This is a genomic window from Nocardiopsis sp. L17-MgMaSL7 (genome assembly GCF_003182025.1).
GTDB classification, from domain to species: Bacteria; Actinomycetota; Actinomycetes; order Streptosporangiales; family Streptosporangiaceae; genus Nocardiopsis; species Nocardiopsis prasina.
The window spans coordinates 57,281-114,951 of the sequence record NZ_QGTF01000014.1; the positions used below are offsets into that span (position 1 = coordinate 57,281).

The window sequence follows — 57,671 nt, forward strand, 5'->3', positions numbered from 1 at the left end:
GGAGCTCCTCGCGCCCGGCCGACTTCACGAGGTAGCCGGTGGCACCCGCCTTGACCGCCGCGAGCACGTCGTCGCTCTCGCCGCTGGCCGACAGCACCAGCACCCGTGGGGGCTCGGGCAGCGCCACCAGCGCCGCGGTCAGCTCCACCCCGTTGGTGTCGGGCAGGTGCAGGTCCACCACCGCGAGGGTGGGCCGGACCGCCGGGGCGATCCGCAGGGCCTTGGCGCCGTCGCCCGCCGTCCCCACCACCCGGAGCCCGGCCTCGGCCAGGTCCCGCGCCACCGCGTCACGCCACATGGGGTGGTCGTCCACGACCATCACCCGGATCTCGTCACCGCTCATGCGGCCGACCCTAGTACTGCCGCCCCCTTCCCGGACAGGGGAAGGGGGCGGCGGTCGCTCCGGTCCGTGCGGGGCACGGGCACCGGGTCAGTCGTCGTCGTCCTCGTCGAGGTCGCCCAGGTCGATCCCGCCGGGGGTGGCGGTGAGCTTGATCTTGGTGCCCTCGGGAGCGGTGCCGGTGTGCGACTGGTGCGCCACCACGCGGCCGCCGAAGATCCGCTCGACCTCGACCTCGAACCCGGCCTCCTCCAGCTCCTTGCGGGCGTCGCGGACGGAGTCGCCGACCACGTCCGGGATGTCGACCTCGGGCGGGCCGCTGGAGACGGTCAGCGTCACGCTGGCCCCGGGGCCGACGTTGGTGCCGGTGTCGGGGGACTGGCTGATCACCAGACCCTTGTCGATGCTCTCGCTCTCCTCCTCCACGATCTCGGCCGTCAGACCGAGGTCGCTGAGGGTCTTCTCGGCGTCCTCGCGCTTCTCCCCGGCCAGGCTCGGAACGGGGATCCCGCTGCTGACGGTGATGGTCACCGTCCCCTCCCGGTCCGCGTCCTCCCCGGCCTCGGGACTGGTGGCCAGCACCTCGCCGGGGGCGTTGTCGGGGGAGTCCTGCTCCTCCTGGACAACGCTCTCGTCATCGAAGCCGAGGTCCTCCATCGCCTTGAGCGCGTTGGCGACGTCGTCACCCACGAGGTCGGGCATGGACACGTTCTGCGGGCCCTTGGACAGGAACACCGTCACCGTGTCACCGGGGGAGAGGCGGTCGTCCACCTCCGGGTCGGTGTCGCCGACCTCACCGGCCGCCGCGTCGTCGCTGTACACCGTGTCGTCGGAGAGATCGACCACCAGTCCGGCGGCGCGGATCTGCTCGCTGGCGGCCTCGGGGGACAGCCCGATCACGTCGGGGACGGACTCGTAGCGGCCGAGCAGGAACCACCAGCCCGCCACCCCCACGACCAGGGCCGTCACGAGCGCCCCGACCACCAGGAGGCGGTTGCGCGAGAACCACGACCCGCCCCTCGCGGGGTAGTCGTCGTAACCGTCGTCGTCGTAGTCGTCCCGACCCAGGTCGGCGCCGTTCATGTCCACGACCATGGTGGCGTTCTCGGTGCCCGGACCCGCGCCGCCCGCGATCAGCTGGGGCGCGGTCATGGTGGCGGCCGAGTTGGCCTGCGGTGCCACGGGGGCCAACGGCGCGGCCGAGCCCGAGACGGTGTCCGGCAGGGTGCGCAGGACCTCCAGGACCTTGGCCAGGTACTGGCCCGCGTTGCTCGGACGGTACCGGGGGTCGCGCTCGGTGGCCTTGGTGACCAGGCCGTCGACCTCGGGCGGCAGGTTCGGCAGGAAGTGCGAGGGGCGCGGGACGTCCTCGGTCACGTGCTGGTAGGCGATCGCGATCGGCGTCTCACCGGTGTGCGGCTGGCCGCCGGTGAGCAGTTCGTAGAGCATGATGCCGGCCGCGTAGACGTCGCTGCGCGCGTCGGCCGTGCCCTTCTCGATCTGCTCGGGCGCCAGGTAGGCGGCGGTGCCCATGAGCGTGCCGGTGCGGGTCAGCCCCTGGTTGGACTGCTCCACCGCGCGGGCCAGACCGAAGTCGGCCACCTTGACCCGGCCGTCCTTGCTGATGAGGACGTTCTCGGGCTTGACGTCGCGGTGCACCATGCCGGCCTGGTGGGCGGCGCCGAGCGCGGCCAGCACCGAGGCCATGAAGTTCAGGGCCTGCTTCGGGGCCAGTCGCCCGTGCTCCTTGAGGAGGTCGCGCAGGGTCTGGCCCGGGACGTACTCCATGGCCAGGAAGACGTGCCCCTGGTCCTCACCCTGGTCGAAGACCTGCACGACGTTGGGGTGCGAGAGCTTGGCGACCGAGTGGGCCTCGTTGATGAAGCGCTGGACGAAGGTCGGGTCCTGGGCCAGGGAGGGGTGCATGACCTTGAGTGCCAGCCGTCGGTCCAGCCTCAGGTCGTGGGCGACGTAGACCGTCGCCATGCCGCCACCGGCGATCCTTGACTCGACGAAGTAGCGACGGTCCAGCGTCGCGCCTACAAGCGGGTCGGAAGTCGTCATGTCCACGGCGGGATTGTGTCCTTGCTGCGGGGAGCGCGGGCGTTCGCTGCCGGTGGCGCGTACCCGACACCTGGTGTCGATCCGACACGATAGCGGAAGCCGGTGTCAGGTTTGCCCCGCGGTTCACGGTCGCGGCGGCCCTCGTGTCCACCGTCGTGGAGCCGACCGGAGTCGGTTCGGGGCGTTCGCGCCTGGGCGGTCTGTGGGTGCGGTGCCGTCGCGCGGCACGCACACCCCTCCCACGGTAGGGGACGGCTCCAAACCCGGTGGTCACGGTGTGTTTGCGTGTCGTGACCCAACGTCCTGGCGGGTGTGTCAGTGCAGGCGGCGGCCCCGCCCCCGGACTCCCGGCCCCCACCGCGGGGTGTCCCTCCCGGGGCGCTCAGACCACGTCGGGGCTGGACGCCCTGGCGTGGCGGCGGACCGGGATGCGCCCGGCCAGCCGGGCGCCGCGTCCGGCGCGCACGGCGTCGCGCATCGCCGTGGCCATCCGCACCGGCTCCTGCGCGCGGGTCACGGCCGTGGCCAACAACACCGCGTCACAGCCCAGTTCCATCGCCAGGGCGGCATCACTGGCCGTGCCGATGCCCGCGTCCACGATCACCGGGACGTCGGCCTGCTCGACGATCAGCTCCAGGTTGTGCGGGTTGCGGATGCCCAGGCCGGAACCGATCGGCGCGGCGAGCGGCATCACGGCGGCGCAGCCCAGCTGCTCCAGACGGCGCGCCAGCACCGGGTCGTCGTTGGTGTAGGGCAGCACGGTGAAACCGTCGTCGACCAGCGCCTCCGCGGCGTCCAGGAGCTCCACCGGGTCGGGCAGGAGGGTGTGCTCGTCGGCGACCACCTCCAGCTTCACCCAGTCGGTGCCCAGCGCCTCGCGGCCGAGCCTCGCCGTGCGCACGGCGTCCACGGCGGTGAAGCACCCGGCGGTGTTGGGCAGCGGACGGATGCCGTTGCGGTCCAGGACGTCCCACACCGACCCCTGGGTGCCCGGGCTGATCCGGCGCATCGCCACGGTGGTGAGTTCGGTCCCCGACGCCAGGAGCGCCTCCTCCAGAACCTCCAGGGAGGGTGCCCCGCCGGTGCCGGTGATGAGGCGGGAGCCGAAGGAGACCCCCGCGATGACGAGCGGGTCCTCCAGGGCGCGTTCCGCGACGGTCACGGACTCGTGCGTCTGTGTCATGGTTCAGCCTCCCTGTACGGCGGTGAGGACGTCCACGCGGTCGCCCGCGGAGAGCGCGGTGTCCGTCCAGGCGGTGCGGCGCACCACCTCGTCGTTGACCGCGACGGCGATCCCCCCGGGGACGGCGCCGTCCCCGGCGTCGGTGAGTGCGCGCACGACCCCGTCCACGGTGGTCGCCGCGCTCTCCTGGGCCTGTCCGTTGATGATCAGTTCCACTGCTACTCCCACGTCTGCTCACGCGTCCATCTGCTGGCTGCGAACCGACGCGCGTACGGGGGCAGCGCGCCGGTGGTGAGGGCCTCGGCCATGACCTCCCCCGTCACAGGGGCCAGCAGGACCCCGTGCCGGAAGTGACCGGCGGCCAGGTGAAGTCCCGGGACCCGGGTCGGGCCCAGGAGGGGTTCGTTGTCGGGCGAGCCCGGCCGCAGTCCCACACAGGTCTCGACGACCTCCAGCTCGCTCACCCCCGGGACGAGTTCGCGCGCGTCCCGCAGGACCTGCCAGAGCCCGCCCACCGTCAGGGAGGTGTCGTGGCCCAGTTCCTCCTGGGTGGCGCCGACGATCACCTCGCCGTCCGCGCGCGGGACCAGGTAGACGGGGAACCCGCGCACCAGGCCGCGCACGGTACGGGTGACCAGCGGCGGTTCCCCGGAGGGCACCCGGGCGCGCAGCAGCTGTCCCTTGACCGGGCGCAGCGGCGGCACCACGGGTTCGGGCACCCGGACCCTCTCGCCCCAGCACCCGGCGGCCAGCACCACCTGGTCGGCGGGCAGAGCGGTGCCGTCGGCCAGGCGCACGCCCAGTCGCGACCCGCCGGGGCCCGGGGAGGTGACCTCCTCCGCGTACCCGGAGAACTCGCGCACGCCCGCACGTTCCCCGGCCAGGGCCAGGGCCAGGAGCAGGGCGCGCGGGTTCACGGAGTGGTCCTCGGGGGCCAGCACCCCGCCGCGCACGCCGGGCGCGAGCGTCGGTTCGAGTCGGCGGCACTCGCGGCTGGTCAGCCGTCGGGTGGGGATGCCCAGGCGTTCCTGGAGGGCGTGCAGGTCAGTGAGGACGGCCAGGTCGTCGCGGTCGAAGGCCACCAGGAGGGTGCCGGTACGGCGGTGGCCGACGTCGACCCCGCTGGCCTCCTCCAGTTCGGCGACGAAGCCGTCGTACAGGCGCGCGGAGCGCACCCCGAGCTCCATCAGCTCCTCCTCACCGAAGGCCGCCTCCGTGGCGGGGGTGAGCATGCCCGCGGCGACGGTCGAGGAGGCGCGCGCGGTGGAGGGTTCGGTGACGGGGTCGGGTTCGACCAGGGTGACGGCGAGGCCGCGCTGGGCGGCCCGCCAGGCGGTGACCCGGCCGACGACCCCGCCGCCGATCACGACCACGGTATTGGTGGGATGAATCGTCTTCTGTGGGGGAACGTCGTTGGTGCGCACGGCGCCGTGTTCCACTCCCTTCGCCGGTATGACCCGGATCAGGTTCGTGCGGTCGGAGGCCGCGAGCCTCCCTCTCAGCCGGGTCCACCCGGCTCCCGCGGGACATGTCTCTGGGCCCCATCCTAGGACAACGCGTCCGGACCGGCCGTGGCGGGGATCTCCCAGGCAGGGTGTCCTCAGGCGGCGCGATGGTCTCCGAGGCCCGGTCGGGTGTGGCAGATTGGTGAGGTGACACAAAGCGATCGTGAACTCGACGAACTCGTCGGCGAATGGCTGACCCTGCGTGAGGCGGCCGCCCCGCTGGGCGTGAGCCCCAACCGCATCAAGACCCTCATCCGCGAGAACCGCCTGATGGGCGTGGTGCGCGGTGGGGAGCTCTCCATCCCCGCCGCCTTCCTGGACGGTCAGGACCTGGTCAAGGGCCTGCCGGGCACCATCGTGCTGCTGACCGACGCCGGATTCTCCACCGGGGAGGCCCTGCGTTGGCTGTTCACCCCGGACGACACCCTGCCGGGCACACCGATCCAGGCCATGCGCGAGAACCGGGGCACCGAGGTCCGACGCCGGGCGCAGGGCATGGCCTTCTGAGCCGTCCACGGCCCGGGGACGCACCACCGCGGTGACGTCTCCCGGGCCGTTGGTTATGGTGGGGCGCGTGAGGACGAGTCACGGAACCAGCCTGCGCGAGCGCCTGGACGCATCCCTTCTGTACCTGTGCACCGACGCCCGGACCGAGAGCGGTGATCTCGCGGAGTTCGCGGACGCCGCCCTGTCCGGGGGCGTGGACATCATCCAGCTCCGGGACAAGGGGCTGGAGGCGCGCGAGGAACTGGCCGCCCTGGAGGTTCTGAGGGAGGCGTGCGAACGCCACGGAGCCCTGCTCGCCGTGAACGACCGCGCCGACATCGCCCGCGCGGTGCGCGCCGACGTCCTGCACCTGGGCCAGCGCGACCTGCCGGTGCCCCTGGCCCGCGACGTCATCGGCGCCGACCCCCTGGTCGGCCGTTCCAACAACGACCCCGAGGCCGCCGCGCGATCGGCGGAGGAACCCGGGAGCGACTACTTCTGCGTGGGCCCGACCTGGGCGACCCCGACCAAGCCGGGACGCCCGGCGGCCGGGCTCGAACTGGTGGAACGCGCGGCCGCGCTGGGCACCGACCGGCCCTGGTTCGCGATCGGCGGCATCGACCTGGAGAACGTGGACCGGGTGCTGGACGCCGGAGCCACCCGCGTGGTCGTGGTGCGCGCCGTCACCGAGGCCGAGGACCCGCGAGCCGCGGCCAGCGCGCTCAGGGCCAAGCTCACCGCTCGACTCGCCTGAATGAACTCCGATGGCCCCGGGATCCCGCACGGGACCGGGGCCGCTCCATGCCCGCCCCTCCCAGGGGCGTCTTCGAGTACGGCGACCGCACGGGTCCAGGGCGTGGTTCTCGGGTGCCTTCGCCGACGGCGGCCTGGCCGCCAGCGCCGTAGGAGTTCGTAGGGGCGGTGGCGGGCGACGTCGGGGCGGATCGATCCAGAAGAAGGGCCGATGTGAGTGGCCGTCTCTTCTGCTGTGCGCTGCCACGTGGGCTCCGCGGTGGCGCACGGTGTGACCCGACCGGGTGGCTGTCCGAGCTTCATCGGCGCACAGCCGCATCCTGTTGGTGACGCGAGGACACCGCGCCGCAGGCGTCCGTCGAGGTTGGCGGCGGGCGGCGGGTGGGACTAATGATCCGGTCAGCACGACTCAGGGGACCAGGAGCACCTTCCCCAGGACACGGCGCCCCTCCAGAGCAGCGTGCGCCTCGGCGGCCCGCTCCAGCGGCAGGATCAGCCCCACGTGCGGCCGCAGGTGTCCGGCCCGCGCCTCCTCCAGTGCGAGCCGCGTGAGGTCGCTCCGGTCCGTTCCCGGCCGCGCCCGCATCTCGTTCAGGCCCAGGGCGGTGATCCCGCGCCGCTCGGCCTCGGCCGTGTCCACCTCGGCGAACGAGCCTCCGGCCGTGCCGTAGCTGAGGAACCGGCCGCCGTCGGCCACCGCCCCGAAGGAGGCCGATCCCAGCTCGCCGCCGGCCCCGTCGACCACCACGGAGGCCCCGGCGCCGCCGGTGATCCGGCGTACCCGGTCCAGCCAGTCCGGCCGCGAGTAGTCCACGACCTCCTCCGCTCCGAGGGACCGGGCCAGCTCCAGCTTCTCCGCGCCCCGGGCCGCGCCGACCACTCTGGCCCCCGCGAGCCCGGCGAGCTGCACGACCAGGCTGCCCGCGCCACCGGTGGCGGCCAGGACCAGGACCCAGGTGTCCGGAGTGAAGCGGGCGGCCCGCTCCAGCATCATCGCGGTCGCACCGTCGACCATGAGGGCCAGGGCATCGAGGGGGCGCAGCTCCTCGGGCACCCGGAGCAGCCCCTCGGCCGGGACCGTCACGCGGTCGGCGTACCCGCCGTCGTCCGTGCGGGTGAGGACCGGCGCGCCGGTCCAGGCGGGGTCGGCGCCGGGGCCGACCGAGGCGACCCGGCCCACCACGCTGCCCCCGGGTACATAGGGCGGGGTCTGGGGGAAGTGGCCCTGTGCGGCGCCGCTGCGGATCAGGGTGTCGAGGTAGATCACGTTGGCCGCCCCGACCTCGACCAGCACCTCGCCGGGGCCGGGTTCGGGGTCGGGCAACTCCCGCGTCACCAGGACCTCCGGCCCACCGAACTCGTCCACTCGTACCGCGCGCATCTCCACCACTCTCCTTCCTCGGGGGAGTGTCCCCGGAGCCAAGACTGGTACCTCAATGAATGTTGAGGTCAAGGGCCGCCTCTCCGGACAAGGGGGAACCGCCGCGCCCGGGGCACGGCGGTGGCGGGGGAGGGGCCGGTCAGACCCCGACGTGGGCGAGGGCGCTCGGATGGCGGCGCAGGAACCCCTCGATGGACTGCGCCGGGTGCCCGGTCAGGTCGGGCACGACGGGCGAGACCACGTCGAGCTCCCCGGCGGCGATCGCCGCGTACGAGGAGGCCCAGCCCTCGATCTGCCACTCCGCGGCCCCGCTCGGACGGCGTGACTCCAGGGCCTCCTCCCAGGTCTCGGGCACGTACCGCACACTGCGTCCGGTCAACCGGCCCAGCTTCTCCACGGTGGCGCCCACTGACAGCGACTCCGGCCCGGTCACGTCGTGTGTCCTCTCCGCCGAGGCCGCCACCACCACCGGATCGGTCAGCACGGCCGCGGCCACGTCCGCCACGTCGTCGCGCGAGACCCACGCGACCCGGCCCTCGCCGGCCGGGCCGCGCACCACGCCCTCCTCGTCCACCCAACGGGGCAGCAGGTCCAGGTACAGGCTGGGTCTCAGGAACGTGTGGGACACACCCGTCGACCGGATGTGCGCCTCCGTGTAGAAGTGCGTGCGGGCGAACGTGAACGTGGACGCCGGGCCCGCGCCCAGGAACGACAGGTACACGATCCGCGACACACCGGCGCGGACCGCCCCGTCCACGGCGCTCAGATGGGCCTCCACCCGGTTCTCGGACTCCGTCGCCGAGACCAGGAAGAGCGTGTCCACGCCACGGCAGGCCTTCTCGAAGGCGGCGGTGTCCTCGTAGACCGCCATCGCCGCGCTGCTCTCCGGGTACTCCGGGGCCCGGTTGATGTCGCGCACGATGAGGCGCTGAGCCAGTCCGAGCCGCGCGATCCGGGCGGCCACACGCCCGCCCAGCGCACCGGTGGCCCCAGTCACCCCTATGGTGTGGTTTGTCATGTGATCGTCGCCCATGAAAACCCATCCTGGGGTACGAGTGTCCACCGGTCGCTGACCGGCACGCCCCTTTTTGCGCCCCCCGGTCAGGCGCTGGTGCGCTCTTGGTGCTCGTCCGCCCGGGGCGGTCCGGAGGGCTCCGCGGCCGCCTTCGTCGAACGCCGGTAGGACAGCTTGCGCAGCAGCACCTCGGCCGGACCGCGACGACCGGCGCGCTCCATGGCGTAGGCGCCCGCCACCGTGACCAGCCACACCGCGACCGCGTACAGGAACATCGTCCACGACGTCAGGTAGGCGGCCAGGCCCAGGCCCCACGCGGCCAGGACCGGCGCGCACAGGACGGACTGCGCCAGGTAGGCGCTGAGGGAGCGCCTGCCGGTGGCGGTCAGGGCGGTCACCACGACCCCGCCGGTCCGGCCCCGCTCCTGGAGGCGGTGAGCGACCAGGGCGATCAGCGCGACGTACCCCAGGCCGCCGAAGAGTCCGGTCAGCATGTGCGGGAAGGAGAGCATGAGGCCCTGGTCGGCGTTCAGGTCCCAGACGCCGACCTGGTTCAGGGCCTCGGGAAGGCCGCCGATCCAGCCGACGGCGATGCCGACGACAGCCACCCGGCGCAGGGTCCGCAGGTTCTGACCGGGCTCCTCCAGGAACCGGCGGCGCGCGGCCCAGAAGCCGAGCAGGATCGCGGTGGGCACGACCAGACCCAGCAGGCCCTGGCCGACGCTGACCAGAGGCCAGTTCGCCACCCGGTCCACAGCGGCGGAGGCGATGGACGGGTCACCGATGTTGCCGGCCATCTCGCTGATGTCGAAGCCGCCCGCGCCGCCGTCGGACTCGCTGACGAACGGCAGGGCCAGCAGGCTGAGCGCGCTGCCCAACGTCATCAGCGCGGTCAGCACGGCGCCCCACACGATCAGGGTCACGTCCTTGCGCCGGAAGAACAACCAGCCCAGGACGAGCCCGGCCACGCCGTAGGCGCCCAGGATGTCACCCATCCACAACAGCAGGGCGTGGACGAAGCCGAAGACGACCAGCCACAGGTTGCGGCGGCGCAGCAGGGCGTTGACGCTCCTCACGTCGGCGCCGGCCGCCTCCTGGCGACGGGCCAGCTGCATCATCCCGTAGCCGAACAGGAACGCGAACATCGGGTAGCTGCGCATGTCCACGGCCATGATGGTGAAGAACTGGGCGACGGAGTCCAGGCCGCCCTCGGGTGCGGGATGCATGGTCGGGCCGTCGCTCGGGGCCGCCCACAGGTACCAGACGGTGTTGGCCAGGGCGATGAACAACAGCATGAAGCCGCGCGCGAGATCGGGCGCCAGCGCGCGGTCCGTGGCACCGGTCGGACCGAGCACGGGGGTCTGTCTGGACATGGGGAGGACTCCGGTGTCGAGATGTATCGTGAGTCTCGATTCAACCGGGGGTTGGACATAAGCCACAACAGGTATCGGGTATGAGAAAACCCCCGAAGACGCCAGGGTCGACCCCTAGGGGCTTCGGGGGTGGGCGCCGGGGCGGGCCGGTCCGACCCACCCGAGGCGGATCAGTGCGAGCGTCGCGTGGCCGCCACCACCAGGTCGCCCAGCGGGCCGCGGGCGGACGCCTCCAGCTCGGGGCTCTCCAAGGCGGCCAGCGCCTGGTCCGCGTACTCGGTGACCATCGACTCGCAGGCGGCCAGCGCCCCCGAGGACTCGATCAGGGAGCACATCCACTCCACCGCCTCCACGGCGAGGTCGGGCGCGCCCAGCAGGCTCCGGAAGCGCTCGGCGTCGGCCGCGCCGGACCGGGCCAGGGTCTCGGCGACAACCAGGGTGCGCTTGCCCTCGCGCAGGTCGTCACCGGCGGGCTTGCCCGTGGTGCCCGGGTCGCCGAAGACCCCGAGCACGTCGTCGCGCAGCTGGAAGGCGATGCCCAGGGGGATGCCGTAGTCGGTGTAGACGCCGGACAGCTCCTCGTGGCGCCCGGCCAGGGCGGCGCCCAGGTGCAGCGGCCGCTCCACCGTGTACTTCGCCGACTTGTAACGCATCACCCGCAGGGCGGCGTCGCGGGTGGCGGTGCCCCGCACCTGCTCCAGGGTGTCCAGGTACTGACCGGCCATCACCTCCGTGCGCATCGCGTCGAAGGGGGGCCTTCCGGCCTGGAGCGTGTCCGGTGAGAACCCGCTTCCCTGGTACATCTCGTCCGACCAGGCCAGGCAGAGGTCGCCGATGAGGATCGCGGCGCCCTCGCCGAACCCGTCGCTGTCACCGTTCCAGCCGTGGTCGGCGTGCAGCCCGGCCATGCGCTTGTGCGTGGCCGGCCGCCCGCGCCGCGTGTCGCTGTTGTCGATCACGTCGTCGTGGACCAGGGCACAGGCCTGGAGGAACTCCAGGGAGGCCGCGGCCCGCACCATGCGCTCGTCACCGGGGGCGCCGCCCGCGCCGCGCCATCCCCAGTAGGCGAAGGTGGGACGCAGGCGCTTGCCCGCGGAGACCATCACCTCCAGGGAGTCCATGGCCGGGGCCAGTTCCTCCCCGATCTCCAGCAGCCGTTCGCGGTGCGAGGCGCAGAAGGAGGAGAGTTCGCGGTCCACGTCGGAGCGGATGACGGACACGGCTGAGGTGGCTGAGGAAGTTGTGGAGACGGCCATACCCTGCACATTAGCGGCTGGTCCGCGCGAGGATGCCCCGGATCGGTGTATTGGGGTCGGGTCCCGGCGGAGGGGTTGAGTGAGACCCACTTTGACCAAAGTGAGAGACAGTGTTGTCTAATGTGGCAATTGGTGTCTCGCATCGTGAGAAATGGAGTCGGGTTCCACTTTTTGTCTCAGAAAGTGGGACGCAGCGTCCGGTTGTGAGGGGGTCTCGCCTAAGGTTGAAGTCATGTTGGCTGCACCGACCCGCTCCGTGGCGCCCCGAACCCCGGCTTCCAGGCCGCGTCATATCCGCGACCTCCTCGACTCGGGCGAGCCGATGTTCTCCTTCGAGTTCTTCCCGCCCCGCAACGCCAGGGCCCAGGAACGACTCTGGCGCGCGATCCGCGAGATCGAGGCACTCGGCCCCTCCTTCGTCTCCGTCACCTACGGCGCCGGAGGCGGCACCCGCGACCTCACGGTGGAGACCACCGAGCGCATCGCCACCGACACCACCCTGATGCCGGTCGCGCACATGACCCTGGTGGACCACTCCGTCGCCGAGCTCCGCCACCTCATCGGCCGCCTGGCCGACGCGGGCGTGTCCAACATGCTGGCCGTACGCGGAGACCCGCCCGGCGACCCCGACGGCGCCTGGGTCCAGCACCCCGACGGGCTCACCTACGCCGAGGAGCTGGTCCGGCTCCTCAAGGAGAGCGGCGACTTCTGCGTCGGAGTGGCGGCCTTCCCCTACAAGCACCCCCGCTCGGTCGACGTGGAGGTCGACACCGACCACTTCGTGCGCAAGTGCGAGGCCGGGGCCGACTACGCCATCACCCAGATGTTCTTCGACGCGGAGGACTACCTGCGCCTGCGCGACCGGGTGGCCGCACGCGGCTGTGAGGTGCCGATCATCCCCGAGGTCTTCCCCGTGGTGAAGCTCGCCTCCATCCCGCGCTCGGAGAAGCTCTCCGGCGCCCCGTTCCCGCCCGCGCTGGCCGAGCGCTTCCAGCGGTTCGGTGACGACGAGGAGGCGGTGCGCGCCTTCGGGATCGAGCACGCCCAGCGCATGTGCGAGAGGCTGCTCTCCGAGGGAGCCCCGGGCATCCACTTCATCACGTTCAACCAGTCCACGGCCACCAGGGAGATCTACCGCGAGGTCGCCGGGCACCGGGTCCGAGGAGCGGCAGCCGAGCGGCCATGATCGAGAAGGGCTGGTCGGGGGAGCCGGGGAACGAGAAGGACTCCAGCACCTCGACGAACCCGCACGAGCGGTAGAGGTGGCGCGCCGCGGTGGGTCCCGTACGGGTGGACAACACGGCGGTGCGCTCCGGCCTCCCCGCGCACAGTGCGTGCAGGAGGGAACGGCCCAGCCCCCGGTTCTGCGCGTCCGGGAGGACGTGGACCTCGGCGATCTCCAGCGGGTCCGCCAGGTACCGGCGCGCGTGCCGCGAGCGCCCGTGCAGTCGCAGCCCCTCGGTGACGACGTCGTGCCACCACTGTCCCTCGTGGCCGTGGAAGGCGTAGGCGAAGCCGAGGGGCCGCTCGCCGTCCATGGCCACGACGGAACCGAACCCGGGGTAACCGGCATGGGACACCATCACGGCGGCCCGTCCAGGGAGCTGGTCGGGCGGCGGGCGCATGGCCGCCTCGTAGATCTCCAGCAGGGCGGGCACGGCGTGCGTGAAGGCGGGGGGAGCGAGTACGCGTAACTCGGTGCGGGCTGCCACGCCCCCACACTAGGGCGTGTCGACCGGTCGCCGCTGGTCCTGGCGGTGTCGTGCGCGCCGCTCCCTTGACGAGTCCCCAGGGGGCAGTGTTAACTGTGCTGTGTCGAACACGAGTTCGACTGGCTCCGCCGGTTCGTCCGACGGGGCGCGGCGCGGCCGGGTCGGGGAGGGGAAGCCCCTGCCCGGCCGCGCGCGTTCACACCGGGGGTGCCGTGTGCGCTCCCCGTGTCCGGACACACTGAAGGCCGGGTGTTCCCCAAGGGGGCACCCGGCCTTCTCCCGTTCCGGGGGTTCCCCCCGGAGCCGGAGATTCCTAGAAGGCGTCGACTGCGCGACGCGCCTCGGGGTCGAGGACACCCCAGTTGATGAGTTCCTCGGTCAGGTCGCCGGGCGACTTGTCGTAGATGACCGCGAGTGAGCGCAGGTCCTCCTGGCGGATGGACAGCACCCGCCCGTTGTAGTCGCCCCGCTGGCTCTGGATGGTGGCGACGTAGCGGGAGAGCGGGCCCGCCTTCTCCTGTGGGAGCTGCTGCATGCGCTCCAGATCGATGACCAGCTTGGGTGTGGGCCCCAGGGGCGTGGGGGCGGCGCCGCCGGGCAGCAGCTCCGACATCGGCACCCCGTAGAAGTCGGCCAGTTCGGCCAGCTTCTGCACGGTGACGGCACGGTCACCGCGCTCGTAGGAGCCCACCACGACGGCCTTCCAGCGTCCGTGGGACTTCTCCTCCACCCCGTGAAGGGACAGGCCCTGCTGGGTGCGGATGGCACGCAGTCGCGCACCGAGGGACTTGGCGTATTCGGATGGCATTTTCTTGTCGCTCCCGGCCGTGACGGTGGCTGGCGTGAGTGGGGAGACGTCCGCTCGTACTCGGCGGGCCGCCTGAGCGGTCCAGCGGATGGTCACGGGGTGCAACCCCACCCGGTAGTGGTTACAGACAGTGACGGTAGAGGGGGGCTGGTGTCCAGGTCAAGCTGTTGGTGTGAAACGCGACTAATCAGTGGCCAAACCGTGCGTAGGTGAGACGCCTCTCATTTTGGGAGAAGTGGGGGCGAGTGGGGTGTGCACGGAGGACGGAAAGCCCGCTCCTGCAGGGAATTTCGCGTTTCATCCGAATGGTGTGCAAATCCGGAGTGTCATGATACGGATACTCTTAGATGGGCAATCATCGACGGTCTTTGTGATCAGCATCACATCGACGGTCTCGGAGCGTGGAACGCGCCCGAGGGCCTCACCGTCCGCGCTGGTAGCGTGGCCCCGATCGACATCCTTTAACGACCTGTTCTGTGAGGCAGGGAAGGGGTCACTACTTTGCGTGCGCGAAAACCAACCAGGGGTGAAACGGGTACTGGTGTCCCCGCGCCCTCACCCGAGGTACCGGAAACCCCCGACGTACCCGAAGGCACCAGAGCCGTCCTCGACGGCAACGAGATCAACCGGGCCCTGACCCGCATCGCCCACGAGGTGCTCGAACGCACCAAGGGCGGCGAGCACGTCACCCTCCTGGGCATCCCCTCGCGGGGCGTACCGCTCGCCGAGCGCCTGGCCCGCCGCATCGAGCGGGTCGAGGACCTCAGCGTCCCCCACGGTTCGCTCGACATCACGATGTACCGCGACGACCTGCACCTGGCCCCGGCCCGCGCCCTGGGCCGGACCGCGATCCCCGCGGGCGGCCTCGACGACCGCGTGGTCGTCCTCGTCGACGACGTCCTCTTCTCCGGCCGCACCGTCCGCGCCGCCCTCGACGCCCTCGGCGACCTCGGCCGCCCCCGCGCGGTCCAGCTCGCCGTCCTCGTCGACCGGGGCCACCGCGAACTCCCCATCCGCGCGGACTACGTGGGCAAGAACCTGCCCACCTCCCTGCGCGAGAGCGTCACGGTCCTGCTGTCCGAGACCGACGGCCAGGACGCCGTCCTCCTCGGTCCCTCGAAGCCGCGCTCGGGCGCGGTCGCGACCACGGCCGACATCAAGGAAGGGGAGGCCTGATGCGCCACCTGCTCTCCACCGGCGACCTCAGCCGCGACGAGGCCACGCTCATCCTGGACACCGCCGCCGAACTGGCGCAGGTCGGGGACCGCTCCGTCAAGAAGCTGCCCACCCTGCGCGGGCGCACCGTGGTCAACCTCTTCTACGAGGACTCCACCCGCACCCGGACCTCCTTCGAACTGGCCGCCAAGCGCCTGTCCGCCGACGTCATCAACTTCTCGGCCAAGGGCTCCAGCGTCTCCAAGGGCGAGAGCCTCAAGGACACCGCGCTCACCCTCCAGGCCATGGGCGCCGACGCCGTGGTCATCCGGCACAGCGCCTCCGGCGCCGCCCACCGCCTGGCCCACTGGGTGGACGGCTCCGTCCTCAACGCGGGCGACGGCACCCACGAACACCCCACCCAGGCCCTGCTGGACGCCTACACCATGCGTGACCGCCTGGGCCGCCTCGACGGCCTGCGCGTGGCCGTGGTCGGCGACATCCTGCACAGCCGGGTCGCCCGCTCCAACGTGCTGCTGCTCACCACCCTGGGCGCGCACGTCACCCTGGTCGCGCCGCCCACCCTGCTGCCGGTCTCGGTGCACACCTGGCCGTGCGAGGTCTCCTACGACCTCGACGAGGTCCTGCCCAAGTCCGACGTGGTCATGATGCTGAGGGTCCAGGCCGAGCGCATGCGCGACTCGTTCTTCCCCTCCGTCCGCGAGTACAGCCGCAACTACGGCCTCGACGGCGAGCGCCTGGGCCGGATGCCCTCCGACGCGATCGTCATGCACCCCGGACCGATGGTCCGCGGCATGGAGATCTCCGCCGAGGTCGCCGACTCCCCGCGCTGCACCGTCACCGAGCAGGTCGCCAACGGTGTCAGCCTGCGCATGGCCGTGCTCTACCTGCTGCTCGGCGGCTCCTAGGAGCTCCGGTCCCGAACTCGCGAGAGCCGCCAGAGCGAGCCGCGCTGTTCGAGGCCCCGCCCAGGCCGCCCAAAAACCTCACGAACCACGAGAAAGCCGACACCCTCATGCCCGAAAACACCGGACCGTACCTGATCAGGGGCGCCCGCCCGCTCGGCGGTGACCCCGTCGACCTGTTGTTCGTCGACGGCCGGATCGCCGAGATCGGCCCGGACCTGGAGGCCCCCGAGGGCGCCCTGGTCATGGACGCCACCGGTCTGGTCGCCCTGCCCGGACTCGTGGACCTCCACACCCACCTGCGCGAACCCGGCCGAGAGGACGCCGAGACGGTGGCCTCGGGTTCCCGCTCGGCCGCGATGGGCGGCTACACCTCCGTGCACGCCATGGCCAACACCGACCCCGTCGCCGACACCGCAGGCGTGGTCGAGCAGGTCTGGCGCCTGGGCCGCGAGGCCGGTTACTGCGACGTGCGCCCCGTCGGCGCCGTCACCGTCGGCCTCGCCGGTCAGCAGCTCTCCGAGATCGGCGCCATGGCCGACTCCGCCGCCCAGGTCCGGGTCTTCTCCGACGACGGCATCTGCGTCTCCGACGCCCTGCTGATGCGGCGCGCCCTGGAGTACGTCAAGGCGTTCGACGGCGTCATCGCCCAACACGCCCAGGAACCGCGCCTGACCGAGGGCGCCCAGATGAACGAGGGCTGCGTCTCCGACCGCCTCGGCCTGCCCGGCTGGCCCGCGGTCGCCGAGGAGGCGATCATCGCCCGCGACTGCCTGCTCGCCCAGCACGTCGGCTCGCGCCTGCACGTGTGCCACGTCTCCACCAAGGGCTCGGTCGACATCATCCGCTGGGCCAAGGCGCGGGGCTGCGACGTCACCGCCGAGGTCACCCCCCACCACCTGCTCCTCACCGACGAGCTGGTGGAGGGCTACGACCCGATCTACAAGGTCAACCCGCCCCTGCGCACCGCCGAGGACGTCCAGGCGCTGCGCGAGGGACTGGCGGACGGCACGATCGACATCGTCGCCACCGACCACGCCCCCCACCCCGCGGAGGCCAAGGAGACCGAGTGGTCCAACGCCGCCATGGGAATGGTCGGGCTGGAGACAGCGTTGGCCGTCGTGCAGCGCACCATGGTCGACACGGGCCTGCTCACCTGGGCCGAGGTCGCCGACCGCATGTCCACCGCACCCGCCCGCATCGGACGGGTCAGCGGACACGGCCGTGAACTTGCCGCGGGGGAGCCCGCCAACGTCGTCCTGTACGACCCCGCGGCGCCGGTCGGCGTCGACGGCGCGGCCATGGCGTCCAAGAGCGACAACACCCCCTTCCGGGGCATGACCCTGCCCGGTCGGGTCCGCGCCACCTTCCTGCGCGGCGCGCCCACCGTCCTGGAGGGGAAGATCAATTGAGCACACCGAACGCAGTGAACGCCCAGGCCACGCCTGGTGCGGCAGAGGGGGAAAACGTGTCCGAGGAGACCGGCGGTCCGGCGATCCTGGTGCTTGAGGACGGTCGTGTGTTCCACGGCCGCTCCTTCGGCGCCACCGGCGAGACCTTCGGGGAGGCCGTCTTCAACACCGGGATGACCGGCTACCAGGAGACCCTCACCGACCCCTCGTACCACCGACAGATCGTGGCGATGACCGCCCCGCACATCGGCAACACCGGGGTCAACGACGACGACCCCGAGTCCGGCCGGATCTGGGTGGCGGGCTATGTCGTCCGCGAGCCCGCGCGCATCCCCTCCAACTGGCGCGCCCAGCGCACCCTCGACGAGGAGCTGCGCCGCCAGGGAGTGGTCGGCATCGCGCTGACCGGGACCCGGGCCCTCACCCGCCACCTGCGCGACCGTGGCGCCATGCGCGCGGCGGTCAGCAGCGTGGAGACCGACCCCAAGGCGCTGCTCGCCCGCATCCTGGAGCAGCCTCGCATGGCCGGTTCCGACCTCGCCGCCGAGGTCAGCACCGACGCCGCCTACGAGATCCTGCCGCCCCAGGGAGTCGAGACCCGCTTCCACGTGGCGGCCGTCGACCTCGGCATCAAGGCCATGACGCCGCAGCGGCTGGCCGAGCGCGGGTGCAGGGTCACCGTCCTGCCCGCCACCGCCACCGCCGAGGACATCCTCGCGCTGGACCCGGACGGCGTCTTCTTCAGCAACGGCCCAGGCGACCCGGCCACCGCCGACCGCTCGGTCGACGCCATGCGCGGGGTCCTGGACGCCGGGAAGCCGCTCTTCGGCATCTGCTTCGGCAACCAGATCCTGGGCCGCTCCCTGGGTCTGGGCACCTACAAGCTGCCCTTCGGCCACCGGGGCGTCAACCAGCCGGTCATCGACACCCGCACCAAGAAGGTGGCGATCACCAGCCAGAACCACGGCTTCGCCGTGGACGCCCCGCTCGACGCCCCCTTCGACACCCCCTACGGCCGGGCCGAGGTCAGCCACATCGGCCTCAACGACCAGGTCGTCGAGGGCCTGCGGCTGCTGGACCGACCCGTGTTCAGCGTCCAGTTCCACCCGGAGGCCGCCGCCGGCCCCCACGACGCGGCCGAGCTCTTCGACGAGTTCGTCGACCTGATGTCCGCCCAGCCCGCACCGGCTGCCAAGTAGTAAGAGGAACAGAGCATGCCGCGCCGTAGTGATCTTTCATCCGTCCTCGTGATCGGCTCCGGCCCGATCGTGATCGGGCAGGCGGCCGAGTTCGACTACTCGGGCACCCAGGCCTGCCGTGTCCTGCGGGCCGAGGGCCTGCGGGTCATCCTGGTCAACTCCAACCCGGCCACGATCATGACCGACCCGGAGATCGCCGACGCCACGTACGTCGAGCCGATCACCCCCGAGATGATCGAGAAGATCATCGCCAAGGAGCGCCCCGACGCGCTCCTGCCCACCCTGGGCGGGCAGACCGCGCTCAACGCCGCCGTCAACCTGCACGAGGCCGGGATCCTGGCCAAGTACGACGTCGAACTGATCGGCGCCAACATCGACGCCATCCAGTCCGGCGAGGACCGCGAGGTCTTCAAGGGGATCGTCGAGCGCATCGGCGGCGAGTCCGCCCGCTCGCGCATCTGCCACGACCTCCAGGAGTGCCTGGACGCGGCCGAGGAGCTCGACTACCCGGTCGTCGTGCGCCCGTCCTTCACCATGGGCGGCGCCGGCTCCGGCTTCGCCCACGACGAGAACGAGCTCCGCCGCATCGCGGGTCAGGGCCTGGCGCTCTCCCCGACCACCGAGGTGCTCCTGGAGGAGTCCATCCTCGGCTGGAAGGAGTACGAGCTGGAGCTGATGCGCGACACCAACGACAACGTCGTGGTCGTGTGCTCCATCGAGAACCTCGACCCCATGGGCGTGCACACCGGTGACTCCATCACCGTGGCCCCGGCCATGACCCTCACCGACCGCGAGTACCAGAAGCTGCGCGACATCGGCATCGCGGTCATCCGTGAGGTCGGCGTGGACACCGGCGGCTGCAACATCCAGTTCGCCGTCCACCCCACCACCGGCCGGGTCATCGTCATCGAGATGAACCCCCGCGTGTCCCGCTCCTCGGCCCTGGCCTCCAAGGCCACCGGCTTCCCGATCGCCAAGATCGCCGCCAAGCTCGCCGTCGGCTACACGCTGGACGAGATCCCCAACGACATCACCAAGGAGACCCCGGCCAGCTTCGAGCCCACGCTCGACTACGTGGTCGTCAAGGTCCCGCGTTTCGCCTTCGAGAAGTTCCCCGGCGCCGACCCGACCCTCACCACCACCATGAAGTCGGTGGGCGAGGCCATGGCCATCGGCCGGTCCTTCCCCGAGGCGCTCCAGAAGGCCATGCGCTCCCTGGAGAAGGCCGGTGTCGGCCTGACCTGGGCCGGGGACCCCGGCGACAAGGACGAGCTCCTGCGCCGCTCCGCCCAGCCCACCGAGCACCGCCTCCGCCAGGTCCAGCAGGCCCTCCGCGCCGGTGCGACCGTCGAGGAGCTGCACGAGGCCACGAAGATCGACCCGTGGTTCCTGGACCAGATGCTGCGCCTGGAGGAGACGGCCCGGGCCCTGGCCAGCGCGCCCAAGCTCGACGCCGCCCTGCTCCGGGAGGTCAAGGGCCTCGGCTTCTCCGACGTCCAGATCGGCGAGATCACCGGCAGGCCCGAGGACGTCGTCCGCGAACTCCGCCACGCTCTGGGCATCCACCCCGTCTACCTGACCGTGGACACCTGCGCGGCCGAGTTCAAGGCGGAGACGCCGTACCTGTACTCCAGCTACGACGAGGAGACCGAGGTCCCCACCGGAGACCGGCCCAAGATCATCATCCTGGGCTCGGGACCCAACCGGATCGGCCAGGGCGTGGAGTTCGACTACTCCTGCGTCCACGCCTCCTTCGCCCTCTCCGAGGCCGGGTTCGAGACCGTCATGGTCAACTGCAACCCCGAGACCGTCTCCACGGACTACGACACCAGCGACCGGCTCTACTTCGAGCCGCTCACCCTGGAGGACGTCCTGGAGGTCGTGCGCGCCGAACAGGCCGCCGGACCGGTCGTCGGCGTCATCGTCCAGCTGGGCGGCCAGACCCCGCTCGGCCTGGCCCGCCGCCTCAAGGACGCCGGCGTGCCCATCATCGGCACCAGCCCCGAGGCCATCGACCTCGCCGAGGACCGGGGCGAGTTCGGCAAGGTCCTGGCCGACGCCGGGCTGCCCGCGCCGAAGTACGGCACCGCCTACTCGTTCGAGGAGGCCAAGGCCGCCGCTGACGAGATCGGCTACCCGGTCATGGTCCGCCCGTCCTACGTGCTGGGCGGCCGGGGCATGGAGATCGTCTACAGCGAGCTGATGCTCGCCGACTACATCGAGCGCAACGCCGAGGTCAGCCCCGAGCACCCGGTCCTGATCGACCGCTTCCTCGACGACGCCATCGAGATCGACGTGGACGCCCTCTACGACGGCAAGGACCTGTACCTGGGCGGCGTCATGGAGCACATCGAGGAGGCCGGCATCCACTCCGGCGACTCGGCGTGCACCCTGCCCTCCATCACCCTGGGCAGCGAGGACATCGAGCGCATCCGCTACTCCACCGAGGCCATCGCGCGTGGCACCGGGGTCCGGGGCCTGCTCAACGTCCAGTACGCGCTGGCCTCCGGCGTCCTCAACGTCCTGGAGGCCAACCCGCGCGCCTCCCGCACGGTCCCGTTCGTCTCCAAGGCCACGGCCGTGCCGCTGGCCAAGGCCGCCGCGCGCGTCATGGCCGGGAGCAGCATCGCGGACCTGCGCGCCGAGGGCATGCTGCCCGCCAAGGGCGACGGCGGCGACCTGCCCGCCGACGCCCCGGTGTCGGTGAAGGAGGCCGTGCTGCCCTTCAACCGGTTCATCAACAAGGAGGGCGAGGGCGTCGACACCATCCTCGGCCCCGAGATGCGCTCCACCGGTGAGGTCATGGGCCTGGACACCGGGTTCGGCCCGGCCTACGCCAAGTCCCAGCTCGCGGTCAACGGCGACGTGCCCACCCGGGGCAAGGTGTTCGTGTCGGTCGCCAACCGGGACAAGCGCTCGATGATCTTCCCGGTCAAGCGCCTGGCCGACCTCGGCTTCGAGATCCTGGCCACCGAGGGGACCGCCGTGGTGCTGCGCCGCAACGGCGTCCACGCCACCGTGGTGCGCAAGCACAGCGCGGGCACCGGACCCAACGGCGAACCCACGATCGTGCAGCTCATCCACGACGGCGGCGTGGACCTGATCGTCAACACCCCGTTCGGTAGCGCGGGCCAGTCCGGCCCCCGTCTGGACGGGTACGAGATCCGGACCGCGGCCATCGCCCGCGCGGTGCCCAGCGTCACCACCGTGCAGGGTCTGGCCGCCGCCGTACAGGCGATCGAGGCCCGTGTTCGCGGCGACCTCGGGGTGCGCTCCCTCCAGGAGCACTCCCAGTCGCTCACGGAGAGCCGCCGGAACTCCTAGGCTGTAGCAGTCCGGGTACCGCCGGGCCGATCTCCCGCAGCACAGTGCGGACGAGTCGAGCCGTCGGTGAGGAACGAGCCAGGCGTGGGCGAGGATGCTGTGCCCGCCTCAACCCGTATCCCTGGCTGTCCGGGTACCCAGGACACGGGCTGAAGCGGAGCGGAGGCCCACAGCAGGCACTGTCCGGGTGCCGCGCGATCGCGCGGCACCCGGACAGTGAAGCCAGTTCCAGAGAGGCCACCACCAGACATGAGCGACAACGGACCGGTGCAGACCAGGTGCCCCGTGCTGAACGTGCGCAGGGTGGACGCCTACTACGCCATCACCGTCGTCGCACCGGGCATAGCCGAACGGTTCCGTTCCGGGCAGTTCGTCTCGGTGGCGGTCGGCGGGGACCACTCCAGCACGCTGCTGCGCCGTCCCTTCGCGATCCACGACGTCAAGCCCGACTACGGCGGGACCGTCGAGTTCCTGTTCGCGGTGCGCGGTACGGGGACCGCCTGGCTCGCGGAACGAAGATCACGCGACCTGCTCGACGTGGTCGGCCCGCTCGGGCGGCCCTTCCCCCTGCCCCGGGACCCCGTCAACTGCGTCCTCGTGGGCGGCGGGTCCGGGAGCGCGCCGCTGTTCCCGCTCGCGCAGTCCCTGCGCAGGCGCGGCTGCCGGGTGGACTTCGTGCTCGGCGCCGCCTCCGCGGACCGTGTGTTCAGCGCCATCACCGCCCGCCGCATCGCCGAGACGGCCGCCTTCACCACCGACGACGGCTCCTTCGGCACGCGTGGGAGGGTCACTGACGTCCTGGGCCGCGTGATCGAGGAGGCCCGCTCGGACGCGGTCTACGCCTGCGGCCCCATGCCGATGCTCAGGGCCGTCACCCAGGTGGCGGGCAGCCACGGCGTCCCGGTGCAGGTCGCGGTCGAGGAGACCATGGCGTGCGGGATCGGGATCTGCATGACCTGCGTGATCCCGGTGGTGGGCGAGGACGGCATCACACGGATGGTGCGCTCCTGCGTGGACGGCCCGGTGTTCCGGGGCGAGCAGGTGCGCTTCGACGACGTCGGGTCCATCCCCTTCGACGCTCTGGGCGCCCCGGGGTGGAAGGGGTCCAGCGCGGCCCGCGCGGCGGAGTCGGCCCGCGACATCGCCTGACACACCAGAGCCACGAGAGGCCCGGCGCGGTGCCGCGCCGGGCCGCCACGAGCGAGCGAAGGCCAGTGAACGCAGACCTCAGGACCAGGCTCGGATCCCTCCAACTCCCGAACCCGGTGGTCACCGCCGCCGGATGCGCGGGTTCGGGGCGCGAGCTGTCGCAGTTCTTCGACATCGGGGAGATCGGCGCGGTCACCACCAAGTCGTTGATGTTGGAACCCCGTGCGGGCAGACCCGCGCCGCGGATGGCGGAGACTCCCAGCGGGATGCTCAGCACCACGGGCATGCAGGGCCCGGGGGTGGACGTGTTCCTCCAGCGGGACCTGCCCTGGCTGCTCTCCAGGGGAGGGCGGGCGATCGTCTCCATCGCGGGGTCGGGCGTGGGCGAGTTCGGTGAGCTGGCGCGGCGCGTCTCCGAGGCGGAGGGCGTGGGCGCCATCGAGGTCAACCTGTCCTGCCCGAACCCGGCCGACCCCACGGGGCGGCACTTCGCCGACGACGCCGCCCAGGCCGCGACGGTGGTGCAGACGGTGCGCTCGCACGCGCGCTCGGACGTGCCGGTCCTGGCCAAGCTCGCCGCCGACGTCCCCGATGTCGTCGAACTGGCCGGCGCCTGTGTGGCGGCCCGAGCCGACGGGCTGACCATGATCAACACCCTGCGGGGGATGAGCGTGGACCCACGGACGCTGCGCCCGGCTGTGGCCGGGGGGATGGGCGGGCTGTCCGGCCCGGCGATCCGTCCCCTGGCGGTGGGGTGCGTCTACCGGGTGCACGAGGCCTTCCCCGAGGTGCCGATCGTCGGCGTGGGCGGGGTGCGCACCGGTACGGACGTCCTGGAGTTCATGGCGGCCGGCGCCAGCGCGGTGGCGGTGGGGACGGTCAACTTCTCCGATCCGTCCGCGTGCACGCGGGTGCTGCGGGAGTTCACCGAGGCGCTGGACGCGCGCGGCGTCTCCAAGGTCTCGGAGGTGGTGGGGGCCGCCCACCGCCCCGGAACGGGTGTGTGACCGCCCGTTCACGCACCCACAGGCCCCTGACCGGCCTGAACGGCGCTGAGATGGCTCTGTGTGCCCGAACGCGTGCTGCGGGGATACGTGGGTGGGTTCGCGGAGAACGTGCGCCTACGTCCGTTTGAGCGGCCGTTACGGGGAAGTGACGCGGGTTGGGTGCATGAAGCGCCCGATCCGGGGAACCGCACACCATGGTGGTGTGCACATGACAGCGAACGTGCATCGGCTGGTGCGTGTGTAAGCACGGGCGTAAGTACGGACGTAAGGCACGAACGGATGTTTTTCCGGCACCGGCCCGGAGCCGGTGGCACACGATTGGAGATACCGACATGACCGCGCCCTCCGCGCCCATCGCCGTCGCGATCGACGCCAACGAGATCGAGACGGCGGCCACCTGGGCCTCCGCGGTCGCGCCGCACGTGAGCACGGTGAAGGTGGGGCTGGAGCTCTACCTGCGCTACGGCCCCGACGTGATCAGTGCCGTGCGCGGCGCCAACCGGGTCGGGGTCTTCCTCGACCTGAAGCTCCACGACATCCCGGCCACGGTCGCCGGGGCGGCCCGCTCGGTCGCGGGGCTGCGGCCCTCGATCCTGACCGTGCACGCGTCCGGGGGAGCGGACATGGTCCGCGCGGCGGTCGAGGCCGCTCCGGACACCAGGATCGCGGCGGTCACGGTGCTCACGTCCATGAACGAGGCGGACCTGGAGCAGGTGGGGCTGCTCGGACCCTCGCGGGACGCGGTGCGGCGCCTGGCGGTGCTCGCGGTCGACGCGGGCGCGCGGGCGCTGGTGTGCTCGCCCCAGGAGGTCTCGATGGTCCGATCCGAGGTGGGTCCGGACATCACGCTCATCACCCCGGGTGTTCGTCCGGCCGGGGCGGACCTCGGGGACCAGTCACGGGTCGCCACCCCGGAGGCGGCGATCGAGGCCGGGGCGGACCTCCTGGTCATCGGACGACCCATCACCCGTGCCCCGGACCCGGGCGCGGCCGCGGCCTCGATCGCGGCGGCCGTGCGGCGCGCCGGCGCCCGTGTCTGAAACCCGGGGCCGGGTCCGGGCACCCGTGGGCTGCCCGGACTCTGGGCAGGTGAGGGCGGGATCGTCTCATTTGTCGCATCTGTCCCATCACTCACAGTTGTGGATCACGGACGGTCACCAATTAGGCGTGTCCAAAACTAGTGATCCACGGCGAAGAGTGACCCGAGTCACCGCAGGGTGACCTGCGCAGGTGGTGCGCTTTCCCAGCTCGTCAATCAGGACCAAAGTCCTGATTTTCGTGTCCGACCGCAATTGGATCGTCACTCTGGGTAGTTCCTTCGATGAAATAGCCCTTGAAAGGGCACTTTACGTTGCCTAACAGGGGTCAGACCTACTAACTTGCGCAGGCGTCCGCCCTCTACAAACGAGTAGAAAACCGAGGTGACCCGGCGTGGCCCTTCCTCCCCTCACACCCGAGCAGCGCAGTGCGGCTCTTGAGAAGGCCGCCAAGGCCAGAAAAGAGCGTGCGGAGGTCAAGAACAAGCTCAAGAACGGCGGCATCTCGCTGTCCGAGGTCCTCTCCAACGGACTCAAGGACGACGTCATCGGCAAGATGAAGGTTTCGGCTCTGCTGGAATCCCTCCCCGGTGTCGGCAAGGTGCGTGCCAAACAGATCATGGAGCGGCTCAACATCGCTGAGTCGCGCCGTGTCCGAGGCCTGGGCACCAACCAGCGTGCCGCCCTCGAGAGCGAGTTCGGCGACCTCACCAAGTAACACCGGTCCGGTGGAGACACCGGCCAGCACCGCCCCCGACGCGTCCCCCACAGTCGCTCGGAGCCGCCGCACCAGTGGTCAAGGCAAGCGGTGAGCAACAACTCGACGCCACGGTGTGGCGGGCGGGTGGACCCCAGGTCACACCCCGTCCGCCCCACCGTGGCTCGGTGATATAAAGGGAGCTTCCCGCGACCGTACGCTGCGCGCCAGTGCGCCAGCACGAGCCGCCCGCGCGGTGCTCGCCGGACCCCGGGTCCGGCCCCGGCAGCGCTCACGAGGCCCACGGCCCACCGCGTGGCGGAGAGCCGAATGGAAGCCTGATACTCACATGCCTGCGCAGACCGCAGACCAGACCCGACCGGCCGAGAAACGACTGACCGTCCTGTCCGGCCCCTCCGGCGTGGGCAAGAGCACGGTCGTCGCCCACCTGCGCCAGGTCAACCCCGACGTGTGGCTTTCGGTGTCGGTGACCACCCGCGCGCCCCGCCCCGGCGAGCGCGACGGGGTCCAGTACCACTTCGTCTCCGACGAGGAGTTCGACCGCCTCGTCGCCGAGGACCAGCTCCTGGAGTGGGCCCAGTTCGCGGGCAACCGCTACGGCACCCCGCGCGGTCCCGTCGAGGAGCGCCTCAGCGCGGGAGTCCCCGTCCTGCTGGAGATCGAACTCCAGGGGGCACGCCAGGTGCGCGAGTCCATGGACGACGCCCTGCACGTCTTCCTCGCGCCGCCCTCCTGGGAGGAACTGGTCCGCAGGCTGACCGGCCGGGGCACCGAGTCCGACGAGGTGATCCAGCGCCGCCTGGAGGTCGCCAAGGTCGAGCTCGCGGCCGAGAAGGAGTTCGACACCACCCTCGTCAACACGTCCGTACAGGAAGTGTGCGACGAGCTGCTAGCGTTGATGACAGCGCCCAAGGTGTGATAGCGGGTGCGAATCGGGCCGCGCCGATCTCCGGCGGCGGCCGCATCCGCCCCATTCCGGGCCTCTAGAACCTTTCCGTCCAATCAACGTCACGGCTTCCGACGAGCCGGAGACCGTCCCTGGGGGTAACGAAGTGGCTGGTACCGAGCCCGTCGCCGAAGGCATCACCAACCCGCCGATCGACGACCTGCTGGAGTGCGTCGACAGCAAGTACAGCCTGGTCACCATGGCCTCCAAGCGGGCCCGCCAGATCAACGCCTACTACGCGCAGCTGGGCGAGGGCCTGCTGGAGTACGTCGGTCCGCTGGTCGAGACCCAGGTTCAGGAGAAGTCCCTGTCCATCGCCCTGCGCGAGGTCAAGTCCGGCCTGCTCACCGCCGAGCCGTACGAGGGCAACTGACACAGGGCCCCACATCGGGCCCGCCCCCTCGGGGGCACAGACCGCGCCCGTCGCACCCCCCGCCCGGGGCGTGCGGCGGGCGCGGCCTGGTAGAACTCCATGTGTGAGTGACACAGAATCCGTTCCCCAGGTGGTCCTCGGTGTCGGCGGGGGCATCGCCGCCTACAAGGCGTGCGAGCTGCTGCGCCGACTGACCGAGTCCGGCCACCGCGTCCGGGTCGTGCCCACCGCGGACGCCCTGCGCTTCGTCGGTGAGCCCACCTGGGCCGCCCTTTCCGGCCAGCCCGTCGCCACCGGCGTGTGGGACGAGGTCCACGAGGTCCCGCACGTGCGCATCGGCCAGTCGGCCGACCTCGTCTTCGTCGCCCCGGCCACCGCCAACCTCCTCGCCAAGGCCGCCGCCGGACTCGCCGACGACCTGCTGACCAACACCCTTCTCACCGCGCGGTGCCCGGTCGTGTTCGCCCCCGCCATGCACACCGAGATGTGGGAGCACCCCGCCACCCAGGCCAACGTGGCCACCCTGCGCTCGCGCGGAGCCATCGTCCTGGACCCGGCCGTGGGCCGTCTCACCGGTGCCGACACCGGGCGGGGCCGCCTGCCCGACCCCGCCGAACTCTTCGAGGCCGCCCGCCTGGTCCTGCGGCGGGGCGCCAGCCGCTCCGACCTGGCGGGCCGCCGTGTGGTGGTCTCCGCAGGCGGCACCCGCGAGGCCATCGACCCGGTCCGCTTCCTGGGCAACCACTCCTCGGGCCGACAGGGATACGCTCTGGCCCGCACCGCCGCCGCCCGGGGAGCCGACGTGACGCTGGTCGCGGCCAACGTCTCCCTGCCCGACCCGGCCGGGGTGCGTCTGGTGCGCGTGGAGTCCGCGGTGGAGCTGGCCGAGGCCATGGAGGCCGAGCGCACCCGCGCCGACGCCGTGGTCATGAGCGCTGCCGTCGCGGACTTCCGCCCGGTCACCAGCGCGGCCTCCAAGATCAAGAAGTCCGGTGACGCCCCGGCGCCGATCGAACTGGTGGAGAACCCCGACATTCTCGCCGGTCTGGTGGCCTCCCGGACGCGTGAGGGCACGGAGCAGACCATCGTGGGCTTCGCGGCCGAGACCGACGACGTGATCGACAACGGCCGGGCCAAACTGGCCCGCAAGGGATGCGACCTGCTCGTGGTCAACCAGGTCGGCGGTGGGCGCGCCTTCGGCACCGACGACAACCAGGCGACGGTGCTCGGTTCCGACGGGAGCGCCGTGGACATTCCCACAGGGCCCAAGGAGGACCTCGCCGACCGCGTGTGGGACCTGGTGGTCGAACGACTTCCGGGATGAGCGTCACGGTCGGGGAGGGAACCCCGCCCCACAGCGCGATCCTGGTGAGCGTCACCGTCACCTCGGCAAAACTTCCGCTCGTCGCGCTGGATTCCTACCGCTGAGTACGACAGACTCGTTCGGGTGCCGACGAACGGCTGAGGAGGCCCGCCGCCGCGCATCCGCCCCCACCAGTCCCGTTACAGTGGACCGATAACCAACCGCGTCGGTCGGTATTGCCGTCCCGACACATGTCAGCCAGCAGCCGCTGCAAGGAGTCACTTAACGTGTCCCGCCGCCTTTTCACCTCCGAGTCGGTCACCGAAGGCCATCCCGACAAGATGGCCGACCAGATCAGTGACGCGATCCTCGACGCGATGCTCGCCACCGACCCCGGCAGTCGGGTCGCGGTCGAGACGCTGATCACCACTGGTCAGGTCCACATCGCGGGTGAGGTCACCACTCAGACCTACGTAGACATCCCCGCGATCGTGCGAGAGAAGATCCTCCAGATCGGGTACGACTCGTCCGCCAAGGGTTTCGACGGTGACTCCTGTGGGGTCAACGTCTCCATCGACGCGCAGTCCCCGGACATCGCCCAGGGGGTCGACACCGCCTACGAGGCGCGCGTCGAGCACGAGGACGACGTCCTCAACCGGCAGGGCGCGGGCGACCAGGGCCTCATGTTCGGTTACGCCAACCGTGAGACCCCCGAGCTCATGCCGCTGCCGATCAAGCTGGCGCACTCGCTCTCCGAGCGCCTGTCCGAGGTCCGCCGCAACGGCACCGTCCCCTACCTGCGCCCCGACGGCAAGACCCAGGTCACTGTCGAGTACGAGGGCCAGACCCCGGTCCGCCTGGACACCGTCGTGGTCTCCAGCCAGCACTCGGCGGACATCAACCTGGAGGAGATGCTGACCCCGGACATCCGGGAGCACGTCATCGAGCCCATGGTCGCCGCCTACGGCCTGGACGCGGACGACTACCGCCTCCTGGTGAACCCGACCGGCCGCTTCGAGATCGGCGGCCCGATGGGCGACGCCGGTCTGACCGGCCGCAAGATCATCGTCGACACCTACGGCGGCTACGCCCGCCACGGCGGCGGCGCCTTCTCGGGCAAGGACCCGTCGAAGGTGGACCGCTCCGCCGCCTACGCCACCCGCTGGGTCGCGAAGAACATCGTCGCCGCCGAGCTGGCCGAGCGCGCCGAGGTCCAGGTGGCCTACGCGATCGGCAAGGCCCACCCGGTGGGTGTGTTCATCGAGACCTTCGGCACCGAGAGGGTGGCGCCGGAGCTGATCGAGAAGGCCGTCAAGGAGGTCTTCGACCTGCGTCCGGCCGCGATCGTTCGCGACCTGGACCTGCTGCGTCCGATCTACTCCCGGACCGCCGCCTACGGTCACTTCGGCCGTGAGCTGCCGGAGTTCACCTGGGAGCGCACGGACCGGGCTGCCTCGCTGCGTTCGTTCGTCGGCGCCTAGGAGACGTACCAGTACCGAGGGCGGGTGGCCGTGGGCCACCCGCCCTCGGCCGTGTCCGGGACCCGCCGTATGCCCTACGCACCATTTGACTACTCTGTGCTGTTAACTATGCACAGAAAGTCATTAATGGTGCCATGTGGAGGGGGAACACCATGGCCGTGCCAGCTGCGGTGTCGGTGTTGGGCCTGGCCGCGTTGATCGCGCTGCCCGGACAGCCGGTCCGGACGGACGACGGGCCGGTACCCGGGGCCGGGAGTCTGCACGTCACCGTCCAGGAGCGGTCGGAGGAACGACTGCGCCCGGGCGACCGCGTGGAGTACACCATCAAGGTGCGCAACGCCGGACACGAGGCGCTGCCGGACGCGCGCGTGGTGCAGTTCCTGCCCTCCTCGATGCGCTACGTCTCCGGTGCCCCCGAAGGGGTCGAGGAGGGGCGGGCAGAGTGGGTCCAGCCCCTTGAGCCGGGGGAGCGCGCGGCCCTCACCGTGGTCGGCGAATTCACCGAGGTACCCGAGGGCGCCCAGCAACCGGTCTCCACCGTGTGCCTGCGCCCCGCCGCGGACGCGTCGCTGTCCTCCTGCGCCTCCGCCGTCCACGAGGTCCAGCGGATGGTGCCGATGGTCTGGGTGGTGGCCGGACTGCTCGCCGTGGCGGCCTTCGCGATCGCGGTGGGCGGCTACCTGCGCTATCGGGGCACCCGTGGACCCCGGCCGGAACCGGAGGCGCCGAGCAACCACAGCCCGGGTTCGGTGCCCAACCTGCGGACCTTCCCGGGACGGGCGCCCGTCTACCACCTGGACGCCCACAGGTGACCAGGGGCTGAGAGGCGGGGCCGGGGACCATCCCCGGCCCCGCCTCTCCTGTGGATCAGTCCAGGTCGGTGCGGCGCCTGCCGGCGAACAGTGCGGCGACGCCGGCGGCGGCGGTCAGCAGACCGGCGACCGCCGGGACGACCGCGCCCGCTCCGGTGACGGGCAGGGTCGGCGGAGTGGTGGGCGGGGTGCTCGGGCTCTCCGACGGGCTGGCCGAGGGAGACGGGCTCTCACTCGGGGAGGGCGACGGGCGCGTCGGCTCGCTCGGGCTGGGCGAGGGTGACGGGCCGGGGCTCTCCGGCGGGTTCGGTGAGGGCGGAGTGCTCGGGTATCCGGGGGTCGGTTCCGGGTAGCCGGGAGCCGCATGGCCCGGCTCCGGTTCCGCGTACCCGTCCGGTGCGTATCCGGGCTTCGGCTCGGGCTTCGGCTCGGGCTCCGCGGCCAGCCCGGACTCCGGGGCAGCGTGCCCCGAGTCGTCCCGGGGCTCGGGTTCGGCGTACCCGTACCCGCCCTGGGGCTCGGGTTCCGCGTACCCGTACCCGCTCTGGGGCCGGTCCTCCCGGCTGTCCGACCCCGGGGCGGGTCCCTCCGCGGTCAGATCCTGGCCCGATGGTCCGCCCTCGGCCACGAACCCGCTCTCACCGTGCGGCGCCGGAGCCGGGGTGTGTCCTTCGGCGGCCACCGCCGATCCCCACCCCCAGAAGAGGGGGACGGCCACCACGGCCCCCGCCGCCGCAGTGGCCGCGGCGCGCAGGGCGCCCCCGCCTGTCGTGCCGAGCCGTGCCTGATCGCGCCGACTCGACTTCTTAATGTGATCAGTCATGTACCCATTGTGATCACTTCTGTGTGCGGATGCTCCCACCGGCACGACAACGAAAGTGGAAAACAGGGCGAGAGTCATGAAAGGGGCCGTACCCGAACGGGTACGGCCCCACGTGTGCGCGGCGGGAGAGGCTCAGCTCAACTCGCCCAGTGCCTTCTCGGCCTCGGCCAGCCAGGAACGGCGGGCCTCCAGGGCGGCCTCGTGCTCCTTGATCCGGCGGGCGTCGTTGTTGGCCCGGGCCTTCTCCAACTTGGCCTCAAGGCCCGCGATCGCCGTCGACAGCTGGTCCACGGTGTCCTTCGCGCGGGCCCTCGCCTCGGGGTTCGTGCGCTCCCACTCGGCGTCCTCGGCCCGGCGCACGCCGTCCTCGATCTGCCGGAACGCGCCCTCCAGCTGGTCGCGCACGTCTCGCGGCAGGTCGCCGGCCTCCTCCCAGGCCTCCTGGAAGTCGCGCAGGCGGGCACGGGCCCGGCGCGGGTCGGTGATACCGGGGATCTCGGCCCTGGCGTCAGCCAGGATCCGCTCCTTGGCCTCCGCGTTCACCCGCAGCTCCGCGTCGCGCTCGGCGAAGGTCGCGTTGCGCGCGTCGAAGAACGTGTCCTGCGCGGCCTTGAACCGGGTCCACAGCTTGTCCTCGCTGGCCCGGTCGGCCCGGCCCGTGGCCTTCCACCGCTGCATCAGGTCGCGGTAGGCGCGTGCGGTGGGCCCCCAGTCGGTGGAGCCGGACAGCGCCTCCGCCTCGGCGACGATGCGCTCCTTCTCGGAGCGCACCCCCTCCCGCTGCTGGTCCAGGTTGGCGAAGTAGGCCTTGCGCCGCTTGGAGAAGGAGTTGCGCGCGGCGGACATCCGCTTCCACAGCGCCTGCTCGGTGGGGCGGTCGGCCCGGGGGGCCTTCTTCCACTCCTCGATGAGCTGGAGCATCCGCTCGCCGCCGGACTTCCAGTGAGTGGTCTCCGTGGCGACCCGCTCGGCCTCCGCGACGATCCGCTCCTTGACCTCGCGGGCCTGGCCCCGGGCCTCCTCCTGCGCCTGCTTCTGCTCGACCTTGCGCTCCTCGGCGCGGCCGGACAGCGCGTCCAGTCGGCCGATGAGCGAGTCCAGGTCACCGACCGCGTTCGCGTCGGTGATCGTGGAACGCAGCTTGTCGATGGTGGTCATCGCGGCGGAGGCGGACAGGTCGGTGCTGCGGAGCCGCTTCTCCAGCAGCTCCACCTCGGTGACCAGAGAGTCGTACTTGCGCCGGAAGAAGGCCAGGGCCTCCTCCGGGGCGCCCGCCTGCCACGATCCGACGACCCGTTCGCCTTCACCTGTGCGCACATAGACCGTGCCGTCATCGTCTACGCGGCCCCAAGGGTCCGTGGTCACCGTGTCCTCCTGCTGTCATGAACCCGGCCGGTCGCGGTCGGGTTCGGGTCGTCGCGGCGGTACCGCGCCTGTTCGTGATGGGAACCACCGTGCACCAGCACGATATCCATACGATTCGGCGGACAACGACGCGCCGTGTCTCACGTCAACGCAGTCCGGGGGTTCTGGTCCCGCTGCCGTGCCGTCGGCCGGGCCCGTCTCCCGCCTCTGAAGAGGAGGCGCAGGTCGAGGGCCTCGATCAACTCGACGACGCTGACCAATATGGCACTACCACGCGCCCAGGCAAAGAGCAGGGGCGCGCGCGGTGATCGAATGGTGATCAAACGCGTTCTCGGACGAACCCGCCGGTTCGCCCGCCCTGACCCGGCTCGGTAGGCTCTGCGGCCAGGGGACCCGTGCTCCGGCCGAGGTCGGAGGGTTCCCGGACAGCCGAAGCCACCAGGACAGGACGACAGCCGTGCTCATCGCCGCGCTTCCCACCGGGCCCCTCTCCGCGAACTGCTACGTGCTCGCACCCGCTCCCGGCGGCGCGTGCGTCATCGTCGACCCCGGACAGGGCGCGGCACCACAGGTCGCCAAAGCTCTGGCCGAACACGACCTCGCACCGGCCGCGATCCTGCTCACCCACGGCCACTTCGACCACGTCTGGTCGGCCGCCGAACTCAGTGAACTGCATGACGTACCGGTGTACCTGCACGGGGCCGACCGCGGTCTGCTCACCGAACCGGCCGCTGGCGTCGACGCCGGGTTCGCCGCGCAGCTCGAGATGCTTCTCGGCCCCGGCCCCTTCAGCGAACCCGACCAGCTGGTCGAGGTGACGGACGGCCAGACCCTCACGACGGGCGGGATGGAGTTCACCGTCGAGCACGTCCCCGGCCACACCCCCGGATCGGTCGTGTACCTCACGCGCACCGGGGACGGGGTGCCGGTCATGTTCGCCGGGGACCTGGTCTTCGCGGGGTCGATCGGACGCACCGACTTCCCCGGCGGCGACGGCGACGCGATGAACGCCAGCCTCGCCCGCACCGTCCTCGGACGGGGAGACGACACCCAGATCCTCCCCGGCCACGGACCCGCCACCACGGTGGAGCGGGAGCGCACCACCAACCCGTACCTGCGCGGGGTCACGGGCTGACCCCCGCCCGCCGTCGTATTCCAGGGGACCGGCCGGTGTCGTTGGCGGTAGGATTCCAGTTGTTCAAGGGGCGACGCCCCGCCCCCGCCGGACCCGGTCTCGGGCTCCCCGGCATCCTCGCTCAGCCGCGTAGTTAGTGGACTTGGTAACTCATGCATCGTTACAGGACTCATTCGTGTGGTCAGCTCCGTAAGGAGCACGTCGGGCAGCAGGTGCGCCTTTCTGGCTGGGTGCACAACCGCCGGGATCTCGGTGGTCTGCTCTTCGTCGACCTGCGCGACCACTACGGTGTCACGCAGCTCATGGCCCGCCCCGAGTCCCCGGTGTTCGAGGAGCTCAGCCGCATCTCCAAGGAGTCGGTGATCCAGGTCACCGGCGTGGTGGCGGCGCGCAGCGCGGAGAACGTCAACCCGAACCTGCCCACCGGTGAGATCGAGATCGAGGCCACGGACGTGGAGGTCCTCGGTACCACCGAGGAGCTGCCGCTGACGGTCTTCCCCGAGGACAACACCTCGGAGGAGCGCCGTCTCACCTACCGCTTCCTCGACCTGCGCCGTGAGCGCATGCACCGCAACGTCATGCTGCGCTCGCAGGTGGTGGCCTTCATCCGCCAGAAGATGACGGAGCTGGGCTTCAACGAGTTCCAGACCCCCATCCTCACCAGCTCCAGCCCCGAGGGCGCCCGCGACTTCCTGGTGCCCTCCCGTCTGCACCCGGGTGAGTTCTTCGCCCTCCCGCAGGCGCCCCAGCAGTTCAAGCAGCTGCTGATGATCGCCGGGTTCGACCGCTACTTCCAGATCGCGCCCTGCTTCCGCGACGAGGACAGCCGCGCCGACCGCTCGCCCGGCGAGTTCTACCAGCTCGACGTCGAGATGAGCTTCGTCGAGCAGGAGGACGTCTTCGAGGTCATCGAGAGCGTCATGACCGACGTCTTCCGCGCGTTCTCCACGGACTGGGAGATCACCTCGCCCTTCCCGCGCATCGCCTACCGCGACGCGCTGGAGTGGTACGGCACCGACAAGCCCGACCTGCGTGTGCCGATGAGGATGCTCGACGTCACCGCGCTCTTCGACAAGACCGACTTCCGCGCCTTCGCGGGCAAGAAGGTCCGGGCCCTGGCCGTCCCCCAGGTGGGCGACAAGCCGCGCAAGTTCTTCGACGGGATCGGCGACTTCGCCGTCGAGCAGGGGGCCAAGGGCCTGGCCTGGCTGAAGGTCGGCGAGAACGGTGAGCTCACCGGTCCCATCGCCAAGTTCGTCACCGAGATCAGCGAGGACCTGCTCCAGACCCTGGACGCCGGTCCCGGGTACGGCCTGTTCTTCTGCGCCAGCGAGGACGAGGCGGAGATCAACCGGATCATGGCGCCGGTCCGCGTCGAGGCCGGGCGCCGCGCCGACCTCGCCGAGGAGAAGGTCTACCGCTTCTGCTGGATCGTGGACTTCCCGATGTTCGAGCGCTCCGACGAGGGCCACGTCGAGTTCAGCCACAACCCGTTCTCCATGCCCCAGGGCGGGATGGACGCGCTGGAGAACAAGGACCCGTTGGACATCCTGGCCTGGCAGTACGACATCGTCTGCAACGGCGTGGAGCTGTCCTCCGGCGCGATCCGGAACCACTCGCCCGAGATCATGTACAAGGCGTTCGACATCGCGGGCTACGACAAGGACGCGGTCGAGGCCGAGTTCGGCGGCATGCTCAAGGCGCTCAAGTTCGGCGCCCCGCCGCACGGCGGCATCGCCCCGGGCATCGACCGGATCGTCATGCTCCTCGCGGACGAGCCCAACATCCGCGAGACCATCGCGTTCCCGCTGAACCAGAACGCCCAGGACCTCATGATGGGCGCCCCGGCGGTCGTCTCCGAGCAGCAGCTGCGGGACGTGCACATCCGTACAGTGCTCCCGGAGCAGAAGAAGAAGTAGCCGGACGGCCCCGGGACACGGGGCCGCCGGACACGAGGCGTCGGCCACCGGAACCCTCCGGTGACCGGCGCCTCTGCTGTATTGCCTGGCCCCTCCCCTCCCCGCGTTGTTAGCCTGGGCCCGTGCAGTACCTCTACTTCCTGTAATCCGAGCCGAGGCGCCCGCCCGCCACGACGTGGCCGCGGGCGCCGGACGTGTGTCCTGACCCCTCCCGGGTCATCCCGTCTGCTCGAGGAGCTCACACGCGCCCCGCCGTCGAACCGTGTTCGCGTTCCGGCCGGGGCGGAGCTCGGTTCGGAGGAACCTTGACCGCCCTCAACCCCGTTTCCGGCCTGCCCGCCGGAGAGCGGGCCCAACTCACCGTGTCCGGCGTCCACCTCGCCCGCGGCGGCCGCCCCGTCCTGTCCGGTGTCGACATGACCGTCACTCCCCGCTCCCGGTGGGGTGTGGTCGGCGAGAACGGCCGTGGCAAGTCGACACTTCTGCACGTCCTGACGGGTGCGCTGGTCGCGGACTCCGGTCGGGTGCGGCGCGTCGGCACGCTCGGTGTCGCCGAACAGGAGATGACCGTCACGGACGGCCGCACCGTCGGCGACCTGGTCGACATCGAACTGGCCGACGCCCGCGCGGCCCTGGCCTCGCTCGACGCCAGCGCCTCGGGCCTGGCCACCGGAGACCCGGAGGCCGCCGAACACTACGCCGAGGCGCTGGACGCGGCCGAGGTGCTGGACGCCTGGGACGCGGACCGCCGCGTGGACCTCGCGCTGGAGCACCTCGGCGCGGTCACCGACCGGTCGCGCCCCCTGGCGGAGCTGTCGGTGGGCCAGCGCTACCGGGTCAGACTCGCCTGTCTGCTCGGCGCCACCCGCGACTTCCTCCTCCTGGACGAGCCCACCAACCACCTGGACGCCGCAGGGCTCGACTTCCTCACTGACCGGCTGCGGGGGCATCCGGGCGGCGTGGTGCTGGTCAGCCACGACCGCGCCCTGCTGTCGGACGTGGCCACGACCGTGCTCGACCTCGACCCGAGTCGGGACGGCGCGCCGCGCGTCTTCGGCGGGGGGTTCGCCGGATACCAGGAGGGCAGGCGCGCCGAGCGGGAGCGCTGGGAGCAGGAGTACGAACAGCAGCGCGCCGAGCACGCCCGGCTCACCCAGGACCTGTCCGAGGCCCAGAACCGGCTGGTCAGCGGTTGGCGGCCGGAGAAGGGCACCGGAAAGCACCAGCGGGCGACCCGGGCGCCCGCCCTGGTCCGCGCCGTACACCGGCGCCGGGACGATTTGGAGGCACACGCGGTCACCATGCCGCCGCCTCCCATGCCGTTCCGGTTTCCGGAGCTGCCCGCACGGTCGGGAACGATCCTGCTGCGGGCCGAGGAGGTCCGCGTCGAGGGGAGGCTGGACCGGCCGGTGACGCTCGCTCTGGAGTCCGGCACCAAGCTGGTCGTCACCGGACCCAACGGCGCGGGCAAGTCGACCCTGTTGTCCGTACTGACCGGGCGGGCCGAACCGAGCGCGGGGCTCGTGCGGACCGCGCGCGGCGCGCGGGTGCGGCTCCTGGAACAGGAGTCGCCGTCGGCCGGAACCCGGCGGGCACACGACGTGTTCACCGCGTACCAGGGTCGCCTCGTCAGCGAGGGGGTCCTCCGCGAGGACGAGACGGTCTCCCTGAGCGCCCTGGGGCTGCTCTCGTCCGTTGACGCGGGCCGATCGGTGCGCGAGCTGTCGACGGGCCAGCAGCGCAGACTCGACCTGGCGCTCGCACTGGCGTCGCGGCCGCACGTGCTGCTGCTCGACGAGCCGACCAACCACCTGTCGATCCCGCTGGTCGAGGAACTCACCGAGGGGCTCGGCGCGACCGGCGCGGCGGTGGTCCTGGCCACCCACGACCGTCAGCTGCGGCGCGACACGGGGCCCTGGGAACGGCTCGACCTCGGGGCCACCGAACCGGTCACGGAGGCCACGCTCGGATAGGGACGGACGGTGGCGGCACGCGGAGCCTTCCGCGTGCCGCCACCGGCGGCGTCAGCGGGTCAGGGTTTGGTGGCGCCGCAGCGCTGGCAGCAGATGTCCTCGTCCTCGGGATTGCTGTGGGTGCAGAGCCGACAGGTCCAGTCGCAGACGGCGTCGCGAAGGGGGGCTCCCGTCAGGGCACGGACGCGTTCAGGATGCATGGTGAGTCCTCGGGGTGGGTGACGAGTTCTCGACTGACCAGTTCGGTGCCCGTAATGACCCCGCTTTGAACGTGCCACATTCGGCCAGAAAGTGAAAATAGGTGATTAACAGGTCAAAAACCTCGTCCGGAATGTGGAAGAGGTCGACACACGGATGCGGCCGGGCCCGTCATCCCCTACCGTTGGGGGCGAATCACCCTCCCACGCCGAGGTACGCACGTGTCCGGGAGTGAACACGGAGCGTTGACGGGGCCCGCCCCAAGAGAGGGCACCGTGGGAGCGGAGTGCATTTCTGCGCCGCCGAGTCACACGAGCGTAACGATTCACGCCCTGGGGTCGGTAGGGTACGGCCTTCCGGAGTGGAACCGGCCGTGACCCCATCACGTTGATGGACCATGAGGGTCCGTGTTCGACGAGGTGGCGCAGCCGACGGGAGGCGGGCGCCGGTGGAGCGGCCTCGGTTCCCTCCCCGGACCGGTCCCGTTCCGGACACTACAATGAGCCGAATCGGTACGTTCCAGGGGTGACCGCGCCTGACGCGGGTGTGACGTCCGAGCCGACATGAGGATGAGTCATACGTGAACGGAAAACGCGCTTCAGGCGGTGGCTCCGAGAACGCACTCGCGGAGGCGTTCCGGCATGCCCCCGAGCCCATGGCGGTCACCGGGACCGACGGCGCGATCCAGCACGCCAACCGCGCGCTCACCGAGCTCTTCGGCCGGGACGCCGCCGAGCTCACCGGACGCCCCTGGTTCGAGCTCCTGGACTCCGCTGACGTCGAACAGGGCACCGGAGCGCACCAGGACGCGCTCGCCGGGAACTGGCACCGCCGCTCCCGGCTCCGCCTGGCCGTCACCGACAAGTCCTCCAGACTGGCGGAGGTCCGGCTCCGCCCCGTCGACGGCGACGCCGACCTCGTGCCCGACGACCCCTCCGACGCGGCCGTGGTCGTCCTCCTGCACGTGCTCTCCACCGAGGAGACCGACCTCCGGGTGGTCGGCGAGCTGCGCACCGACAACTCCGACTCCGTCCTGTGGAGCCTGGACCTGAGCAACGGGCGACTGCGCGAACTCTTCGGCCCCACCCCGCTGGGCGGACTCCTGGCCGGGAACGACCGCGAGCTGGAACGCATCCTCGAACGCATCCATCCCGACGACAACGCCCGCGTGCGCGACGCCATGGCGGCCTCGTTCGCCGGTCGGGACTACGAGCAGCGCTTCCGGATCTTCGACCGCCTCGGCGACGAACGCTCCCTGCACGTTCGGGCCCGGTTCGTGCCCGGCCAGCCCGACCGGCTGGTCGGGATCATCGACGACGTCACCGAACACGTCCAGCTGGTGCGGCGCCTGGCCGACCGCCGCCGCACCGAGGCCGAACACGGCCGCCTGGTCACCGAACTCTCCTCCAAGCTCGTCTCCGCCACCACCGTCGACAAGGTGATGGACCTGCTCAGCGAGGAGTTCCTGCCGATCTTCGGCGGCGTCTACGCCCTGGCGCTGTACGTCGAGGAGGGCCTGCTGCGCACCTCACCCAGCGCCAGGGAGCGCGGGAACACCCACCGCATAGACGGTCGACGGGCCGACGACACCGACTTCCCCATGGGCGCGGTCATCCAGGACCGCCAGCCGCGGTTCTTCGAGAGCCGCGCCGAGATCGCCAGCCGCTTCCCGGCCGCCGTCGACCTCATGCGCTCGGCCCGCGGCCAGGCCTGGGCCACCGTCCCGATCTTCGGCGACGGCAAGATCGCCCTCGGCGTCTGGCAGATGGTCTGGGACCGGCCGCACCACGCCAGCCGCGACGAACGCGCCCTCATGCTCACCTTCGCGGGGCTGGCCGGACAGGCGCTCCAGCGGATCAAGGCCCAGCAGGCCGAGCTGGAGCTGGCCGACGCCGTCCAGCGCCGCATGCTGCCCCGCCAGGTGGCGAGCTTCCCGGACATGGACATCGCCACCAAGTACCTGCCCTCGCGCGCCGAGTGGCGGATCTGCGGCGACTTCTACGACGTCATCGAGCTCCCCGACAACAAGGTGGGCCTCCTGGTCGGCGACGTCCAGGGCCACGGCGTCGAGGCGGCCGCCGCCATGGGCCAGATCCGTGTCGCCTTCCGTGCCTACGCCAGCAACCAGTCCGACCCCGGCGTCGTCCTGGGGGAGACCAACCGGCTGCTCACCGAGACCGGCGAGATCGTCTTCGCCACCTGCGGCTACCTCGTGGTGGACCGGGCGAGCGGGGTCATGCAGGCCGCCTGGGCGGGCCAGCCGCCGGCCGTGCTCGCCACCCAGGGCACCTACGAGCTGTGGTCGCCCGAGACCGGGCCGCCCCTGGGCGTGCTCGCGGACACCGAGTACACCGTCACCACCCGGGTCCTGGCGCCCGGCACCACGCTGCTGCTCTGCTCCGACGGGCTCGTGGAGAGCTCCGACGTCACCATGCAGGACGGGCTGGCCCAGGTGGGGGAGGCGCTCGCCCAGCACGGGGAGGACCCCAACGCCGCCGCGCAGGTCCTGGCCGAGATGGCTCCTGCGGGTCGGGGCGACGACATCGCCCTGCTCATCACCCGGATGATCCCGCGCGCCACGCCCCCGCCCGAACAGGCCGAGAGCCCCGAGAACATCTCCGTCCACCAGGGCTGAGGGCCGGCCCCGGCCGCGGCCACGAACGTGCTCGTCCTCGCCTACCCTGGGTGTGTGTCCGAAACACTGTTCGACGATGCCGGGGCCGAGGCGGCCAAGGGGCAGGAGCCGCTGGCCGTACGCATGCGGCCGCGCACCCTCGACGAGGTCGTGGGCCAGCGCCACCTCCTGGGCGAGGGCAGCCCGCTGCGCCGCCTGGTCGAGGACGACGCGCCCATGTCCGTGTTCCTCTGGGGGCCGCCGGGAACGGGAAAGACCACCCTGGCCACCGTGGTCAGCCGCGTCACCCGGCGCAGGTTCGTGGAGCTCTCGGCCGTCAACGCCGGGGTGAAGGACGTGCGCGCGGTCGTCGAGGAGGCCAAGCGCCGCATGGGCATGAACGGGACACGCACCCTGCTGTTCGTGGACGAGGTGCACCGCTTCAACAAGACCCAGCAGGACGCCCTGCTGCCCGCGGTGGAGAACCGCTGGGTCAGCTTCATCGGCGCCACCACCGAGAACCCCTTCTTCTCCGTGGTCAGCCCTCTCCTGTCCCGGTCGCTACTGCTCTCCCTGGAGTCCCTGGACGACTCCGACATCAGGGCCCTGGTGGACCGGGCGCTGACCGACGAACGCGGGCTGGACGGCAGGTACACCCTCACCGAGGAGGGCGCCGAGCACCTCATCCGGCTGGCCGGGGGAGACGGCCGCCGCTCACTCACCTACCTGGAGGCGGGCGCCCTCGTCGCGGGGCCGCCCTCCGCCGAGGGCCCGGTGGAGATCACCGCCGAGCACGTCGAGCGAGCCGTTGACCGCCACGCCGTGCGCTACGACCGTTCCGGGGACCAGCACTACGACGTCATCAGCGCCTTCATCAAGAGCATGCGCGGCTCCGACCCGGACGCCGCCCTCCACTACCTGGCCCGCATGATCGAGGCGGGGGAGGACCCCCGCTTCATCGCCCGGCGCCTGGTGGTGCACGCCAGCGAGGACGTCGGCATGGCCGACCCCACCGCCCTCCAGACCGCCGTCGCGGCCGCCCAGGCGGTGGAGCTGATCGGGCTTCCCGAGGCCCGGATCAACCTGGCCCAGGCGGTCATCCACATCAGCCTGGCCCCCAAGTCCAACGCGGTGATCACCGCCATCGACGAGGCCATGGGCGACGTCCGCGCGGGACGGGCCGGTCCCGTCCCGGCCCACCTTCGCGACGCCCACTACAAGGGCGCCGCCGACCTCGGACACGGCAGGGGGTACCGCTACGCGCACGACCACCCGGGCGGGGTGGCCCCGCAGCAGCACGCCCCCGAGGGGCTCACCGAACGCGAGTACTACCGTCCCACCCAGCACGGGGCCGAACGTCGCTTCACCGAGATCCTCCAGAAGATCAGGAGCGTCCTCAAGAGCGAGGGATAGACCCACGACGGCCCCGGCGCGGTGCGCCGGGGCCGTGTCACGGGGAGGGGACGGTCACCGTCCGCCCCCGCTCAGTCGGAGAACAGCTCCACGACCTCCACCACCTCGCGGGGCCCCTCACCCTCCGACTCCTCCGCGAAGGTGATCTCCACGATCATCACCGGCCCCCAGGACAGGTAGTCGACGAAGTCGTTCCCGCTCAGGTCCCAGGTGCCGCGCGCCTCCTCGTCGAGGAAGACGTGCTCGGGTGCGGCGCAGAAGCGGGCGCACTTCACCTCGGCGTCGGGCCGGATCACCGCCTCACCCGGGTCGCCCGCCTCCCGCCACTGCTCCGCCCAGGCCTCGTGGCTCGGAATCCCCTGGTTGCGCGGGATCTCGTCGTCCCGAGTGACCGGCGTGTACACCCAGGTCCGCTCATCGACCCCCGCCTCCGGCTCCGCCTGCTCCGAGGGGTCGAACCGGACCACCAGCGTCCCCGGGTCCTCCTCCTCCGCGGCGGGCTCGGACTCGGGTGCCTCCGAGGCCTCGTCCGCGACCGGGTCGGCCTCGGCGCCGTCGCCGACCATCTGGGACAGGCCCCAGACACCACCGCCGACGAGCGCGGCGGCGACCGAGACGGCGCCCACCAGGAAGAGGGTGCGGGTGGGACGGTGGTTGCCCATCCGGCCCTCCAACCGGATCACCTCGGGCACCCGCGCGGGCGGCTCCACCGCGTGCCACTCGCGTTCGAGGAGACGGCTGATCTCCTCGCGGCCACCGGTCGGGGCGCCTCCCTCCTCGGAATCGGACCCCTCCGCGTGCCACACGGCGATGACCGCTCCGGTCACCTCTCGCAGGCTGGGCCGACGGTCCGGATCGGGGTCCAGGGCGCGCCCCACGACCGGGCGCAGACCCTGCGCAAGCCCGTCGAGGGCGAAGTCCCCGGCGGCCACCCGCTCGGCGATCTCCTCGGGCTCACCCGGGCCGAAGGGCAGACGCCCGGTCCCGGCGAACGCCACGACGGCGCCCCAGGCGAACACGTCCGCCGCGGGCGACGGCGCCCCGCCCAGGTACCGCTCGGGGCTCAGCCAGGTGGCACCCGAACCGCGCAGCCGTTCCGCCTTCGGTGCGATCGCGCACTCCATGATGTGCGGTCCGTGCGACTCCAGCAGGATCTCGCTGGGACGCAGCGATCCGTGGGAGACCCCGCGGGCGTGCAGGGCCGACAACCCCTCGGCCAACGCGGTGGCCAGCGCGATCAGCTTCCCGACCCCCACGCCGCCACGCCTGGTCACGTAGTGGGACAACCGCTGCCCGGCCAGGTAGGGCATGGACAGCCACGGCGGGTTGGCGTCCGGGTCGAAGGCGAGCGGCACGACGACCCGTTCCGGGTCGACCTGTGACAGGTTGCGCAACCTCCGAGCCAGCGCGGGGTAGACGTCGGGGGACTCCAGCTCGGGGGACCGGAGCAGCTTCACGGCGACCAAACGGTCGCCAGCGGTGGTGGAGGCGGTGTCCACGGCGGCGTACACGGTGCCGGTGGAACCCTGCCCCAGTCGTCCGAGGACGAGGTAGGGGCCGATCCGCGACGGGTCGTCCGGGTAGAGGGGGGCCAGGTCCGGGGGTACCAGTACGGAGATCTCACGCGGAGAACGGGGGCTCATGGGTGTCCTGTCGGTGCTTCTGGGCCAGCGAGGGGCTGCGGGGCGTGCCCTGGTGTCCGGACATCGTAGTGAAGAACCATCTCTGCGGTGATTCTCGCCGACGCTCGCCGGTCCGTCGATCCCCGAGGGTCCCGAACCGGACCTCTCGGACACATGACCCTCCCCACTGCCTGCCACACCGTGGCGCGCCCACGCGTGCCGACACCGGACGCGATAGGGTCAGCCGAAACCAGCCGCCTCGGCCCTCAGTGGCAGCGGCGGCGGACGCGGATCGGGAGCCCCGACCCGGCGCGATCGCTGGCCCCCGTACCCGCCCAAGGCGTCCGGTGCGCGCCCGAGCGCGCGCGGACCCGTTCGCACACCCTCGAAGCAACCCTCTATCTGCCCTACGGAGCCTTCATGCTGACCGGAGGAGAGGTCGCCGCGCTCGTCGCAGCGGTGGTCTGGGCGGTGCTGGCCACGTTCATGTGCGTGGCGCTCGTCAAACTGATCAAGCTCATCAACGAGACCACCAAGGTCGTCTCCGAGGTGGGGGACCGGACCCCGCCGCTGCTGGACGACGTGGCCTCCACGGTGGAGCGCACCAACACGTCACTGGAGCGGGTCGAGGAGATCACCGCCAACGTGCAGGCCTCTTCGGAGGACGTGTCCACCATGACCGCCCTCACCCGGTCGGTGTTCACCGGCCCGCTGGTGAGGATCGCCTCGTTCTCCTACGCCGTCCGTCAGGTCCTGGGCCGCCGCAAGGCCCTGGCCGTGATGCGCGGCCGCAAGCGGAGGGAGAACCGTTGATCGGGCGACTGTTCTACCTCGCGGCCGGTGCGGCGATCGGCGGCTACGCGGTGCACCGCGTGCACCGGGCCCGCCGGGCCATGACGCCCGGCGGCATCGCCGACCGGGTCGAGGGCCGGGTCAGCGAGTACCGGGGCGCCCTCCAGGAGCTCAACGAGGACCTCGCGGAGGCGGTCCGGGAGGAGGAGGCGGAGCTGTTGCGCCGCTACGCGCCCGAGCCCCATTCCCTGCGCTCCGCAGACCCCGACTCACCGGGACTCCGCGACCGCGGGTAGCGGCTGGCCGTATTGGGCACAACCTGGGGCAACGAGGGGAACCGGTCGGGCGTCGAATCCGTCGGATCGTTACGTCGCAATCGCGAACCGATGCTCTCGGACGCGCGTCTGTAGGGTTGACGAACCAGTGCAACACGTGAGGAAGCGCCATGTACCCGCCACAGCCGCCCCAGGGTCCCTACTCCGGTGGTCAGGACCCCTACAACCAGGGACAGCCCGGCTACCCCGGCGTCCCGCAGGGGCCGCCCAAGATGCCCGGGACCGCGATCACCGTGCGCGTGCTGATGTTCATCGGCGGTGTGTGCGGGCTGCTCTTCGGCGGCCTCGTCCTGCTGATGGGGCTGATGGCCGGCGGTGACAACGAGTTCGGCGAGGGTTTCGCCGAGGGCGTCCAGGAGACCGGGGTCAACATCGACGCCGCGGAGATCGTCGCCGTCATGGCGATCCTGGGCGGCGTCATGCTCGTGTACGGCCTCGTCTCCACCGCCCTGGCCTCGTTCATGGGTCGGCGCAGCGGCGGCATCCTCTGGTCGATCGTCGTCTTCCAGGCCCTGGCCGCCCTCCTGCTGCTCGTCAACATCTTCACCGGAGCCGTCGGATCGTTCATCCCGCTGCTCTTCGCGATCGGCATGATCGTCCTGATGGTGGTTCCGGCGACCCGCGCGTACTACAAGCCCGCGCCCGCCGGTCACTACCCCGGTTACTGAGATCCGGGGCGGAACCCCCGCCCCGGCACTGCTCTCTCCGGGTCTGTCTCTGTCGAGATCCTCCCGCTGTCCACACGATTCCTCAGAGAGGACCAAGGTGTACCCCACGCCTCCCTCAGGCCCCCAGCAGCCCTACGGTCAGGGCCAGCCGCCCCAGTACCAGCAGGGCCCGCCCCAGCACCAGCAGGGCGGCTACGGCTACCCCCAGCAGCCGATGCAGCACGGCCACGGCCCCGGCCAGCCCTACGGAGCGCCCGGCGCCCCGCCCCCGCCCCCGCAGTTCCACGGTTCGCCCGGAGTCCCCGACACGGTGCCCGGCCCGGCCACCACCGTCCGCGTGCTGATGTTCATCGGCGGTCCGGTCGGCATCCTCCTCGGCCTGACCATCGGCGTGTTCGTCGCGCTCGGCGTGGGCTTCGGCGCCGCGGCCGGGACCGCGTCCGAGGCGAGCGGCGCCGAGGTCGCCGGGGTGGTGGGCGTCCTTGGTGCCCTCGGAGCCTTCTTCGCGCTGATCCCCCTGGTCTACGGCATCGTCTCGACGACGCTCGCCGCCAAGATGGGCAAGCGCACGAAGGGCGTCTACTGGGGCGTCGTCGTGTTCAACATCGTCTCCGCGCTCCTGCTGGTCCTCAACGTGGTCAGCGCGCTCGCCATGGAGGGTGCGCCCACCTCCCTGATCCCGCTGGCCTTCCACGCCACGATGACCGGGCTCATGTTCGCCCCGAAGGTGCGGGAGTTCTACGGCGTCTGAGGCGCCTCGTCACGGCCCGCCGACACGGCAGGGGAAGCGTGACCACCGATGAGGGGCCCGGCGGGAGACCGCCGGGCCCCTCGGCGTTCCCGCACCCGGGCCCGGAGCCCTCGCGGGCGGCCCATCGGGGATGCGTCGGTGGCCAGCGGCGATAGCCTTGGAATGGCCGGACCGCCGCCGTTGTCATCAACGGTGCGGGTCCTCGGCGGCCACTGCAAACCATGCGCGCAGACGTGGCGGTCCCCTCTACGATGGGCCCCTACCGACCACGCGTGACCACGGTCCCACCCAGGGACAACCCCGCCGCCACCGGGCGGCGGAGCCAAGCACAGGAGGGCATCAATGGAGACGGCAGAGATCGCGCGCCGCTTCCTCAGTTTCTTCGAGAAGAACGGACACACCGTGGTGCCCTCGGCAAGCCTGATCGCCGAGGACCCCACGCTGCTGCTGGTGCCAGCAGGCATGGTCCCCTTCAAGCCCTACTTCCTGGGTCAGCGCACACCCTCCTACGACACCGCCACCAGCGTCCAGAAGTGCATCCGGACCAAGGACATCGAGGAGGTCGGCAAGACCTCCCGTCACGCCACCTTCTTCCAGATGCTGGGCAACTTCTCGTTCGGTGACTACTTCAAGGAGCGGGCGATCCCGCTGGCGTGGGAGCTCGTCACCACCCCGGTGTCCGAGGGCGGCTTCGGGATCGACCCCGAGAAGCTGTGGGTGACCGTCTACCTCGACGACGACGAGGCCGCGTCGATCTGGCGCGACAAGGTCGGCGTCCGCCCCGAGCGCATCCAGCGCATGGGCATGGAGGAGAACTACTGGGACATGGGCGTGCCCGGTCCCTGCGGCCCCTGCTCCGAGATCTTCTACGACCGCGGCCCCGAGTACGGCGTCGAGGGTGGTCCCGAGGCGGACGAGAACCGCTACATCGAGATCTGGAACCTCGTCTTCATGCAGTACGAACGGGGTGAGGGCTCCGGCAAGGACTACCCGATCCTCGGCGAACTGCCCAGGAAGAACATCGACACCGGTCTCGGTCTGGAGCGCCTCGCGGCGGTCCTCCAGGGCGTCGACAACATCTACGAGACCGACATCATCGGCCGCGTACTGCACCGCGCCGCCGAGCTGACCGGCACCACCTACGGTGGCGACCACGACCAGGACGTCATGCTCCGCGTGGTCGCCGACCACGTGCGCAGCGCCGTCATGCTCGTCGGAGACGGCGTCAAGCCCGGCAACGAGAAGGCCGGGTACGTCCTGCGCCGCATCCTTCGCCGCTCGATCCGCAACCTGCGGCTGCTCTCGGGCACCGACTCCTTCTTCCTGCACGACCTGACCGAGGTCAGCATCGACGCGATGAAGGACATCTACCCGGACCTGCTCGACAAGGCCGACGTCGTCCACGGCGTGATCGACAACGAGGAGCGCAACTTCGCGGACACCCTCCGCGCGGGCACCACGCTCTTCGGCCGCGCGGCCGAGCGCACCCGCGCCGCGGGCGGCACCGAGTTCTCGGGTGTGGACGCCTTCCAGCTCCACGACACCTACGGCTTCCCCATCGACCTCACCCTGGAGATGGCGGCCGAGCAGGGCCTCAGCGTGGACGAGGGCGCCTTCCGTGAACTCATGCAGCGCCAGAAGGACACCGCCAAGGCCGACGCCAAGGCGAAGAAGCTCGGAAACGCCGACATCTCGCTCTACGCGCAGATGCACGAGAACGCGGGCAACACCGAGTTCCTGGGCTACACCGAGGCCGAGAGCGACTCCCGCGTCAAGGGCATCGTCGTGGACGGCGAGGGCGTCCCCGCCGCGCGCGCGGGCGACAAGGTGGAGATCGTCCTGGACCGCACCCCGTTCTACGGGGAGAGCGGCGGTCAGCTCGCCGACACCGGCACCCTGACCGTCGACGGGCGCGGCGTGGTGGACGTCGAGGACGTCCAGAAGCCGCTCCCGGGCCTGTTCGTGCACCGGGGCACCGTCCGCTCGGGAGAGGTCGTCCTGGACGACACCGTGCACGCGGAGATCGACACTGGTCGCCGCCACGCCATCGAACGGTCCCACTCGGCCACCCACCTGATCCACTCGGCGCTGCGCAACGCGATCGGCCCCTCCGCCGGACAGGCCGGTTCGGAGAACCGCCCCGGCCAGCTGCGGTTCGACTTCACCGCCGACAACGCGCTGGGCGGACAGCGCCTGGCCGAGGTCGAGGAGGAGGTCAACACGGTCCTCGCCGGCGACATCGCGGTCCAGACCGAGGAGAAGAGCCTGGACGAGGCGCTCAAGATGGGCGCCCTGGCCATGTTCGGCGAGAAGTACGGCGACCGCGTCAGGGTCGTGGAAATGAGCGACTACTCGGTCGAGCTCTGCGGCGGTACGCACGTCGGCTCCACCGCCAAGCTCGGCATCGTCAAGCTGCTGGGGGAGTCCTCCATCGGCTCGGGCGTGCGCCGTGTCGAGGCGGCCGTGGGCGTGGACGCGTTCAAGCGTCTGTCCAAGGAGTCGGCTCTGGTCGGACAGCTCTCCGAGCAGCTCAAGACGCCTCGGGAGGAACTGCCCGAGCGGATCGACACGATGGTCTCGCGGCTGCGCGTCGCCGAGAAGGAGATCGAGAAGCTGCGCGCCGCCCAGGTGCTCCAGGCCGCGGGCGACCTCGCGGCGGGCGCGCGCCGACACGGCTCGGCCCGGGTCGTGGCCGCCGAGGCGCCCGAGGGTGCCAGCGGTGACGACCTGCGCAAGCTGGTCCTGGACGTGCGCGGACGCCTCGGTGAGGACGAGCCCGTGGTCGTGGCGATGACCGCCGTGCCCAAGGACCGTCCCGTCGTGGTGATCGCCGCGAACAAGGCCGCGCAGAAGGCCGGGATCAAGGCGGGCGACCTCGTGGGTGTCGCGGCCCGCGCCCTCGGCGGCGGTGGCGGCGGCAAGCCCGACATCGCCCAGGGCGGCGGCACCGACGCGAGCAAGGTGGACGAGGCCCTGCGCGCCGTGGAGGCGCGCGTCGCGGGCGCCTAGGCGCCTTGGCGACGGTCGGTCCGACCGCGCCCCGTGGGGCCCTGGAGGTCCCGCGGGGTGCGGTCGCCTTTCCGCCACTCCGAACGGGTCAATCACCCTGAGTTGTCGAACCTGTCCGTACAGTTTCGTTATGTGACCAAGCTGACGGTTCCCGCATCGCCGGGACCCGATCCGACGCACGATGCCGTCGGACGACCCGGTGACACCCGCCCGGGCCCGGCGCGTGACCGCTGTGACCTACACTCGGACGGTACGCGTGCGCCCCGGTCCCCGTTGACACGGCCAGACCCGAGGCCCGTGGCCCGGTCCCCGCGCGACCGGGAGCGTTCCACGGGTCAGGCTGCGCACCGTCATCGAATCGGGCATACTGTGGCGCGTCACAGCCGATCACATGGCTGTCTGCGCGGAGATTCCCGCGATCCAGCTGATGAACAGGACCACCGTGTTGAGGATTTCCCAGCAGCGGTGCTGTGCCGTCGACGGTACGGCCCGCGCGAGCAGCGCCCCCAGGCAGGAGGAGGCGTCCTCGTGAGACACGGTGTGCGCCTGGCGATCGATCCGGGCAACGCGCGTATCGGCGTCGCCGCCAGCGACCCCAGCGGCGTGCTGGCCAGCCCGGTCGAGACCATCCCACGGGGCAGGGGCGACGTGCAGCGCATCGCCCTCCTCGTACTGGAGAAGGAGGCCCGCGAGGTCGTCGTGGGCTACCCTGCTTCACTGTCCGGCCAGGAGGGACCGGCGGCCCGGTCCGCGCGCGAGTTCGCGAACACTCTGGCCCGACTCCTCGCCCCCGTCCCCGTCAGGCTCGTGGACGAACGACTCACCACGGTGACCGCCCAGGGACAGTTGCTCTCCGGCGCCTCCTTCGGGAAGAAGGGTGCCAAGGGCGGCCGAGCCCGCCGCTCGGTCATCGACCAGGCGGCCGCCACCGTGCTCTTGCAGAGTGCCTTGGACCAGGAACGGTCGACAGGCCATCCCCCGGGCGAGATCGTCCATGCCAGCCAGGGAGATTCATGACCGACAGGGATGACTACCCCGATCCCTACCGTGGCCGTGCCGACCGCGAGGGCGGCTACGACTACGACCCGCTCTCCGACCCGCTGCCCGCGCAGCCGCCGTCACGCGGCCGTCGGGCGCGCCCCGAGCCCCAGTCCGGCCCCTGGACCGAGCAGCCCGGTACAGGTGAGTTCGGGCACACCGGACCACCCGCCGGCGATGTCCGCGCCCCCCGGTACGCGGCCCCCGCCCCCGGGGAGGGCGACACGAGCAGCCGGACCGCGCCCGCCCCCGGACGCCGCCGCAGGGCCGAACCGCCCGAGGACGAGGCACCGTGGAACGGCGAACCGCAGTCCGCCGGTCCCCGGCGCTTCGGTGCCGCCGACGCCCTGCGCGGCGGCCGTGCCGCACGCGGCGGACAGGCGCCCCAGCACCCCGAGCAGGGGTCCCCCTCGGACACCGGAAGCCATCAGCGGCCCAGCGCCGACGCGACCCAGGACGCCCTGGCGGCCCTGGCCAACCTGGGTGGCGCACAGAACCCTTCACGCGGGACCCCCCAGCCGCCCGCGGACGCCCCCGCCCAGGAGCAGCCCCCACGCAGGGCCCGGCGCGCACGCGCCGAGGAGCCCGCCGAGCCGCGCTCCGCCTTCTGGGGCGACGACGCCGACGAACCCGCCCCCGCATTCCACACGGATCCCCCGGAAGAGGAACCCCAGGGCCGCAGGGGCCGCCGCAAGCGCGCCCAGGAGACGCAGCCCGAGCCCGTGCGCGACACGGGTGCCTTCCGCGCGCTGGAGCCGGAGGACGAGGAGCCCACGGGGCGTCGCGGTCGGCGGCGCGCCCGCCGTGCCGCGGAGGAGGAGCCCGAGGACACCGGGGCCTTCCGGGCACGCGAGCCCGAGTACGAACCGGAGCCCGAACCGGAGCCCGAGGAGCCGGCCGGCCGTCGCGGTCGTCGCCGCGCCCGCCGTGCCGCGGAGGAGGAGCCCGAGGACAGCGGGGCCTTCGCCGCAGTGCCGGTCACCGACACCGGGGCCTTCGCGGAGCTGTCCAACCTGGACGAGGACGAGCAGCACCTCACGGACACCGGTTCCTTCCTCGCACAGGAACCGGAGGACGAGGAGCCCAAGGGACGTCGCGGTCGTCGTCGCGCCAAGCGGGGGCGCCGGGCCGAGCCCGAACCCGAGCCCGAGGTCGAGGAGGAGCCCGAGGAGGACCTCTACGAAGAGGACAGCCTCGAGGACATCGCCGCCTCCTACGGTGACAGCCGTGCCAACCGCAAGCGCGCCAAGCGAGCCAAGGCCGCGCAGGCCGCCCGGCTCAACAAGGGCAAGCCCAAGAAGCGCAAGAAGAGCAAGGGCCTGACGGTCCTGCTCGCCCTGGTCCTGCTGCTCGTGGTCGCGGGCGGCGGTTACGGGGTGGCGCGCACCTACGTGTTCCCGCCCGACTTCTCCGGCGGGGGCGAGGGCGAGGTCGTCTTCGCCATCGAGGAGGGGCAGAGCGGTACCGCGGTCGCCCAGAGCCTCGTGGACCAGGGCGTGGTCGCCAGCGTGCGGGCCTTCACCAACGCGCTCAGCTCCAGCGAGGGCGACGGGCTTGTCCCGGGTACCTACTCCCTGGCCGAGGGCATGAGCGGCGAGGACGCCGTGGCGGCCCTGCTGGACCCGGAGAACCGCCTGGGCGGTCGGGTCACCATCCGCGAGGGGCTCCGTTCGGACCAGGTGCTCCAGCTCCTGGCCGAGAACACGGGGCTGAGCCTGGAGGAGCTCCAGGAGGCGTACGAACAGACCGACGAACTCGGCCTGCCCGACTACGCCTCCGAGGGCCCGGCGGGCTACCTGTTCCCGTCCACGTACCGGTTCGAGCCCGACACCGAGCCCCTCTCGATGCTGCGCACCATGGTCACCCAGTACCGGCAGGTCGCCGAGGAGGTGAACCTGGAGTCCCGCGCCGCCGACCTCGGGTACGACTCCAACGAGGTCATGGCGATCGCCTCCATCGTCCAGGCCGAGAGCGGTCGGGCCGAGGACATGCCGAAGATCTCCCGGGTGGTGCACAACCGCCTGGACATCGACATGGCGCTCCAGATGGACAGCACCTGCTTCTACGCCATCGGCGAGTACGGCATCGCGCTCAACAGCGAACAGCTCAGGCAGTGCCGGGACGACACCAGCGGGTTCGACACCTACTACAGCACCGGGCTGATCCCCGGCCCGTTCGTCGCCCCGGGCGAGGAGGCCATCGAGGCCGCCCTGGAACCGGCGGACGGCGAGTGGCTGTACTTCGTGGCCACGGACCCGGACAACGGCGTCACCGAGTTCGCCGAGTCCCACGAGGAGTTCGAGGTCCTCAAGGAACGCTTCCAGGAGACCTGGGGCGGCGGCAGCGGCGGGGGTGAGGAGTGACGCGCGCGGCCGTCCTGGGCTCGCCCGTGGCCCACTCGCTCTCCCCGGTCCTGCACACGGCCGCCTACGCGGCGCTGGGCCTGGACGACTGGTCTTACGGACTGGTCGAGTGCGACGAGGCGGGGCTGGCTCCCTTCCTCGCCGAGCTGGACCCGTCCGAGTGGGCCGGGCTCTCCCTGACCATGCCGCTGAAGCGGCGGGCCATGGACCTGGCCGACGAGGTCACGGACCTGGCCACGGCCGTCGGCGGCGCCAACACCCTGGTTCGTAGGGGGGCGGGGTGGTCGGCGCTGAACACCGACGTCGAGGGGATCGCCACCGCCCTCACCGAGGCGGGCGTGGCGGTTCCGGCCAGCACGCTCGTCCTGGGCGCGGGGGCCACCGCGGCCTCCGCCCTCGCGGCCCTGCGGGATCTGGGCACGACCGGACCGGTCACCGTCCTGGCCCGTGACACGGCGCGCACCGGCGAGGTCACGGCGGCCGCGGAGCGCCTCGGCCGCCCCGTCCGGGTGGCGCCGCTGGCGGAGATCGACCACCACCTGGACGCCGACCTCGTGGTCTCCACCCTGCCTTCGGGTGCGACGGACGGGTACGCCACTCGGATCGCGGCCTCCCGGGCCGACCTGTTCGACGTGATCTACGCCCCATGGCCGACCGCCGCCGCCTCAGCGGTGGCGGCCCGTGGCGGGCGCGTGGTCGGCGGGTTCCCGATGCTCCTGCACCAGGCCGCCGCCCAGGTCCGCCTGATGACGGGGATCGGGGACGTCCCGGTGGAGGCCATGCGGGCCGCCGGCGAGGCGGAACTCCTCCGGCGCTCCGCCCGGGTGGCCCACTGACCCCCGGGCACGGTGGTCGGGCGGTCGCGGGGTCCTGCTATATTGGGTGTCATCGACTTGGTCCGGTGTGTCTGACACACCGGAGCCGCAAGCGGAGATGATCCTCCCACCTACCGGGCCGCGCCCGTGTGGGTCCCGGTCAGACGATGGGCACGCCGCCCCGAGTTCGTCGGAAACCCGTGTACGGGTTCCGTCGGCCTGGTTCGCGGTCCCGTCGTGAACATCCGGTCGGATCGCCCCGCTTGCACACGCTGGCGGGGTTTTTCGTTTCTGGTGAGACCCCAACGCGGGCGGGTGGCCTGAACAAGCACGGGCGACCCGGTCGAACAGGCCGACCACCACGGGGTGGGCGGCCGGTCCCAGGTAATCCGAGAAAGCTAGGGAGGGGTCTCATCAGCACAGAGCCCCGCATCAATGACCGTATCCGGGTGCCCGAGGTCCGACTCGTCGGACCCAACGGTGAGCAGGTCGGAATCGTCTCCGTGCAGGACGCGCTGCGTCTGGCCCAGGAGTCGGACCTCGACCTCGTCGAGGTCGCGCCGACCGCGCGCCCGCCGGTCGCGAAGCTGATGGACTACGGCAAGTTCAAGTACGAGTCCGCGGTCAAGGCCCGTGAGTCGCGCAAGAACCAGTCGAACACGATCATCAAGGAGATCAAGCTCCGCCCGAAGATCGACCCGCACGACTACGAGACCAAGAAGGGTCACGTCGTTCGGTTCCTCAAGAGCGGGGACAAGGTCAAGGTGACGATCATGTTCCGTGGCCGTGAGCAGTCCAGGCCCGAGCTCGGGCGCAGGCTGCTGGCGCGTCTGGCCGAGGACGTCCAGGATCTTGGCACGGTCGAGTCCCAGCCCAAGCAGGACGGCCGCAACATGGTCATGGTGATCGGTCCGCACAAGCGGCGTTCCGAGCACAAGGCCGAGGCCCGCGCCGCGGCGGGGGACAAGACCCGCCGCGATGAGCGCGACCAGGCGTAAGGCGCCAGGGGAAGTCCCCCACCGCCCGGACGCCGTCAAGGCGACGACCGGGTGGTGGGGTGGGCTGCTCCCGACCAGTCCGTGATGCACCGGTGTGCGACGGGACCCCGCCGTAGTGGCGGAACAATCGCGGTGTCCGCATCCTGTGCGGGTGCCGCGCCGACGGAGTAGGAGACGACGGCGACATGCCGAAGAACAAGTCCCACAGTGGAGCCAAGGACCGTTTCAAGGTCACCGGCTCTGGCAAGATCATGCGCCGCCGTGCCAACAAGAACCACATCCTTGAGCACAAGACCTCCAAGCGCAAGCGCAAGCTGGGCACGGAGGCCGAGCTCGCTCCGGCCGACACCAAGAACATCAAGAAGCTCCTGGGCAAGTAGCACCGGAGCACCCGTCCTCCTTGGCCAGCCCGTGCGCCCGACCCCGTCGGCGCGCTGAGGCGCCCGGAGGACAACCACCTGAAGCGAACGCGGTCGCTGGGTGCGTCCTGGCCGGACCGGTCGGCGCGCCGTGCGCGCCGGAAGAACCAATGAGGGAGTCACTGTGGCACGCGTGAAGCGGGCTCTCAACGCCAAGAAGAAGCGCAAGGTCGTTCTCGACCGGGCCAGTGGTTACCGCGGGCAGCGCTCGCGTCTGTACCGCAAGGCCAAGGAGCAGATGCTCCACTCGATGACCTACTCCTACCGGGACCGCAAGGACCGCAAGGGGCAGTTCCGTCGTCTGTGGATCCAGCGCATCAACGCCGCCTCCCGCGCTCACGGCCTGACCTACAACCGTCTCATCCAGGGTCTGAAGCTGGCCGAGATCGAGGTCGACCGTCGCATGCTGGCCGAGCTGGCCGTCAACGACGAGGCCGCCTTCGCCGTCCTCGTGGAGAAGGCCAAGCAGGCCCTCCCCACCACCGCCGCGGCCTAGCAGGCAGTCGGAAGAACCAGACGGGTAGCGATGGCGAGCCACGAGTTCACGAGTGTCCGGTCACCCAGGATCAAGGGGGTTCGGCGGCTCGCCAAGCGCACCTTCCGTCAGCGCGAGCGGCGCTTCCTCGCGGAGGGGCCGCAGGCTGTACGGGAGGCCCTGGCCGCCGTCAACGGCGGCGACGGGCGGTCCCCCTACAACGGGACCGCCCACGGTGTCGTCGAGGTCTACGCCACGGCGGAGGCCATGCAACGCCACATCGACCTGATGGACGCCGCCCACACAGCGGGCGTGCCCACCCACCGGGTCAGTCTCGACGTGATGTCCGAACTGGCGCAGACCATCACCCCGCAGGGGGTCATCGCGGTCTGCGAGTTCGTCGACGTCCCCTTGGAGAGCGTCTCCGACGCGCGGCTCGCCGTCGTCCTCTCCCACGTGCGCGATCCCGGCAACGCCGGTACGGTCCTGCGCACCGCCGACGCGGCCGGAGCCGACGTCGTCATCTTCACCGACGCCTCGGTGGACCCCTACAACGGCAAGTGCGTGCGGGCCTCCGCCGGAAGCCTGTTCCACCTGCCCGTGGTGGTGGGGGTACCGGTGGCCCGGGCGGTGGACTTCCTGCACGGAGCCGGAGCCAAGGCCTGGGCGGCGGACGGCAGCGGCGACCGCGACCTGCACCAGCTCGCCGACGACGGCGACCTGGACGGCCCGGTCGGCTGGGTCTTCGGCAACGAGGCCTGGGGCCTTCCGGAGGAGATCGTCCAGCTGACGGACGGCGCGGTCAGCGTCCCGATCTACGGCGGGGCCGAGAGCCTGAACCTGGCCACGGCCGCGGCGGTCTGCCTGTACACGACCGCCCGCCAGCAGCGCCGCGCCTGAACCGCCCGAGCGGGTCCGGCAGAACGGCCCCCCGGTCTACGGCGGGGCCGAAAGGTTGGATCCGGCCCCGGTTCTGAGGGTTCTTCAGGGCGTCTCGACGCGGCTTCGGCGGCGTCGCCCCGGACGCGTTCAGCACGCTCTCCGGCGTGGCGGAACCACGCCCGATCGTCACTCCCCGTCACCATTGGGTGGCTGACCCGGCATGGAGTGCCGGGCGGTGTACACGCTCGGTAACAGGTCGCCTCAACCACCCGAAATGCACGTGCACGGGGTTCGAGTGTCGATAGGGTCGGGCCAGTACGACGGTGGTTCACGCGCTTCCGCTTGTCCACCCCCGCCCGACCCCTGTCACGGGTGGGACGGTGCGTGTGTCCGCCACGACACGGCAGGCTTGACGACAGGGCGTGAGCACCGGAGCCCGAACGCCTCGGCGAGCGGGCCCGTGGGCCGACGCGTGTCCGTCCGCCTCGGACGGACGGCGACGGACCGGTGGCCGTCTCCCGGGTTCCGGGTGACGCCGTATCCCGGGTCATCAGGCGTACCAGGTGGGAGTGCAGGGTAGATCTGCGGTGGTGTCCGGGGAGTTCAGCCACGGGCACGACCGGTCAGCGATCCCGACCCAGGAGTCCTGTGGTCGCGGACCTTCGGAGGGGAGCGGGGAGAGGCGTGGGCAGCGGCCGACACGTGGGCCAACCGGCGGAGGACTCTGACGGTGCGGCGGCGCGACCCTCAAAGGACCCCGTCCCAGGGCAAGGACACACCACCGACGCCCCCGCAGAGCGGGAGAGCGCCGGAGCGGATCCCCGTGGCGTGCGTCGCCGCGGTGCCGCGTCCGCCCTGTGGGAGGTCGAGACCGCCTCGGCGGCCGACGCTCCGCCACTGCACGCCGACGACCTGCCCGACGGAGTGGTCGTCGCCGACGCCGGGGGAAGGGTCGTCCTCTTCAACACCCTCGCCGCGCAGCTGACCGGCGTTCCCACCGCCTCCGCCATCGGCCGCGACTTCCGCGCCGCCCTGCCCCTGAAGGGTCTCGACGGCCACAACTGGTGGGAGTCCAGCGACCCCTACGGCGGCGACCGCGAACGCACCCGTCAGCCCGAGCGCATGCTCTGCCTGCCCGACGAACGCGAGATCCTCGTCTCCGCCCGCTACGTGCGGGCCCGGCCCGGGGGGGACCTCGTCCGCCTGGTCCTCACCCTCAGGGACGCCTCCGCCCGGTCCGAACGCTCCCGCGCCGACCTCGTCTCCGAGGTCGCGCACGAGCTGCGCTCCCCGCTCACCAGCGTGAAGGGCTTCACCTCCACCCTGCTCAACAAGTGGGAACGGCT

Annotated in this window: 51 protein-coding genes and 1 riboswitch (2 of these 52 running past the window's edge); of the genes, 35 read left to right on the forward strand and 16 right to left on the reverse strand. The window is 71.3% G+C overall.

Annotation, left to right across the window (positions count from 1 at the left end):
- The 5 genes from BDW27_RS22165 to thiO form a co-directional block, all read right to left on the reverse strand.
- Positions 1-343 carry the 5' portion of a response regulator transcription factor gene (locus tag BDW27_RS22165; RefSeq protein WP_017546544.1) on the reverse strand. The gene continues 323 nt to the left of window position 1, outside the view, so 343 of the gene's 666 nt are visible here — the first part of the coding sequence; it begins with the start codon at positions 341-343; the stop codon falls past the left edge of the window.
- An 87-nt stretch (positions 344-430) separates the two neighbouring features.
- Positions 431-2,410, reverse strand: a complete 1,980-nt coding sequence (gene pknB / locus BDW27_RS22170) for a Stk1 family PASTA domain-containing Ser/Thr kinase (RefSeq protein WP_110051498.1) — start codon at positions 2,408-2,410, stop codon at positions 431-433.
- 376 nt (positions 2,411-2,786) lie between these two features.
- Positions 2,787-3,587, reverse strand: coding sequence for a thiazole synthase (locus BDW27_RS22175; protein WP_017546546.1), 801 nt, complete (start codon positions 3,585-3,587; stop codon positions 2,787-2,789).
- 3 nt (positions 3,588-3,590) lie between these two features.
- The gene (thiS, locus tag BDW27_RS22180; RefSeq protein ID WP_017546547.1) at positions 3,591-3,803 is read right to left on the reverse strand and encodes a sulfur carrier protein ThiS; all 213 of its coding nucleotides are present in this window, start codon (positions 3,801-3,803) and stop codon (positions 3,591-3,593) included.
- 2 nt (positions 3,804-3,805) lie between these two features.
- Positions 3,806-5,041, reverse strand: a complete 1,236-nt coding sequence (thiO, locus tag BDW27_RS22185) for a glycine oxidase ThiO (RefSeq protein WP_158543596.1) — start codon at positions 5,039-5,041, stop codon at positions 3,806-3,808.
- A riboswitch (TPP riboswitch) is annotated at positions 5,010-5,120 on the reverse strand. (Overlaps the previous gene by 32 nt.)
- A gap of 119 nt (positions 5,121-5,239) precedes the next feature.
- On the opposite strand from thiO, the gene BDW27_RS22190 reads away from it, so the two are divergent.
- Positions 5,240-5,599 (forward strand): Rv2175c family DNA-binding protein, encoded by a 360-nt coding sequence (locus tag BDW27_RS22190; protein ID WP_026129616.1) that lies wholly within the window; start codon positions 5,240-5,242, stop codon positions 5,597-5,599.
- Between the two features lie 67 nt (positions 5,600-5,666).
- The gene (gene thiE, locus BDW27_RS22195) at positions 5,667-6,332 is read left to right on the forward strand and encodes a thiamine phosphate synthase (RefSeq protein ID WP_017546550.1); all 666 of its coding nucleotides are present in this window, start codon (positions 5,667-5,669) and stop codon (positions 6,330-6,332) included.
- Positions 6,333-6,740: 408 nt separating this feature from the next.
- On the opposite strand, the gene BDW27_RS22200 is transcribed toward thiE, so the two are convergent.
- The 4 genes from BDW27_RS22200 to BDW27_RS22215 form a co-directional block, all read right to left on the reverse strand.
- Positions 6,741-7,712: a zinc-binding dehydrogenase gene (locus BDW27_RS22200; RefSeq protein WP_110051558.1), complete on the reverse strand. Its 972-nt coding sequence runs from the start codon at positions 7,710-7,712 to the stop codon at positions 6,741-6,743.
- Between the two features lie 139 nt (positions 7,713-7,851).
- Complete coding sequence (locus BDW27_RS22205; RefSeq protein ID WP_110051502.1) at positions 7,852-8,745, reverse strand: SDR family oxidoreductase; 894 nt, start codon at positions 8,743-8,745, stop codon at positions 7,852-7,854.
- A 68-nt stretch (positions 8,746-8,813) separates the two neighbouring features.
- On the reverse strand, positions 8,814-10,100 hold the full coding sequence (locus tag BDW27_RS22210) for a DUF418 domain-containing protein (RefSeq protein WP_017546553.1): 1,287 nt from the start codon (positions 10,098-10,100) through the stop codon (positions 8,814-8,816).
- A 170-nt stretch (positions 10,101-10,270) separates the two neighbouring features.
- Complete coding sequence (locus BDW27_RS22215) at positions 10,271-11,356, reverse strand: polyprenyl synthetase family protein (protein ID WP_199560740.1); 1,086 nt, start codon at positions 11,354-11,356, stop codon at positions 10,271-10,273.
- Between the two features lie 256 nt (positions 11,357-11,612).
- On the opposite strand from BDW27_RS22215, the gene metF reads away from it, so the two are divergent.
- Positions 11,613-12,542 (forward strand): methylenetetrahydrofolate reductase [NAD(P)H], encoded by a 930-nt coding sequence (gene metF / locus BDW27_RS22220; RefSeq protein ID WP_110051560.1) that lies wholly within the window; start codon positions 11,613-11,615, stop codon positions 12,540-12,542.
- Here metF and BDW27_RS22225 read toward each other — a convergent pair.
- Positions 12,460-13,068 carry a GNAT family N-acetyltransferase gene (locus tag BDW27_RS22225; protein WP_193374272.1) on the reverse strand — a complete coding sequence of 203 codons (609 nt, stop codon included), beginning with the start codon at positions 13,066-13,068 and terminating at the stop codon, positions 12,460-12,462. The genes metF and BDW27_RS22225 overlap by 83 nt on opposite strands.
- A gap of 313 nt (positions 13,069-13,381) precedes the next feature.
- Positions 13,382-13,876 carry a transcriptional regulator gene (locus BDW27_RS22230; protein WP_013154123.1) on the reverse strand — a complete coding sequence of 165 codons (495 nt, stop codon included), beginning with the start codon at positions 13,874-13,876 and terminating at the stop codon, positions 13,382-13,384.
- A 501-nt stretch (positions 13,877-14,377) separates the two neighbouring features.
- On the opposite strand from BDW27_RS22230, the gene pyrR reads away from it, so the two are divergent.
- From pyrR to BDW27_RS22300, 14 genes are all read left to right on the forward strand, one after another.
- Positions 14,378-15,052 (forward strand): bifunctional pyr operon transcriptional regulator/uracil phosphoribosyltransferase PyrR, encoded by a 675-nt coding sequence (gene pyrR / locus BDW27_RS22235; RefSeq protein ID WP_110051506.1) that lies wholly within the window; start codon positions 14,378-14,380, stop codon positions 15,050-15,052.
- A complete protein-coding gene (locus tag BDW27_RS22240) occupies positions 15,052-15,960 on the forward strand; it encodes an aspartate carbamoyltransferase catalytic subunit (RefSeq protein WP_017546558.1) in 909 nt (302 codons plus the stop codon). Before pyrR ends, BDW27_RS22240 begins: the two co-directional genes overlap by 1 nt.
- Positions 15,961-16,067: 107 nt before the next feature.
- Positions 16,068-17,369 (forward strand): dihydroorotase, encoded by a 1,302-nt coding sequence (locus BDW27_RS22245; protein ID WP_110051507.1) that lies wholly within the window; start codon positions 16,068-16,070, stop codon positions 17,367-17,369.
- 56 nt (positions 17,370-17,425) lie between these two features.
- A complete protein-coding gene (carA, locus tag BDW27_RS22250; protein ID WP_017546560.1) occupies positions 17,426-18,568 on the forward strand; it encodes a glutamine-hydrolyzing carbamoyl-phosphate synthase small subunit in 1,143 nt (380 codons plus the stop codon).
- A gap of 15 nt (positions 18,569-18,583) precedes the next feature.
- Positions 18,584-21,892, forward strand: coding sequence for a carbamoyl-phosphate synthase large subunit (carB, locus tag BDW27_RS22255; RefSeq protein WP_026129615.1), 3,309 nt, complete (start codon positions 18,584-18,586; stop codon positions 21,890-21,892).
- 249 nt (positions 21,893-22,141) lie between these two features.
- Positions 22,142-23,041, forward strand: a complete 900-nt coding sequence (locus tag BDW27_RS22260) for a dihydroorotate dehydrogenase electron transfer subunit (RefSeq protein ID WP_017546562.1) — start codon at positions 22,142-22,144, stop codon at positions 23,039-23,041.
- Between the two features lie 65 nt (positions 23,042-23,106).
- Positions 23,107-24,048: a dihydroorotate dehydrogenase gene (locus BDW27_RS22265; RefSeq protein ID WP_017546563.1), complete on the forward strand. Its 942-nt coding sequence runs from the start codon at positions 23,107-23,109 to the stop codon at positions 24,046-24,048.
- 332 nt (positions 24,049-24,380) lie between these two features.
- Positions 24,381-25,088, forward strand: coding sequence for an orotidine-5'-phosphate decarboxylase (pyrF, locus tag BDW27_RS22270; RefSeq protein WP_110051509.1), 708 nt, complete (start codon positions 24,381-24,383; stop codon positions 25,086-25,088).
- A 391-nt stretch (positions 25,089-25,479) separates the two neighbouring features.
- Entirely contained in the window at positions 25,480-25,803 is a 324-nt protein-coding gene (gene mihF / locus BDW27_RS22275) for an integration host factor, actinobacterial type (RefSeq protein ID WP_017546565.1), read from the forward strand.
- Between the two features lie 328 nt (positions 25,804-26,131).
- Positions 26,132-26,722 (forward strand): guanylate kinase, encoded by a 591-nt coding sequence (gmk, locus tag BDW27_RS22280; protein WP_110051511.1) that lies wholly within the window; start codon positions 26,132-26,134, stop codon positions 26,720-26,722.
- Between the two features lie 133 nt (positions 26,723-26,855).
- Complete coding sequence (gene rpoZ / locus BDW27_RS22285; protein ID WP_017546567.1) at positions 26,856-27,122, forward strand: DNA-directed RNA polymerase subunit omega; 267 nt, start codon at positions 26,856-26,858, stop codon at positions 27,120-27,122.
- A gap of 130 nt (positions 27,123-27,252) precedes the next feature.
- Positions 27,253-28,446: a bifunctional phosphopantothenoylcysteine decarboxylase/phosphopantothenate--cysteine ligase CoaBC gene (coaBC, locus tag BDW27_RS22290; protein WP_110051512.1), complete on the forward strand. Its 1,194-nt coding sequence runs from the start codon at positions 27,253-27,255 to the stop codon at positions 28,444-28,446.
- A gap of 266 nt (positions 28,447-28,712) precedes the next feature.
- Positions 28,713-29,906, forward strand: coding sequence for a methionine adenosyltransferase (gene metK / locus BDW27_RS22295; protein WP_110051514.1), 1,194 nt, complete (start codon positions 28,713-28,715; stop codon positions 29,904-29,906).
- 152 nt (positions 29,907-30,058) lie between these two features.
- Positions 30,059-30,718 (forward strand): DUF11 domain-containing protein, encoded by a 660-nt coding sequence (locus BDW27_RS22300; protein WP_110051516.1) that lies wholly within the window; start codon positions 30,059-30,061, stop codon positions 30,716-30,718.
- A 55-nt stretch (positions 30,719-30,773) separates the two neighbouring features.
- On the opposite strand, the gene BDW27_RS22305 is transcribed toward BDW27_RS22300, so the two are convergent.
- Positions 30,774-31,541 carry an LPXTG cell wall anchor domain-containing protein gene (locus tag BDW27_RS22305; protein WP_158543595.1) on the reverse strand — a complete coding sequence of 256 codons (768 nt, stop codon included), beginning with the start codon at positions 31,539-31,541 and terminating at the stop codon, positions 30,774-30,776.
- 132 nt (positions 31,542-31,673) lie between these two features.
- Positions 31,674-32,906 carry a DUF349 domain-containing protein gene (locus BDW27_RS22310; RefSeq protein ID WP_026129618.1) on the reverse strand — a complete coding sequence of 411 codons (1,233 nt, stop codon included), beginning with the start codon at positions 32,904-32,906 and terminating at the stop codon, positions 31,674-31,676.
- 457 nt (positions 32,907-33,363) lie between these two features.
- On the opposite strand from BDW27_RS22310, the gene BDW27_RS22315 reads away from it, so the two are divergent.
- From BDW27_RS22315 to BDW27_RS22325, 3 genes are all read left to right on the forward strand, one after another.
- Positions 33,364-34,041, forward strand: coding sequence for an MBL fold metallo-hydrolase (locus tag BDW27_RS22315; RefSeq protein ID WP_017546574.1), 678 nt, complete (start codon positions 33,364-33,366; stop codon positions 34,039-34,041).
- Between the two features lie 152 nt (positions 34,042-34,193).
- On the forward strand, positions 34,194-35,960 hold the full coding sequence (aspS, locus tag BDW27_RS22320) for an aspartate--tRNA ligase (RefSeq protein WP_110051519.1): 1,767 nt from the start codon (positions 34,194-34,196) through the stop codon (positions 35,958-35,960).
- Positions 35,961-36,265: 305 nt separating this feature from the next.
- Positions 36,266-37,933 (forward strand): ATP-binding cassette domain-containing protein, encoded by a 1,668-nt coding sequence (locus tag BDW27_RS22325; RefSeq protein WP_110051521.1) that lies wholly within the window; start codon positions 36,266-36,268, stop codon positions 37,931-37,933.
- A 59-nt stretch (positions 37,934-37,992) separates the two neighbouring features.
- Here the strand turns inward: BDW27_RS22325 and BDW27_RS27590 are convergent, their stop codons facing one another.
- Positions 37,993-38,133, reverse strand: a complete 141-nt coding sequence (locus BDW27_RS27590) for a hypothetical protein (RefSeq protein ID WP_169336573.1) — start codon at positions 38,131-38,133, stop codon at positions 37,993-37,995.
- A gap of 578 nt (positions 38,134-38,711) precedes the next feature.
- On the opposite strand from BDW27_RS27590, the gene BDW27_RS22330 reads away from it, so the two are divergent.
- Both BDW27_RS22330 and BDW27_RS22335 read left to right on the forward strand, forming a co-directional pair.
- A complete protein-coding gene (locus tag BDW27_RS22330; RefSeq protein ID WP_110051523.1) occupies positions 38,712-40,766 on the forward strand; it encodes a SpoIIE family protein phosphatase in 2,055 nt (684 codons plus the stop codon).
- A gap of 54 nt (positions 40,767-40,820) precedes the next feature.
- On the forward strand, positions 40,821-42,158 hold the full coding sequence (locus BDW27_RS22335) for a replication-associated recombination protein A (protein ID WP_110051524.1): 1,338 nt from the start codon (positions 40,821-40,823) through the stop codon (positions 42,156-42,158).
- A gap of 71 nt (positions 42,159-42,229) precedes the next feature.
- Here BDW27_RS22335 and BDW27_RS22340 read toward each other — a convergent pair whose 3' ends face one another.
- Positions 42,230-43,801, reverse strand: a complete 1,572-nt coding sequence (locus BDW27_RS22340) for a serine/threonine-protein kinase (protein WP_110051526.1) — start codon at positions 43,799-43,801, stop codon at positions 42,230-42,232.
- Positions 43,802-44,200: 399 nt separating this feature from the next.
- Between BDW27_RS22340 and BDW27_RS22345 the strand changes: the two genes are divergently transcribed.
- The 5 genes from BDW27_RS22345 to alaS all read left to right on the forward strand — a co-directional run bounded on the left by BDW27_RS22345 (position 44,201) and on the right by alaS (position 49,335).
- Positions 44,201-44,593 (forward strand): DUF948 domain-containing protein, encoded by a 393-nt coding sequence (locus BDW27_RS22345; protein WP_017546580.1) that lies wholly within the window; start codon positions 44,201-44,203, stop codon positions 44,591-44,593.
- On the forward strand, positions 44,590-44,868 hold the full coding sequence (locus BDW27_RS22350) for a hypothetical protein (RefSeq protein ID WP_110051527.1): 279 nt from the start codon (positions 44,590-44,592) through the stop codon (positions 44,866-44,868). The genes BDW27_RS22345 and BDW27_RS22350 overlap by 4 nt, the downstream gene beginning before the upstream one ends.
- Positions 44,869-45,017: 149 nt before the next feature.
- On the forward strand, positions 45,018-45,575 hold the full coding sequence (locus BDW27_RS22355) for a hypothetical protein (RefSeq protein WP_017546582.1): 558 nt from the start codon (positions 45,018-45,020) through the stop codon (positions 45,573-45,575).
- 97 nt (positions 45,576-45,672) lie between these two features.
- Positions 45,673-46,326, forward strand: coding sequence for a hypothetical protein (locus tag BDW27_RS27165; RefSeq protein ID WP_146223288.1), 654 nt, complete (start codon positions 45,673-45,675; stop codon positions 46,324-46,326).
- A 342-nt stretch (positions 46,327-46,668) separates the two neighbouring features.
- Positions 46,669-49,335, forward strand: coding sequence for an alanine--tRNA ligase (alaS, locus tag BDW27_RS22365; protein WP_017546585.1), 2,667 nt, complete (start codon positions 46,669-46,671; stop codon positions 49,333-49,335).
- Between the two features lie 387 nt (positions 49,336-49,722).
- On the opposite strand, the gene BDW27_RS27595 is transcribed toward alaS, so the two are convergent.
- Positions 49,723-49,872 carry a hypothetical protein gene (locus BDW27_RS27595; protein WP_169336572.1) on the reverse strand — a complete coding sequence of 50 codons (150 nt, stop codon included), beginning with the start codon at positions 49,870-49,872 and terminating at the stop codon, positions 49,723-49,725.
- On the opposite strand from BDW27_RS27595, the gene ruvX reads away from it, so the two are divergent.
- The 8 genes from ruvX to BDW27_RS22405 form a co-directional block, all read left to right on the forward strand.
- On the forward strand, positions 49,864-50,352 hold the full coding sequence (gene ruvX / locus BDW27_RS22370; RefSeq protein WP_017546587.1) for a Holliday junction resolvase RuvX: 489 nt from the start codon (positions 49,864-49,866) through the stop codon (positions 50,350-50,352). The genes BDW27_RS27595 and ruvX overlap by 9 nt on opposite strands.
- On the forward strand, positions 50,349-52,736 hold the full coding sequence (gene mltG / locus BDW27_RS22375; RefSeq protein WP_110051529.1) for an endolytic transglycosylase MltG: 2,388 nt from the start codon (positions 50,349-50,351) through the stop codon (positions 52,734-52,736). The genes ruvX and mltG overlap by 4 nt, the downstream gene beginning before the upstream one ends.
- On the forward strand, positions 52,733-53,572 hold the full coding sequence (locus tag BDW27_RS22380) for a shikimate dehydrogenase (RefSeq protein WP_110051530.1): 840 nt from the start codon (positions 52,733-52,735) through the stop codon (positions 53,570-53,572). Before mltG ends, BDW27_RS22380 begins: the two co-directional genes overlap by 4 nt.
- A 410-nt stretch (positions 53,573-53,982) precedes the next feature.
- A complete protein-coding gene (gene infC, locus BDW27_RS22385; RefSeq protein ID WP_255421507.1) occupies positions 53,983-54,549 on the forward strand; it encodes a translation initiation factor IF-3 in 567 nt (188 codons plus the stop codon).
- Positions 54,550-54,734: 185 nt separating this feature from the next.
- Positions 54,735-54,929, forward strand: coding sequence for a 50S ribosomal protein L35 (rpmI, locus tag BDW27_RS22390; protein ID WP_017546591.1), 195 nt, complete (start codon positions 54,735-54,737; stop codon positions 54,927-54,929).
- A gap of 163 nt (positions 54,930-55,092) precedes the next feature.
- Entirely contained in the window at positions 55,093-55,464 is a 372-nt protein-coding gene (gene rplT, locus BDW27_RS22395; protein WP_026117095.1) for a 50S ribosomal protein L20, read from the forward strand.
- 30 nt (positions 55,465-55,494) lie between these two features.
- A complete protein-coding gene (locus tag BDW27_RS22400) occupies positions 55,495-56,343 on the forward strand; it encodes an RNA methyltransferase (protein ID WP_017546593.1) in 849 nt (282 codons plus the stop codon).
- Positions 56,344-57,009: 666 nt separating this feature from the next.
- On the forward strand, positions 57,010-57,671 hold the 5' portion of the coding sequence (locus tag BDW27_RS22405; RefSeq protein WP_026129620.1) for an ATP-binding protein. The gene runs 571 nt beyond the window's last position; only the first 662 of its 1,233 coding nucleotides appear in the window; the start codon lies at positions 57,010-57,012; its stop codon lies off the right edge, out of view.

Excerpts from the sequence above, each read along its gene's own strand:
- BDW27_RS22175 (WP_017546546.1), bottom strand. The coding sequence starts at position 3,587 with ATGACACAGACGCACGAGTCCGTGACCGTCGCGGAACGCGCCCTGGAG.
- BDW27_RS22305 (WP_158543595.1), bottom strand. The coding sequence starts at position 31,541 with ATGACTGATCACATTAAGAAGTCGAGTCGGCGCGATCAGGCACGGCTC.
- BDW27_RS22200 (WP_110051558.1), bottom strand. The coding sequence starts at position 7,712 with ATGCGCGCGGTACGAGTGGACGAGTTCGGTGGGCCGGAGGTCCTGGTG.
- mltG (WP_110051529.1), top strand. The coding sequence starts at position 50,349 with ATGACCGACAGGGATGACTACCCCGATCCCTACCGTGGCCGTGCCGAC.
- BDW27_RS22345 (WP_017546580.1), top strand. The coding sequence starts at position 44,201 with ATGCTGACCGGAGGAGAGGTCGCCGCGCTCGTCGCAGCGGTGGTCTGG.
- BDW27_RS22245 (WP_110051507.1), top strand. The coding sequence starts at position 16,068 with ATGCCCGAAAACACCGGACCGTACCTGATCAGGGGCGCCCGCCCGCTC.
- BDW27_RS22230 (WP_013154123.1), bottom strand. The coding sequence starts at position 13,876 with ATGCCATCCGAATACGCCAAGTCCCTCGGTGCGCGACTGCGTGCCATC.
- pyrF (WP_110051509.1), top strand. The coding sequence starts at position 24,381 with ATGACCGCGCCCTCCGCGCCCATCGCCGTCGCGATCGACGCCAACGAG.
- alaS (WP_017546585.1), top strand. The coding sequence starts at position 46,669 with ATGGAGACGGCAGAGATCGCGCGCCGCTTCCTCAGTTTCTTCGAGAAG.
- BDW27_RS22205 (WP_110051502.1), bottom strand. The coding sequence starts at position 8,745 with ATGGGCGACGATCACATGACAAACCACACCATAGGGGTGACTGGGGCC.
- BDW27_RS22400 (WP_017546593.1), top strand. The coding sequence starts at position 55,495 with ATGGCGAGCCACGAGTTCACGAGTGTCCGGTCACCCAGGATCAAGGGG.
- BDW27_RS22210 (WP_017546553.1), bottom strand. The coding sequence starts at position 10,100 with ATGTCCAGACAGACCCCCGTGCTCGGTCCGACCGGTGCCACGGACCGC.
- aspS (WP_110051519.1), top strand. The coding sequence starts at position 34,194 with ATGCATCGTTACAGGACTCATTCGTGTGGTCAGCTCCGTAAGGAGCAC.
- BDW27_RS22300 (WP_110051516.1), top strand. The coding sequence starts at position 30,059 with ATGGCCGTGCCAGCTGCGGTGTCGGTGTTGGGCCTGGCCGCGTTGATC.
- BDW27_RS22215 (WP_199560740.1), bottom strand. The coding sequence starts at position 11,356 with ATGGCCGTCTCCACAACTTCCTCAGCCACCTCAGCCGTGTCCGTCATC.
- gmk (WP_110051511.1), top strand. The coding sequence starts at position 26,132 with ATGCCTGCGCAGACCGCAGACCAGACCCGACCGGCCGAGAAACGACTG.
- BDW27_RS22340 (WP_110051526.1), bottom strand. The coding sequence starts at position 43,801 with ATGAGCCCCCGTTCTCCGCGTGAGATCTCCGTACTGGTACCCCCGGAC.
- BDW27_RS22240 (WP_017546558.1), top strand. The coding sequence starts at position 15,052 with ATGCGCCACCTGCTCTCCACCGGCGACCTCAGCCGCGACGAGGCCACG.
- BDW27_RS22355 (WP_017546582.1), top strand. The coding sequence starts at position 45,018 with ATGTACCCGCCACAGCCGCCCCAGGGTCCCTACTCCGGTGGTCAGGAC.
- BDW27_RS27590 (WP_169336573.1), bottom strand. The coding sequence starts at position 38,133 with ATGCATCCTGAACGCGTCCGTGCCCTGACGGGAGCCCCCCTTCGCGAC.
- BDW27_RS22260 (WP_017546562.1), top strand. The coding sequence starts at position 22,142 with ATGAGCGACAACGGACCGGTGCAGACCAGGTGCCCCGTGCTGAACGTG.
- carB (WP_026129615.1), top strand. The coding sequence starts at position 18,584 with ATGCCGCGCCGTAGTGATCTTTCATCCGTCCTCGTGATCGGCTCCGGC.
- rpmI (WP_017546591.1), top strand. The coding sequence starts at position 54,735 with ATGCCGAAGAACAAGTCCCACAGTGGAGCCAAGGACCGTTTCAAGGTC.